Source organism: Rhizobium mulingense (assembly GCF_029194105.1).
In the GTDB taxonomy this organism is placed as follows: Bacteria; Pseudomonadota; Alphaproteobacteria; order Rhizobiales; family Rhizobiaceae; genus Rhizobium; species Rhizobium mulingense.
Map to the genome: position 1 here is coordinate 110323 of NZ_JARFVE010000002.1, position 57013 is coordinate 167335.

General features: G+C 62.3%; 50 protein-coding genes and 1 pseudogene (2 of these 51 running past the window's edge). 17 read left to right on the plus strand and 34 right to left on the minus strand.

Annotation, left to right across the window (positions count from 1 at the left end; all coding sequences use genetic code 11):
- Positions 1-1487 carry the 5' portion of an acyl-CoA dehydrogenase family protein gene (locus PYR71_RS00720; protein ID WP_275617865.1) on the minus strand. Its footprint begins 289 nt before the window's first position, so 1487 of the gene's 1776 nt are visible here — the first part of the coding sequence; its start codon is at positions 1485-1487; its stop codon lies off the left edge, out of view.
- A 210-nt stretch (positions 1488-1697) separates the two neighbouring features.
- On the opposite strand from PYR71_RS00720, the gene PYR71_RS00725 reads away from it, so the two are divergent.
- Both PYR71_RS00725 and PYR71_RS00730 read left to right on the plus strand, forming a co-directional pair.
- The gene (locus tag PYR71_RS00725; protein ID WP_183918717.1) at positions 1698-2693 is read left to right on the plus strand and encodes a transporter; all 996 of its coding nucleotides are present in this window, start codon (positions 1698-1700) and stop codon (positions 2691-2693) included.
- A 282-nt stretch (positions 2694-2975) separates the two neighbouring features.
- The gene (locus PYR71_RS00730; RefSeq protein WP_275617866.1) at positions 2976-3239 is read left to right on the plus strand and encodes a DUF982 domain-containing protein; all 264 of its coding nucleotides are present in this window, start codon (positions 2976-2978) and stop codon (positions 3237-3239) included.
- A 111-nt stretch (positions 3240-3350) separates the two neighbouring features.
- Here PYR71_RS00730 and PYR71_RS00735 read toward each other — a convergent pair whose 3' ends face one another.
- Entirely contained in the window at positions 3351-3806 is a 456-nt protein-coding gene (locus PYR71_RS00735) for a BA14K family protein (protein ID WP_275617867.1), read from the minus strand.
- Positions 3807-3947: 141 nt separating this feature from the next.
- On the minus strand, positions 3948-5192 hold the full coding sequence (locus PYR71_RS00740; protein WP_183918714.1) for an aromatic ring-hydroxylating oxygenase subunit alpha: 1245 nt from the start codon (positions 5190-5192) through the stop codon (positions 3948-3950).
- A 400-nt stretch (positions 5193-5592) separates the two neighbouring features.
- Here PYR71_RS00740 and PYR71_RS00745 point away from each other — a divergent pair, with 400 nt between their 5' ends.
- From PYR71_RS00745 to PYR71_RS00755, 3 genes are all read left to right on the plus strand, one after another.
- Positions 5593-6201, plus strand: a complete 609-nt coding sequence (locus tag PYR71_RS00745) for a DUF6656 family protein (RefSeq protein WP_275617868.1) — start codon at positions 5593-5595, stop codon at positions 6199-6201.
- A gap of 61 nt (positions 6202-6262) precedes the next feature.
- Positions 6263-7237, plus strand: coding sequence for an L-threonylcarbamoyladenylate synthase (locus PYR71_RS00750; protein ID WP_275617869.1), 975 nt, complete (start codon positions 6263-6265; stop codon positions 7235-7237).
- A gap of 31 nt (positions 7238-7268) precedes the next feature.
- The gene (locus PYR71_RS00755; protein ID WP_275617870.1) at positions 7269-8702 is read left to right on the plus strand and encodes an FAD-binding oxidoreductase; all 1434 of its coding nucleotides are present in this window, start codon (positions 7269-7271) and stop codon (positions 8700-8702) included.
- Between the two features lie 190 nt (positions 8703-8892).
- Here PYR71_RS00755 and PYR71_RS00760 read toward each other — a convergent pair whose 3' ends face one another.
- On the minus strand, positions 8893-12216 hold the full coding sequence (locus PYR71_RS00760; protein WP_275617871.1) for a DUF1217 domain-containing protein: 3324 nt from the start codon (positions 12214-12216) through the stop codon (positions 8893-8895).
- Between the two features lie 300 nt (positions 12217-12516).
- Here PYR71_RS00760 and PYR71_RS00765 point away from each other — a divergent pair, with 300 nt between their 5' ends.
- Positions 12517-13083 carry a DUF6101 family protein gene (locus PYR71_RS00765; protein WP_038687219.1) on the plus strand — a complete coding sequence of 189 codons (567 nt, stop codon included), beginning with the start codon at positions 12517-12519 and terminating at the stop codon, positions 13081-13083.
- 75 nt (positions 13084-13158) lie between these two features.
- Here the strand turns inward: PYR71_RS00765 and ubiA are convergent, their stop codons facing one another.
- The 5 genes from ubiA to PYR71_RS00790 all read right to left on the minus strand — a co-directional run bounded on the left by ubiA (position 13159) and on the right by PYR71_RS00790 (position 19667).
- Positions 13159-14118: a 4-hydroxybenzoate octaprenyltransferase gene (gene ubiA / locus PYR71_RS00770; protein WP_275617872.1), complete on the minus strand. Its 960-nt coding sequence runs from the start codon at positions 14116-14118 to the stop codon at positions 13159-13161.
- Between the two features lie 111 nt (positions 14119-14229).
- Positions 14230-15042 carry a MipA/OmpV family protein gene (locus PYR71_RS00775; RefSeq protein WP_275617873.1) on the minus strand — a complete coding sequence of 271 codons (813 nt, stop codon included), beginning with the start codon at positions 15040-15042 and terminating at the stop codon, positions 14230-14232.
- Between the two features lie 305 nt (positions 15043-15347).
- Entirely contained in the window at positions 15348-15929 is a 582-nt protein-coding gene (locus PYR71_RS00780) for a histidine phosphatase family protein (RefSeq protein WP_275617874.1), read from the minus strand.
- A gap of 35 nt (positions 15930-15964) precedes the next feature.
- Positions 15965-17224, minus strand: a complete 1260-nt coding sequence (locus PYR71_RS00785; protein ID WP_275617875.1) for a cyclopropane fatty acid synthase — start codon at positions 17222-17224, stop codon at positions 15965-15967.
- Positions 17225-17357: 133 nt separating this feature from the next.
- Complete coding sequence (locus tag PYR71_RS00790; protein WP_275617876.1) at positions 17358-19667, minus strand: Tex family protein; 2310 nt, start codon at positions 19665-19667, stop codon at positions 17358-17360.
- Between the two features lie 238 nt (positions 19668-19905).
- Between PYR71_RS00790 and glyS the strand changes: the two genes are divergently transcribed.
- The 3 genes and pseudogenes from glyS to PYR71_RS00805 all read left to right on the plus strand — a co-directional run bounded on the left by glyS (position 19906) and on the right by PYR71_RS00805 (position 23467).
- Complete coding sequence (gene glyS, locus PYR71_RS00795; protein ID WP_275617877.1) at positions 19906-22020, plus strand: glycine--tRNA ligase subunit beta; 2115 nt, start codon at positions 19906-19908, stop codon at positions 22018-22020.
- Between the two features lie 332 nt (positions 22021-22352).
- A pseudogene (locus PYR71_RS00800) lies at positions 22353-22634 on the plus strand (GIY-YIG nuclease family protein).
- 314 nt (positions 22635-22948) lie between these two features.
- Positions 22949-23467, plus strand: coding sequence for a 2-thiouracil desulfurase family protein (locus PYR71_RS00805; RefSeq protein ID WP_275617878.1), 519 nt, complete (start codon positions 22949-22951; stop codon positions 23465-23467).
- A 142-nt stretch (positions 23468-23609) separates the two neighbouring features.
- Here PYR71_RS00805 and PYR71_RS00810 read toward each other — a convergent pair whose 3' ends face one another.
- The 10 genes from PYR71_RS00810 to PYR71_RS00855 form a co-directional block, all read right to left on the minus strand.
- On the minus strand, positions 23610-24071 hold the full coding sequence (locus PYR71_RS00810) for a plant virulence effector HPE1-like domain-containing protein (protein ID WP_275617879.1): 462 nt from the start codon (positions 24069-24071) through the stop codon (positions 23610-23612).
- A 105-nt stretch (positions 24072-24176) separates the two neighbouring features.
- Complete coding sequence (gene purD, locus PYR71_RS00815) at positions 24177-25448, minus strand: phosphoribosylamine--glycine ligase (RefSeq protein WP_275617880.1); 1272 nt, start codon at positions 25446-25448, stop codon at positions 24177-24179.
- 65 nt (positions 25449-25513) lie between these two features.
- The gene (locus tag PYR71_RS00820) at positions 25514-27448 is read right to left on the minus strand and encodes a DUF2207 domain-containing protein (RefSeq protein ID WP_275617881.1); all 1935 of its coding nucleotides are present in this window, start codon (positions 27446-27448) and stop codon (positions 25514-25516) included.
- 38 nt (positions 27449-27486) lie between these two features.
- Positions 27487-28749: a 3-phosphoshikimate 1-carboxyvinyltransferase gene (gene aroA, locus PYR71_RS00825; RefSeq protein WP_275617882.1), complete on the minus strand. Its 1263-nt coding sequence runs from the start codon at positions 28747-28749 to the stop codon at positions 27487-27489.
- A gap of 88 nt (positions 28750-28837) precedes the next feature.
- Positions 28838-29389, minus strand: coding sequence for a LemA family protein (locus PYR71_RS00830; RefSeq protein ID WP_275617883.1), 552 nt, complete (start codon positions 29387-29389; stop codon positions 28838-28840).
- A 114-nt stretch (positions 29390-29503) separates the two neighbouring features.
- Positions 29504-31243, minus strand: coding sequence for a DUF2207 family protein (locus tag PYR71_RS00835; RefSeq protein WP_275618444.1), 1740 nt, complete (start codon positions 31241-31243; stop codon positions 29504-29506).
- A gap of 296 nt (positions 31244-31539) precedes the next feature.
- Positions 31540-32091 (minus strand): AAA family ATPase, encoded by a 552-nt coding sequence (locus PYR71_RS00840; RefSeq protein WP_275617884.1) that lies wholly within the window; start codon positions 32089-32091, stop codon positions 31540-31542.
- Positions 32088-33044, minus strand: coding sequence for a glycine--tRNA ligase subunit alpha (locus PYR71_RS00845; RefSeq protein WP_275617885.1), 957 nt, complete (start codon positions 33042-33044; stop codon positions 32088-32090). The genes PYR71_RS00840 and PYR71_RS00845 overlap by 4 nt, the downstream gene beginning before the upstream one ends.
- Positions 33045-33302: 258 nt before the next feature.
- A complete protein-coding gene (locus tag PYR71_RS00850) occupies positions 33303-33494 on the minus strand; it encodes a hypothetical protein (RefSeq protein WP_003584596.1) in 192 nt (63 codons plus the stop codon).
- An 18-nt stretch (positions 33495-33512) separates the two neighbouring features.
- The gene (locus tag PYR71_RS00855) at positions 33513-34373 is read right to left on the minus strand and encodes a S49 family peptidase (protein ID WP_275617886.1); all 861 of its coding nucleotides are present in this window, start codon (positions 34371-34373) and stop codon (positions 33513-33515) included.
- Positions 34374-34554: 181 nt separating this feature from the next.
- On the opposite strand from PYR71_RS00855, the gene PYR71_RS00860 reads away from it, so the two are divergent.
- A complete protein-coding gene (locus PYR71_RS00860) occupies positions 34555-35895 on the plus strand; it encodes an Nramp family divalent metal transporter (protein ID WP_183918695.1) in 1341 nt (446 codons plus the stop codon).
- On the opposite strand, the gene PYR71_RS00865 is transcribed toward PYR71_RS00860, so the two are convergent.
- The gene (locus tag PYR71_RS00865; protein WP_275617887.1) at positions 35885-36682 is read right to left on the minus strand and encodes a tRNA1(Val) (adenine(37)-N6)-methyltransferase; all 798 of its coding nucleotides are present in this window, start codon (positions 36680-36682) and stop codon (positions 35885-35887) included. The two genes, PYR71_RS00860 and PYR71_RS00865, sit on opposite strands and share 11 nt — an antisense overlap.
- A 7-nt stretch (positions 36683-36689) precedes the next feature.
- Positions 36690-36917 carry a putative signal transducing protein gene (locus PYR71_RS00870; RefSeq protein ID WP_097663693.1) on the minus strand — a complete coding sequence of 76 codons (228 nt, stop codon included), beginning with the start codon at positions 36915-36917 and terminating at the stop codon, positions 36690-36692.
- Positions 36918-37025: 108 nt separating this feature from the next.
- Here PYR71_RS00870 and PYR71_RS00875 point away from each other — a divergent pair, with 108 nt between their 5' ends.
- The 4 genes from PYR71_RS00875 to moaB all read left to right on the plus strand — a co-directional run bounded on the left by PYR71_RS00875 (position 37026) and on the right by moaB (position 41469).
- Positions 37026-38042, plus strand: a complete 1017-nt coding sequence (locus PYR71_RS00875) for a polyprenyl synthetase family protein (RefSeq protein ID WP_275617888.1) — start codon at positions 37026-37028, stop codon at positions 38040-38042.
- Between the two features lie 131 nt (positions 38043-38173).
- Positions 38174-40009, plus strand: coding sequence for a tetratricopeptide repeat protein (locus tag PYR71_RS00880; protein ID WP_275617889.1), 1836 nt, complete (start codon positions 38174-38176; stop codon positions 40007-40009).
- A 12-nt stretch (positions 40010-40021) separates the two neighbouring features.
- A complete protein-coding gene (locus PYR71_RS00885; protein WP_275617890.1) occupies positions 40022-40918 on the plus strand; it encodes a 4-(cytidine 5'-diphospho)-2-C-methyl-D-erythritol kinase in 897 nt (298 codons plus the stop codon).
- Positions 40918-41469 carry a molybdenum cofactor biosynthesis protein B gene (gene moaB, locus PYR71_RS00890; RefSeq protein WP_275617891.1) on the plus strand — a complete coding sequence of 184 codons (552 nt, stop codon included), beginning with the start codon at positions 40918-40920 and terminating at the stop codon, positions 41467-41469. The genes PYR71_RS00885 and moaB overlap by 1 nt, the downstream gene beginning before the upstream one ends.
- Before the next feature lie 28 nt (positions 41470-41497).
- Here the strand turns inward: moaB and PYR71_RS00895 are convergent, their stop codons facing one another.
- Entirely contained in the window at positions 41498-41833 is a 336-nt protein-coding gene (locus PYR71_RS00895; RefSeq protein WP_183918689.1) for a hypothetical protein, read from the minus strand.
- Between the two features lie 394 nt (positions 41834-42227).
- Complete coding sequence (locus PYR71_RS00900) at positions 42228-42746, minus strand: glycosyltransferase family 2 protein (RefSeq protein WP_275617892.1); 519 nt, start codon at positions 42744-42746, stop codon at positions 42228-42230.
- 139 nt (positions 42747-42885) lie between these two features.
- On the opposite strand from PYR71_RS00900, the gene PYR71_RS00905 reads away from it, so the two are divergent.
- On the plus strand, positions 42886-44043 hold the full coding sequence (locus PYR71_RS00905; RefSeq protein WP_275617893.1) for a PA0069 family radical SAM protein: 1158 nt from the start codon (positions 42886-42888) through the stop codon (positions 44041-44043).
- A gap of 164 nt (positions 44044-44207) precedes the next feature.
- Positions 44208-44897, plus strand: a complete 690-nt coding sequence (gene rnhB, locus PYR71_RS00910; RefSeq protein WP_183918686.1) for a ribonuclease HII — start codon at positions 44208-44210, stop codon at positions 44895-44897.
- Positions 44898-45347: 450 nt separating this feature from the next.
- Here the strand turns inward: rnhB and PYR71_RS00915 are convergent, their stop codons facing one another.
- The 11 genes from PYR71_RS00915 to PYR71_RS00965 form a co-directional block, all read right to left on the minus strand.
- Complete coding sequence (locus PYR71_RS00915) at positions 45348-45839, minus strand: F0F1 ATP synthase subunit B (protein WP_097605506.1); 492 nt, start codon at positions 45837-45839, stop codon at positions 45348-45350.
- A 3-nt stretch (positions 45840-45842) separates the two neighbouring features.
- Positions 45843-46466 carry a F0F1 ATP synthase subunit B gene (locus PYR71_RS00920; RefSeq protein WP_275617894.1) on the minus strand — a complete coding sequence of 208 codons (624 nt, stop codon included), beginning with the start codon at positions 46464-46466 and terminating at the stop codon, positions 45843-45845.
- 77 nt (positions 46467-46543) lie between these two features.
- The gene (locus PYR71_RS00925; RefSeq protein ID WP_010026583.1) at positions 46544-46771 is read right to left on the minus strand and encodes a F0F1 ATP synthase subunit C; all 228 of its coding nucleotides are present in this window, start codon (positions 46769-46771) and stop codon (positions 46544-46546) included.
- 67 nt (positions 46772-46838) lie between these two features.
- Complete coding sequence (locus PYR71_RS00930) at positions 46839-47591, minus strand: F0F1 ATP synthase subunit A (protein ID WP_275617895.1); 753 nt, start codon at positions 47589-47591, stop codon at positions 46839-46841.
- 62 nt (positions 47592-47653) lie between these two features.
- Positions 47654-47992, minus strand: coding sequence for an AtpZ/AtpI family protein (locus PYR71_RS00935; RefSeq protein ID WP_183918683.1), 339 nt, complete (start codon positions 47990-47992; stop codon positions 47654-47656).
- A 272-nt stretch (positions 47993-48264) separates the two neighbouring features.
- On the minus strand, positions 48265-49494 hold the full coding sequence (locus PYR71_RS00940) for a cell wall hydrolase (RefSeq protein ID WP_275617896.1): 1230 nt from the start codon (positions 49492-49494) through the stop codon (positions 48265-48267).
- A 264-nt stretch (positions 49495-49758) separates the two neighbouring features.
- Positions 49759-51657, minus strand: a complete 1899-nt coding sequence (locus PYR71_RS00945; RefSeq protein ID WP_183918681.1) for a potassium transporter Kup — start codon at positions 51655-51657, stop codon at positions 49759-49761.
- An 18-nt stretch (positions 51658-51675) separates the two neighbouring features.
- Positions 51676-52653, minus strand: a complete 978-nt coding sequence (locus PYR71_RS00950) for a magnesium transporter CorA family protein (RefSeq protein WP_275617897.1) — start codon at positions 52651-52653, stop codon at positions 51676-51678.
- Positions 52654-53106: 453 nt separating this feature from the next.
- Positions 53107-54291, minus strand: a complete 1185-nt coding sequence (locus tag PYR71_RS00955; protein WP_275617898.1) for an Mrp/NBP35 family ATP-binding protein — start codon at positions 54289-54291, stop codon at positions 53107-53109.
- Positions 54292-54821: 530 nt separating this feature from the next.
- Complete coding sequence (locus PYR71_RS00960) at positions 54822-55550, minus strand: LuxR family transcriptional regulator (protein ID WP_275617899.1); 729 nt, start codon at positions 55548-55550, stop codon at positions 54822-54824.
- 211 nt (positions 55551-55761) lie between these two features.
- Positions 55762-56559, minus strand: coding sequence for an IclR family transcriptional regulator (locus PYR71_RS00965; RefSeq protein ID WP_275617900.1), 798 nt, complete (start codon positions 56557-56559; stop codon positions 55762-55764).
- 101 nt (positions 56560-56660) lie between these two features.
- On the opposite strand from PYR71_RS00965, the gene PYR71_RS00970 reads away from it, so the two are divergent.
- Positions 56661-57013, plus strand: the 5' portion of a protein-coding gene (locus PYR71_RS00970) for an SDR family NAD(P)-dependent oxidoreductase (protein ID WP_275617901.1). 418 nt of this gene lie beyond the right edge of the window; only the first 353 of its 771 coding nucleotides appear in the window; the start codon lies at positions 56661-56663; the stop codon falls past the right edge of the window.

Below are 57013 nucleotides of genomic sequence, written 5' to 3' on the forward strand. Positions count from 1 at the left end.
ATCGCGGCGTCAAGTCTGGCGGCAGTCTCACCGAGGCCGTCGAGATTGGAGCGGCTGACGGCCTCGGCGATCGCCTGCAAGTCGGCGATGAAGCCCATAACCTGATCGCCGCCGGAAAGCGGCAGCTTGCGGGTGACGAGGTCGATCGCCTGGATGCCGTTGGTGCCCTCATAGATTGGGGCGATGCGGGCATCACGCAGATAACGCGCCGCGCCCGTCTCCTCGATGAAGCCCATGCCGCCATGCACCTGAATGCCGAGCGAGGCGACCTCAACGCCGGCATCGGTTGAAAACGACTTGGCGATCGGCGTCAGAAGCGCGGCGCGCTCCTGCCAGTGGCGGCTATCGCCTGCCCGGCGCGACATGTCGATCGCATGGGCGCAGGCATAGGAGATGGCGCGCGAACCTTGGGTCAGCGCCTTCATGGTGAGAAGCATACGGGCAACGTCGGGATGTTCGACGATCGGGCTCATGCCGGCGCCGGTCGAACCCGGCGCCCTGCCCTGCGTGCGCTCCCTCGCATAGGCGAGTGCCTTCTGGGTGGCGGCCTCCGAGATCGCCACGCCCTGCATGCCGACGGCGAGACGCGCATTGTTCATCATCGTGAACATGCAGGCGAGCCCCTTGTTCTCTTCTCCCACCAGCCAGCCGATCGCGCCTTTTTCGCCGCCGAACCGGCCGTCGCCATAGATCATCGTGCAGGTCGGCGAACCGTGGATGCCGAGCTTGTGCTCCAGCGAATGGCAGAAGAGATCGTTGCGGGCACCGAGAGAACCGTCGTCGTTCACCAGGAATTTCGGCACGAGAAAGAGCGAGATGCCGCGTGTGCCGGCCGGCGCATCCGGCAGGCGGGCCAGCACCAGATGGATGATATTGTTTGCCGCGTCGTGCTCGCCCCAGGTGATGAAGATCTTCTGACCGAAGATGCGATAGCTGCCGTCGGGCAGGCGTTCGGCGCGGGCCTTCAGCACGCCGAGATCGGAGCCGGCATGCGGCTCCGTCAGGTTCATCGTGGCGGTCCATTCGCCGGACACCATCTTTGCCAGATATTTGTCTTTCAGCGCGGCACTGCCATGCGCGCTGACCGCCTCGATGGCGCCCATCGTCAGCGTCGGGGCGAGCGCAAAGGCCATGGATCCGGAATTCCACATTTCCAGCGCCGCGACATTCAGCATGTTGGGCAGGGCCTGGCCACCGAAGGCCGCCGGCGCCGTCAGGCCATTCCAGCCGCTGGCGATCCAGCTGCGGTAGAGATCGCGCCAGCCATCCGGCAACCTGACTTCGCCGTCGACCATGCGGGCGCCCTGGCGGTCGCCGATGTCGGCGAGCGGCGCCACCTCCTCTGTGGCAAAACGTCCCGCTTCGGAGAGGATCGCGTCGACGAGATCTTCGCCGAGATCGCCGAAAAGACCGTTCGACAGCGCCTCGCCCATATCCGCTACATGCTTCAACGTGAACGCGATTTCCTCGACGGGCGCCTTATACATGCTTTCTCCTCCATGGGACCGGCCCGCACCTCGCGCAAAGCCCCTCCGAGGCAAAGGGCTAATTGATTTTTACGTAAACGTCAATTTCGATTTCCCTGCCTGCCGTGCGATAGTTTACCCGCCCTGGCGGTTTGCTCTTGCACTGTCGCATAAATGGACGTCATGGAGAATTTCTAGAATGATATCGCCTTCGCAAAGGACCGGCGAACAATGGATACATTGCCCGTCAACATCCCCGGTTTCGTCTGGGCCTATCGTTTCTCGCCGGATGAAAAGACGGCGGTGCGGCTGAACAATAGCGCGACGGTGGCGGATCTGACCGCTGACAACGGTTTCTACTGGCTGCATCTCAACCTTGTCGACGCCCGCGTACCGGCCTTGCTCGAGACGTTGGACGGGCTGACCGAGGATGCGAAATCGGCGCTGACGACACATGACACGCATGCGGCGATCACAGTCGACGAGCAGATGCTCTACGGCACGCTGGTCGACTGCCAGCGCGATTTCGCCCAGGACACCAACAATCTCGGCTGGCTGCATTTTGCCATGTCCGACCGCTTCATCATCACCACGCGGCTGCAGCCGCTGCGCAGCGTCGAGCGGGCGCGCGGGCTGATCGAGAAGAACCCGGGCAAATTTGGGCGGCCGGTCGATCTCTTCGAACTGCTGGTGATCGAGTTTCAGCGCACGCTGATCGCCATCGTCATCGAACTCACCGAAGAGCTGAACCAGATCGAGGATATCGTCTACGACAACGCCCCGCGCGACGAGCGCCGCCGGCTGGCGCCGGTGCGGCGAACCGTGGTGCGGCTGCATCGCCATCTGCGCACGGTATTGGCGCTGATGCGCCGGGCGGCGGCGACCGATGAAGACGAGATGCCCTTCGGCTTCGACGACGTGGCGCGGCGGCTGACGAGCCGGCTGGAGACGGTCGACCACGATATCTATGCGCTGCAGGACAGGGCGCGCCTGCTGCACGAAGAAATCGATTCGAAACAATCCTCCGAAACCAACCGCCACCTCTATCTGCTGTCGATCATGACCGCCTTCCTGCTGCCGCCGACGCTGGTGACCGGCTTCTTCGGCATGAACACGGCAAACCTGCCCTTCGCCGTCGGCGACTACGGCACGGAATACGCCGTCGCCCTGATCATCGCTTCGATCGTCTTCGCCTGGTGGCTGCTGAGGCGGGTGAATATCCTTTGAATGTGAGATGTGCGCGGTGGGCGCCGCCGCCCTTTTCTCTACCATACATTGCAGCATCTATCACAGGGCTCAGCCCACTCTCCGTCATCCTCGGGCTTGACCCGAGGATCCATACCCGCTGCGGTGGAGGCCAGTGGATCCTCGGCTCAAGGCCGAGGATGACGGAGGATGGCGTAACGCTTCGGCCAAACTCACCGTAGGTGATGCTGCGCGTACCGCCACCTCGTCCGGAACGGTTCTTGCACGGTTACTAATATATTTACCGTGGGGAGACCTAATGTCATGAAGTGGTGCACATCCGGAGAGTTTGCCCCTCTGATGCTCGTTGTGAGTGGGCCGGAAAAATACAAGCTTGTCGCAACTCTCGTGCAGGCCGCCGAGATCCTGACCGTTGGCTGGCCAATCGACGATGGAGAAGAATACCTCACGGCAATTATGGCTTGCCGAGATGCAATACACGGGGAGATTCCGGCGCAGGCCGCGCGAGCAGCGCTTATCCGTGCCGCCGACGAAGCTGGCATTTCGGTAATCACTGTCGTTCACTAAGCTTCGCGGGCGACGTATTAGACGCAGAGCTCCCCCACCCTCCGTCATCCGAGGGTGGGTGATGTTCCGGCCAACTCTTCGATGCAACTCGCGTCGCGCCCTTGCCTCACCTCAATAGGGCGAATAGCACTGCTGGCGCGGGCCGTTATAGGGCTGGAACGTGTTGTCGTAGGCCCGATACGAGCGGTAACGGTTGGCACACCAGGCGACGTGCGCCGAGCCATAGCGCGGCGCGGGCGCAACGTAGCGCGGCGCAGCAATGACCGCGCCGGCGCCGAAGGCGGCGAGCGGGTACCAGTAACCGTTGTAGCGGCGATAGCCTGGACGGTAATAGCTGTAGCCGCGATAGCCGCCGTACCAGCCGGGGCGGTAATAGGCGCCGGGGCGATAGCCGGGCCGGTAATAGTCGCGACGATAATAGCGGCGGTATTGGACCTCCTCGACGGCGGAGGATTTCTCCATCTGCGGGGCGGTGGGCATCTGGATTGCCTGCGACGGGGCAAAGCCCGTCAGCACGACGGCGGCAGTGAGAATTGCTGTCGCGATTTTGCTTTTCAGCCCGATCATTCTTCTCTCCCATTCAACGGCGATCACCGCCTGCCACGCAACGCGCTCGTGGCTGAATGGTTCCGAAAGCAGCCGGGGACCGGCTGCTTTCCTGTTTTAGATCGGCCGACCTGAACCGGCCTTAATTGTTGGCGACATGCATCAGGCGACGGCGGAGATTTTCGCCTGGTCGCCCTGCAGGCGGTTCACCATGAAGTTCGAATACCATTCGAGGAACTGCATGACACCGCCCTCGTGCAGGGAAGAATAGGGGCCGGGCTCGTAGGCGGGCGAGTGGATGCCGAAGGCATTCTCTTCGACGATGCGGCGATCCTGATCGTTGGTCTCGGTCCAGACATGCGTCAGTTCCTCGAGATTGTAATCCACGCCCTCGACCGCGTCCTTATGGACGAGCCACTTGGTCGTCACCGCCGTCTCATTGGCGCTGAGCGGCAGCACGCGGAAGGAGATCGCATGGTCGCCAAGCAGGTGGTTCCAGGTCGTCGGATAGTGGAAGAGCAGCATGGTGCCTATATGGCTGATCGAGATGTCATCGGCAATCCGGCGCTTGACGGCCGGCTTGCCGGACATGGTGTAGCTCTCGGCATCCTCGATCAGCGGCATGCGGGCGGTGCGGAACTGACCGTCCGGGGAAATCTGGAACTTGCTCGGCAGACCGGCGGCCTCGCAGCGCGCCCAATGGCCGGCGATTTCGGGATCGTCGGCGCCGCCATCGGTGCCGGTGACGCTCGGCGCTTCAGGATAGGTGCGGCAGAGTTCCGGGTGATTGGCGGCGCAGTGATAGCACTCGCGGTTGTTTTCCCAGACGAGTTTCCAGTTGCCCTTCTCGATGATCGTGCTCTGGAAGGCGACCTTGGTCTCTCCGATCCGATGCGGCGCCATGTAGGGCTCGATCTTGTCGCGCACCGTCTGGAAATCCGGGGCGGTGTCGGCAAGGCAGATGAAGATATAGCCGGCCACGCTTTCGCAATGGACGGGCTTCAGGTTGAAGCCGGTCTTGTCGAAATCATCGCCCATATGGCGGGCGAAGGCGAGCTTGCCGTCGAGATCATAGGTCCACTGATGATAGGGGCAGACGAGACGCACGGAAGAGCCGTGCTCCTTGGTGCAGACGCGCGAGCCGCGATGGCGACAGCTATTGTGGAAGGCGCGGATGACATTGTCGCGGCCGCGGACGATGACGACGGGATAGCGGCCGATCTGGACGGTGAAATAGGCGCCCGGCTTCGGCAGCTCGCAATCATGGCCCATGAACAGCCAGTCGCGATAATAGATCATCTCCATGTCGAGCTGGAAATAATCCTCGTCGATATAGAACGGCTGCTCGAGGCTGAAGCCCTCACGGCGGTTCTTGAGCTGACGTAAAACGTTGCTGCGAATATCCATCTTCTGTCCTCGTGCACCCGGCTGCCGCCTTCAAGCGAAAGGCTATGGAAGCGCGCCTGCTTCCTTCTCCTGCGGGAGAATTGTTCATGGCGCCATTTAATCACCTGGCATTCCTGCCCCTTGGTTGTAATGCGACATCGGCTTCGAAATTGACGACAGGATGCGCCGAGGCTCAAGCGGCCTTCGCGGTCGACCCAATCGTTCGGCTCCGCAGGCAATTATCGTCATTTGCGACATCACGTAAAGACCGGATCGGCAAAGAGGCCACCCTCCGATATTGACGATTGTCGCGTTTGCGACATCGCTGGCTTCCGTCCGAAGCAGCATCCGCTTCTTAACGTCCCCTTAAGCATAAACTCCTACCCTGCTGACGACCCGAGACCGACGAAGCATGTACACCATGGCCAGACTCCGCTATTTCGACGCGAAAGAAATTAGCCGTCCGCAGGATCGGCAACCGGTCGCCGCGCACTCCGAATTCCTCCGCACCGGCCGCATTCCGCGCCAACGGCAGCACTGGCTGGCCGAGGAAAAGCGCTACCTCACCCACGACGAGGTCGCGGCAAAGACCGGCCGCAAGCTGCAGGTGGCCGGAGAGAAAACGCATCAGCACATCAACGGCTTCCACCATTCGATCCAATTTCCGAAGATGATCTTCCACCGGACGCTGCAGGACAGCCCGCATCTCGGCTATTGCCACGTCACCGCCTCAAGGACCAAATTCGCCCGTTACGAAGAGGTGAGCTGGGCCTTCTACATCGCCAATTTCTATTCCGACATCGGCGAGAACGACAACTTCTTCGAACGGATCGACGTTGGTTATTCCCGCATGTATTTCGCCGTCGCGATCAAAGCGGGCGAAGACTCCTCGGAGAAGATGAGCATCGACCGGTCGGTGCGCGGCAACGGCTTGCTCTTCCGCACCCATGACCCGCAGGCGGCGATCCGCAACGTCCTGCTGCTCGGCGCCCGCAACGAACAGCTGCGCGAAATCATCCGGCAGCTATAACAGCGATTGATCCGCGGCGGTGGAAAGCCTAATGACTGGCGGGATTAACTCCGGACAGCAGATGGCACGCATCATCGACATCAGGGAAGACAGGCAGGCGGCGCTCGAAGCGGCCTCAGCCGCTCTTTCCGACGGCTTTGCCATCGCCATGCCGACGGAGACCGTCTACGGCCTTGCGGCCGACGCCACCAATCCGGCAGCCATCACCCGCATCTACGAGACAAAGGGCCGGCCACGCTTCAATCCGCTGATCTGCCACATGGCCGACCTTGCCATGGCCGAACTCCATGCCGAGTTCGATCCCGTCTCGCGGGCGCTCGCCGAAGCCTTCTGGCCCGGCCCGCTGACGCTCGTGCTGCCGCTGAAGGCTGAAAGCCCGATCCATTCGCTGGCGACCGCCGGTCTCGACAGCGTCGGCGTGCGTGTGCCGAAGGGTTTCGCCGGTGCCCTGATCGGCGCCTTCGGGCGGCCGCTCGCAGCGCCTAGCGCAAATACGTCAGGCGCGATCAGCGCGACGAGTGCGGCCCATGTCGAGGCCGATCTCGGCGCGAAGATCCCGTTGATCCTCGATGCGGGCCCGAGCACCGTCGGCGTCGAATCGACGATCGTCAAGGTGGAGGGCGACCGGGTGAGGCTGCTTAGGCCCGGAGGCCTGGCGGCGCGCGAAATAGAACGCATCGCCGGCCGGCCGCTACTGCGCGCCAAAAAGGCATCGGCGGCCATCGAGGCGCCGGGAATGCTCGCCTCGCACTATGCGCCGGGCGCCAGCGTGCGTCTCAATGCGAGCGCGGTGGAACCCGGCGAGGCGCTGATCGCGTTCGGCGGTGCGGTGGTCGAAGGCGCGCGCCACGCACGCATCGTTCTCGACCTCAGCCCGCGCGGCGATCTTGCAGAAGCGGCGGCCAATCTTTTCGACTACATGAAGCGGGCCGATGCCAGCGGCGTTTCGAGCATAGCCTTTTCACCGATTCCGGAGGACGGACTCGGCGAAGCGATCAACGACCGGCTGCAAAGGGCGGCCGCCCCGCGCGACTGACAGACCGAGAGAAGCAAAGAGGATCGACCCGATGAGCAGCGCCATTTCTACCGATCTTCTCGACCGCTTCGCCGCCATCGTCGGCGACAAATACGCACTGCGCAGCGAGGCCGATCTGGCGCCGCATCTGATCGAAAACCGCGGGCTCTATCATGGCTCTTCCCCTCTCCTGCTGAAGCCCGGCTCGGTCGAGGAAGTCTCCGACATCATGAAGCTCGCGACCGAGACAGGAACGGCGATCGTGCCGCAGACCGGAAACACCGGCCTCGTTGGCGGCCAGACGCCGCGCACCGGCCAGGCCGATATCATCCTGTCGCTCGAACGCATGACGAGGATCCGCGATGTCGACCCGGTGGCGAACGTGCTTGTCGCCGATGGCGGCGCGATCCTGGCCGATGTGCAGAAGGCGGCCGAGGCGCATGGGCGGCTCTTTCCTCTGTCGCTCGGCTCGGAGGGCTCCTGCCGCATCGGCGGCAATCTCTCCACCAATGCCGGCGGGACGGCGGTGCTGGCCTACGGCAATATGCGCCAGCTCTGCCTCGGCCTCGAAGTGGTGCTGCCGACCGGCGAGATCTGGGATGGCCTGCGCCGGCTGAAGAAGGACAATACCGGCTATGACCTGCGCGATCTCTTCATCGGCGCGGAAGGCACGCTCGGCATCATCACGGGTGCGGTGCTGAAGCTGTATCCCCAGCCGCTCGGCCGTCAGGTGGCGTTCGCCGGCCTTCACTCGGTGCAGGATGCGCTTGCGCTTTTCAATCTTGCCGCCAGCTTCTGCGGCACCTCGCTCACCGGGTTCGAGCTGATGCCGCGCTTCGGCGTCGAGATCACCACCCGCCACATCGACGGCGTGCGCGATCCGCTGGAAGCGGATTACCCCTGGTACGTGCTAGTCGACATTTCGACATCGGATTCGGCCGAGACGGCGGAGCGGATGATGAATGGCGTGCTGGAACAGGGCTTCGAGGCCGGGCTGGTGCAGGACGCCGCGATCGCCGCCTCTGTCGCCCAGCAGAAGGCGATCTGGCATATGCGCGAGAGCATGTCGGATGCGCAGAAGCCGGAAGGCGGTTCGATCAAGCACGATGTATCCGTGCCGGTGTCGAAGATCCCGCATTTCATGGCCGAAGCGGAAAAAGCCGTGATGGCGGCGATGCCGGGCGCTCGCATCTGCGCCTTCGGCCACATGGGCGACGGCAATATCCACTACAATATTTCCCAGCCGGTCGGCGCCGACAAGGCCGCCTTCATCGCCCGCTGGCGCGAAATGAACCATATCGTGCACGGGCTGGTGCTCGCCCATGGCGGTTCGATCTCGGCCGAACACGGCATTGGACAGTTGAAACGCGACGAACTGGCGGCGATCCGGCCGGCGATCGAAATCGAGCTGATGCGCCGCATCAAGCGCGCCTTCGACCCCGCCAATATCATGAATCCGGGAAAGGTCGTCAGTCTCGACGTTTGAAGGTGACGGTCGCGGCAGCCCCTCGTCCGCCTGCCGGCACCCTCTCCCCGTAAAGGGGGCGAAGGGGATATTCCGCGACCTCTCCGTCCCGCCGCTGGCCTCTCGCGAGGCACGTCCCCTCGCCCCGTTTACGGGGAGAAGGTTAGGGTGAGGGGCAAATCATTGAAACCGAAAAGAATTAGGATTGCTATCAGCCGCCGCCGGTCAGGATCTGCAGCGCCGGCGATTGCTGGGTGCTGTTCTGGACGTCATACATCGCAGTGAAGCGCCGCAGCAGCTTGTCGACCTTCTTTGGATCCTGGAGATCCTCGAGCTTGACGAAACGATTGATGAGATCGGCCTGTTTGGCGACGTCCATGCCCGAGATCTGTGACGGCAGGCTGTAGGCTGTCGTGATCACCTGATAAAGCGCCTTGTCGCCGAGGAGCGAATAGATCGAGGTGATGCTGGAGGCCTTGCGGCTGAAGTAAAGCGCCAGACGAACGCCGTCATTGCTTTCACCTTGCTGGGTCTCCAGCGTCTGCTTGACGTAGAGCTCCTGGGTATTCTCCTCCGCCCCCTTGTTCTGGATCGTGCCGATCTTGGCGCGGGTCAGATTGCCGTCCTTGTCGAAGTTGAAGGCGGCGACGATGTCCTTGAAGCGCGCGTCGGCCTTGGTGTTCAGGTAGCTCTTCTTGTCGTCAGGATCTGAGGTGAAGATCTTCCTCAGCGTCGCCTTGTCGTAATCCTTCGGGTCGAGGTTGTTCGCCTTCAGCACCAGATCGGTCAGGCGGCTGTCGTCGAGGAAATCGTCGAGCGACTTCACCTTCGCCATGCCCTTGGCAAAATAATCGACTTCGGCGGTCGCGTCCTTCGACGCCTTGTCCTTTACCGGGCCAGCCTTCAGCAGCATGGTCATATGCGCTTTGTAGTCGGTGGCGTATTTGGCCATGGTCGCGTCGGGAAGCGCCTGGAAGGGTGATGCCGCCTTGCCGTCCGGGCCGAAGTTGAAGGCGCGGGCGAGATTGGTGATGCGTTCGTCCTTCAGCGAGGCGATATAGCCGTCCGGGTCATAGGCATCGCTAGTCAGGATCTTGCGCATCATCGAGCGCGGCACATCCTGGTCCGTCAGGCCGAAGGCCTGCAGCGCCACATGATAGGGATCCGGCAGATTGTCGTTGCTCCTGGTGAAATCGGCCGTACGATTGGTGCGCAGGAAATCATTGACGGTCTTGATGTCGGAGAAATTCAGGAGACTGCTGCTGTCGGCCATCATTCTCGAGTAGTTGTCGCCGACCTCGTCGATCGCCTCGTCGCGCTCGTCGTCATAGCGCGCCATATAGTTGTCATTGGTGGTCTGCGCCTGATCGGCCGTCTGCACCGAGCTGACGGGCGGAAGCGATCCATCGGCAGCGAAATTGAAATCGGCATTGAGATCTGCATGGCCGGCGGCTGCGGCAGCCGTCGCATCGGTCAGGATGCTCTTCAGCTCGGCGTCCGAGATGTCGAACGGTAGATTGTAGGTGCTCTTCAGGAAATTGGTGATGGCGGGATCGGCGATGAGCTCATCGACATTGGCGATCGTCGCCATCCGGGAAGAATAGTCGTCAGTGCGCGCTCCGGCGGCGATTTTCGTGTTGGTGATCTGGCTGGACGTCTGCGCAGCCAAGCCATCCTCGAGCGATCCGTCGGCCTTGAAGTTGAAGGCGGCGGAGACATCCGCATAGGTGCCGGTGCCGCTCTGATCGGTCAGGATGTTGCGAAGATCGACGTCGGTGACGGTGGACGGGATGCCGTAGGCATTGCGCACGAAGTTGTTGAGCTTCTGGTCCGCCAGCAACTGATCGACGTTCGAGATTCCGGCGATGGTCGACTGGTAATAGACGGCCGCATTGTCGGCCTTGCTTGTCGTGTTGGCGCTTTGGGTGGCGGTCTGCGTGGCATAAAGAGTGGCGACGGACCCGTCCGTCTTGAAATTGAAGAGATCGTGAACGTCGCTATAGCCCTGGGCGCTGGCCGCCGCTGGATCAACGAGGAAAGTCCTCAAGGTCGCATCGGAAACGCTGTCGGCAATCTGCATGCTGGTTCTGAGATAGCTGACCGCAACGGGATCGGACATGAGGTCGTCGACATTGGTGACATTGTCGATCATGGCGTTGAAGTGGGCGGCATTCGCCGCCGACTTGTCGGTCGTCGATGTCCGCTGCGTCTCGGTCTGGATCACCGAACCGTTGATCGAGCCATCCGCCTGGAAGTTGAAATCGGCATTGATATCGGCATGGCCCTGCGCGGCGGCATAGGCCGGGTCGGTCAGGATGTTCTTCAGATCGGCATTGCTGAAATCGGTGCCGAGCCCATAGGCATCCTTGATGTAGCGCGCCATGTTTGCGTCGGCGAGCAGGTCGTCGACATTGGTGATGCCGGTCGATTGCGAGGTCACCTTATAGTAGTTGGCGGTCTGCGACGCCGCCGACGACAGCTTGTTCGCCTGCTCGATCGTCCGCACACGCGCCGTGTTCGAGGTCGAACCATCCGCCTTGAAATTGAAGGCGTTGTAGACATTGGTAAAACCCATCAGCTGCGCATAGCTGGTATCGGTCAGGACCTTGCGCAGTGCCGACGCAGTGAAGTCGGCGCCCATGCTGTAGGCGGTCTTGATGTAGGAGGTCAGGCGGCTGTCGGCGACCAGGTCGTCGACATTGGTGATCGTGCCGATCTTGGCGGTATAATAGGCCTTGTTGTATTCGGCCGCCGTCTTGCTGACATAGACAACGTCGGAACCGACCGAATTGTCGATGATGACGGACTGGGAATTCAGCGTGTAGGTCTCGATGACCGAGGCCTTCTGTGCCGCCGTCTGCGCCGTGCCGTTGACGGTGCCGTCGGCATTGAAGCTGAACTGGGCGGCAAGCGCCTTGTACTTGTCGCCGCCTTGGGTGTTGACGACGCTGGCGGGGTCGCTGAGATCGCTCGTCAGCACCTGGCGCAGAAAATCCTTCGACGCATAGGTCGGATCGATCTTGAACGTCTTCAGCACATAGGTGCGCAGCCTTGTGTTGTTGACCAGATCGTCGACGGTTTGCACGCTGTCGATATTGTTGCTGTAATAGGTGCTCTCGGCGGCCGACGCCTTGTCGGCATCGACGAAGGACTGCTTGTAGAGGCCGATGAGCTCGTCCTCCTGGGCATCCGTCTGCACATCCTTCTCGGGTGCGTTGAAATTGAAGGCGGCGGCGAATTCGCGGTAGCGCGTATCGGAGAGCTTGTTGGCGTAGCTGTTGGGATCGGTGAGATCACTCTCCAGCACCTTCTTCATGAAGGCCTTGGCGTAGGTCATATCCTCGAGACCATAGGCCTTCATAGCATAGCTGTAGAGCTTGTAATCGCCGAGGAAGTCGTCGACCGAGGTGACCTTGTTGATATGGTCGGCGTAGTACTGCGCATCCTTCTTGACCGTCGCCTGCGACGCAACCTTGTTGAGGCTCGACGTCATATCCTTCGACAGGATCGAATAAGCGAGGGAAGCCGTAATCATCAAAAGCGCCCTTTTGGCAAAATCTCTAAAAGAACGACGAACTGCCGGTAAGCCCATTTTGCCACGCAAAACTTACCCGAGACTTACCTCTGGGTTGCGTCATTTCGGGACCGCACACCGTTCACCTTCCGGAAACCCTGCCGGATTCGGTTTTGATAACCATCAGGGGAGGCAAAGTTTTCTTAACCGCAATTTTTAAGCTGTACGGAAGGGCGCCCGCCTATTGTCGGCCATAGAGGACGAAAAGTCCCGAGGAGAAGACCGCAAACCGGCTCTCAGGTAAGACAAGGGTAGAATGAAATGAACAATCCCGTTTTGAAGCCCGCTTGGGCTGGCACGACGCTGCGTCTCGATCCGTCCCGCTTCCCGCAGCAGGTCAGCTACGCCATCCATGATTGTTCGGATGACGTCAGCATCACTATAGACGAACGCGGCGCGGTCCTGCGCAAAGTCCTTCCCTCCAGCGGCCTGCCGCTCTCGATTGCCCTACCGAAGCGTGTCTTCAAGGGTGTCGCCGCCCGCGCCATCGACCATGGCGACGGCGAGGTGACCGTCACGCTCGAACTCCACCATGCCGACCCGGAGCTCTGCATTCCGCTGCTGGTCGCCCATGATCTCAGCGATATCGCCGCCGACTGGCGCAGCTGGTCAGAGGCCTTCCGCATTCCGATGCTCATGGTCGAGGCAGACGGCGTCGCGCGGCCGCTCGAAGATCATATCGGCGCCCTGCGCACCGGCGATCTGAAGCCGCGCCGCCGCCACTCCTACTTCGCCAATCGCCGTCCGCGCTTCCTGGTGCGCCGCACCACCGGCCAGCTCGGCGTCGCCATGCGGATCGAAGGCAAGGAAATCATCGCCCGCAACTGAGCGATATCGCGATTGCGTTTTCGCAAGCATTTGAAACCCGGCACCGGCGCCGGGTTTTGTCGTTTCGCGCTCCATTCAGGGAATGGCGAAGAGCAGCGAGACGAAGAGACCGAAGAAGATGATCAGGCCGACGCGGTTGTTCGACTTGAAGAGCGCCAGGCATTGGGCGGCATCCTCGATATCGAGCCGGACGATCTGCCAGGCGAACATGCCGGCCGCGCCGAGCAGCGCCAGAAACGCGATGAGATTGGCGCCGGCAAGCGCGAAGGCCGCAAACATCAGCACCAGGGTCAGCCCGTAAAGGCCGATCAGCCACGCCCTTGTCCTGTCGCCGAAGAGGCGGGCGGTGGAGCGGACGCCGATCAACTCGTCATCCTCCTTGTCCTGATGGGCATAGATCGTGTCGTAACCGATCGTCCAGGCGACGGAGGCGGCATAAAGCAGGACGGAGGCGACCGAAATTCCGCCGAGAATGCCGGCCCAGCCCATCAGCGCACCCCAGGAGAAGGCAAGGCCGAGATAGAATTGCGGCCAGTCGGTGAAGCGTTTGGCGTAGGGGTAAAGTGCGACGATGCCAAGCGAGAGCAGGCCCAGGAAGAAAGTGAACCAGTTGAACTGCAAGAGCACGAAAAGCCCGACCAGCGCCTGCAGACCGATGAAGATTTTCGCGTGGGCGCGTGTGACACGGCCGGAGGGCAGCGGGCGCGAACGGGTGCGCGCCACCTGCATGTCGATCTCGTGATCGACGAGATCGTTGTAGGTGCAGCCGGCGCCGCGCATGGCGACGGCGCCGATGAAATAGAGGAAAAGGTGGGAAACCAGCAGGCTGCCGGAATAGACCCCTTCGTCGATCGCCGCATTGGCGGCAAGGGTCGCCGACCAGAAACACGGCCACATCAGCAGCTGCCAGCCGATGGGGCGATCCCAGCGGGCGAGCTGCGCATAGGGCCAGAGCCATGGCGGCAGGATCCGGTAGACCCAGTTGTCGGAAGGCGCGTCGGAGACGCGATCGTTAAAATGGTCGGAGTCTTGCATGCCGCTCATCTAGCGGCGGCCCGGCGATCCGGTCAAGGAGCGATCGCCGCGGCACTTTGGTTCTTTGTTGATGCAGATCGTTCCGGAACCGCTGCGGGCGATTACGCTGGCTCACTGCAGCGAGAAATTGAACTTGTAGGTCGCCGAGACGCCGATCAGGACCTGGTTCTTCGAGCCGCGGTCGCGCACCAGGCTGCTGTCGGCGGCGGGACCGGCCAGCCGCTTATATTCGAGGAATGAGCTTGCCGAGAGGTTTTCCGTCGCCTTCCAGGTCAGGGCCGCGCCGGCGCCGTAGGACTGGATGCCCGATGAGGGTTTGTAGGGATCGAGGCCGCTTGCCGCCGCGTGCTTGGCATTGACGCCGTAATAGGCGTCGTAATAGCCGCTCGTCGCAAATGTCGCGCGCGGGCCGCCGGAAAGCTGCAGGTCGGGCGCGATATCGGTGAAGGCATCGACGGCGAGATCGGCGACGACGCCGTCATGGGACCGAATGCCCTGGCGGACCTCGGCGCGAGCGCGTATGAAATCAGTCGGATAGACCTCGACGAAGCCGCCGGCCTCGGCACCCCACTTGACCTTTTTCATGCCCTTCAGCTCGTGATCGTCATCGGCATCGCGCGAGGGCACGAACCTGCCGACGATGCCGGCGCGGAAGGCGCCCTTGTCGATCAGGGCGAAGGAGGGATTGTCGTTGCGCGAGGAAAAGCGCGGGCCGGCGCCCTGCCGGCCGACCGAAATCAACGGGCTGAACTTGAACTCGTTATGCGATGCACCCTCGAATTTCGGGGCGGAAAAGCCGGCGACGCCGACGCTCAGATACCAGTCGCCCGACCAGAAATGCTGGCCGCTGTCCTGTGCGGCCGCGGGAGCGATGGATGAAAAGGCAATAAGGAAAGAGATCGATACGACTGATCGATGAAACACGTCCGCACTCCAGAAAACGCAAAAACAAAGCCGCGGAGGGCGGCGGTGACTACGTTTATCGTGAGGTCGTTACGCCAATGTTAACCACGGCGACCAAGGGCGCTAATGAAAGTGGTGCCGTGTGGCCCCCTCATCCGACCCTTCGGGCCACCTTCTCCCCGCTGGGGAGAAGAGGGAGATTGCCGCTGCGTCAGCGACCCCATTGGATGCAGTGCCTCTTGGGCAAAAGGGTTCATTTGGCCAGTGTTGGCGCGCCTTGCTCCCTCTTCTCCCCTCGGGGAGGGGGCCACACGGCTGACGGCATCTTATCTCTGATTCCACCGGCGAACGACCGGCTCCGTCAGATCGTGTTCGTAACCGAGCACGCTGATAGAAGCCGTATCCAGTACGAAATGCGCGCCGCCTTCCGGCGGCAGTCCGAGCCAGCGGGCGGCGAGCACGCGCAGGAAATGCGAGCTGGAGAAGATCAGGATGCTGCCCGCCACCTGGCGAAGCGCCTGGATGACGGCGTCGGCGCGGGCGCCGACATCGGCGGCCGTTTCGCCGTTCGGGCAGCCATCGCGAAAGAGCTGCCAGCCGGGGCGCTTCGCCAGAATCTCCTTCGTCGTGATGCCTTCATAGGCGCCGTAATCCCATTCGGCGAGATCGTCGCGGATCACTGCGCCCGATCCGAAGCCGGCGAGTGCGCAGGTCTTGCGGGCGCGTGCGGACGGACTCGACCAGATGGCGGAAAAGGAGGGGCCTGAGAGCCGCTCGGCAAGCTTGCGGGCGGCGGCCTCGCCCACTGCCGTCAGCGGAATGTCGCTGTGTCCGGTATGGCGCCCGGACCGGCTCCATTCGGTTTCACCGTGCCGGACGAGATAGATCTCGGGAAAAGCACTGCTCATCGGCATGTCCTTTCATCAGGTCCGGCCGGCGCCGCTCAGAAGGTCACCTTTTCGAGCGGCGGGCGCCCCGCCTCGAATTCCTTCAGCCTGGCTTCGTTCTCGGCGATGTAATTGCGGTTGTCCGGAACGACGAACTGGTGCTTGGCGATCTGAATCTGCAGGATGAAGAGCTCATCCCAGCGGAATCCCATTTCCGAGCCGGCGAGATAAAACTCCCACATGCGGAAGAACTGCTCGTCGTACAGCGCTACCGCTTCGGCCTTGCGCGCCACAAAACGCTCGCGCCAATGGCGCAGCGTATAGGCATAATGCATGGGCAGGATTTCGATATCCCTGACCAGCAGCCCGGCCTTTTCGAGCGGCGGCACCACTTCGCCGACCGACGGGATATAGCCGCCGGGGAAAATATACTTCTCGATGAAGGCATTGGTGCCGAAGCTCGGCTTCGGACGGCCGATCGAATGCAGCACCATGACGCCGTTGTCGTCGAGCAGATCCGAGACCTTGCGGAAGAAATTGCCGTAATTGCCGATGCCGACATGCTCGAACATCCCGACCGAGACGATGCGGTCGAACTTGCGGCCATTCATGGTGCGGTAGTCCTGCAGCTCGAACCGCACGCGTTCGGCAAGACCGCGCTTTTCGGCGCGGGCGCGGGAGACCTTGAGCTGCTCTTCGCTGAGCGTAATGCCGGTGAACTCGGCGCCTTCGGTTGCCTCCGTCAGATACATGCCCATACCGCCCCAGCCGGAGCCGATCTCCAGGATGCGCTGGTTGGGCTTTAGCAGGAGCTTGGCGGCGATGTGGCGTTTCTTGGCGAGCTGGGCCTCGTCCAGGCTGATACCCGGCGGCTCGAAATAGGCGCAGGAATACTGCCAGTCCTCATCGAGAAACAGATCGAAGAGCTTTGCCGAGAGGTCGTAGTGGTGGGCGACATTGTGCTTGTTGCGATTGACCGGCAGGCGGCTCTTCAGCTGCTGCAAGGCAATACGGCCGAGGAGCAGTGCCGCCATCTTGAAATCGAAGATTTCGTTGGTGGTGTTCTGTTTCACCAGCGACAGGAAATCATAGATGTTGCCCTGTTCGATAATGAACCGGCCCTGCATGTACATTTCCCCGAGCTTCATCGTCGGGTCGTGGCGGATGGCGTCCTCGGCCTCCTGATCGGCAAGCCGGGCAACGACCAGGTCGCCGGTGCCGTCGCCGATCACGTGTGTCTCGCCATTGGCAAGGGTAAGCTTCAACGAACCCTTGCGGATGATTTGCTGGACGATCGATAAGAAAGCCGACGCCATGGACGCCTCGCAAATGTGACAGGATGGTCACATCAACTTAGGCGATCTCTTTCGCCTTACAAGCGCCGGATTTAGCACTCTGTAAAGAACGCTGCCAAACTGTTGCATTTTTGCCGAAATGGCGGCTAACCTCTTATTTTCGCTTCATGGCTTCGGCGAGTGCTGCGCCGAATGCACCCTGGCTCTCCTGCTTGGGCGCCGCAGGCCGCCTTTCATTCTGCGGCCGGCCTCCCTGATTTCCGCGAGAATCACCGCGCGGCTGAGATGGCTGAGAACCATCGTCGCGGCGCATCGAGAGGCCGATGCGCTTGCGCTTGGCGTCAACTTCGACCACCCGAACCTTGACGACGTCGCCCGCTTTGACCACCTCGTGGGGATCCTTGACGAAACGGTCGGCAAGCTGGGACACATGCACCAGCCCGTCCTGATGCACGCCGATATCGACGAAAGCGCCGAAGGCGGCGACATTGGTCACCGTGCCCTCCAGCACCATGCCGGGCTTCAGGTCGGAAATTTCGTTGACGCCCTCGGCGAAGGTCGCGGTCTTGAAGCTCGGGCGCGGGTCGCGGCCGGGCTTTTCCAGTTCCGCGATGATGTCGCGAACCGTCGGCAGGCCGAATTTCTCGTCGATAAACTTGCGTGGATCGATCGATTTCAAGACGGCACTGTCGCCCATCAGCGCGCGCAGATCGCGGCCGCAGGCGGCAACGATCTTCTTGGCTACACCATAGGCCTCCGGATGGACGGAGGAGGCGTCGAGCGGCTCCTTGCCGTTCGGGATGCGAAGGAAGCCGGCGCATTGCTCGAAGGTGCGGCCGCCGAGCCGCGCGACCTTCAGCAGATCACGACGCGTTTCGAAACGGCCCTCGCTGTCGCGGTGACGGACAATGGCGTCGGCGATCGAGGGCCCCAGGCCGGAAACGCGGGCGAGCAGCGGCGCCGACGCCGTGTTGAGATCGACCCCGACGGCGTTCACCGCATCTTCGACCACGGCATCGAGCGAACGCGACAGCTTCTGCTGGTCGACATCGTGCTGATACTGGCCGACGCCGATCGACTTCGGCTCGATCTTGACGAGTTCGGCGAGCGGATCCTGCAGACGCCGGGCAATCGAGACGGCGCCGCGCAGCGACACGTCGAGATCGGGAAACTCGGCTGCGCCCGTCGCCGAGGCGGAATAGACAGAGGCGCCGGCTTCCGAGACGATGACCTTGGTCGGCTTCGGCGCCGGCAGTTCGGCCAGCATGTCGGCCACCAGCTTTTCGGTCTCGCGGCTGCCGGTGCCGTTGCCGATCGAGATCAGCTCGACATTGTGCTTGCGGATCAGCGACGCGAGTTCGATCTGGGCACCGCGCACATCGTTCCTCGGCTGGAACGGATAGACGGTCGAGGTCGCCACCACCTTGCCGGTGCCGTCGACGACGGCGACCTTGACGCCGGTGCGGATGCCGGGATCGAGACCCATCGTCGCGCGCGAGCCGGCGGGGGCGGCAAGCAGCAGATCCTTGAGATTGCGGGCGAAGACATGGATCGCCTCCTCTTCGGCCCTTTCGCGCAGCTCGCGCATCAGATCGAGCGACAGCGACATGGACAGCTTGACGCGCCAGGTCCAGCTCGCGACCTCCATCAGCCAGCGGTCGCCGGGGCGGCTGGCACCGATCTCGTAGGCGGCGGCGATCATGCGTTCGACCGGCTTCATCGGTGAGGCGGTCTCGGCGTCAGCCTCGATCGTCAGCGTCAGCACCTCCTCGTTCCAGCCGCGCAGCATGGCGAGCGCGCGGTGGCCGGGAGCGGTCGCCCAGCGTTCGGAATGGTCGAAATAATCGGAGAACTTTTCGCCCGCCGCCTGCTTGCCGTCGACGACCTTGGCCTTCAGCAGCGCGGCCTGGCGCATATGGGCGCGCAGTCTGCCGAGCAGATCGGCATTTTCGGCAATGCCTTCGGCGATGATGTCGCGCGCGCCTTCGAGCGCCGTCTTCGCATCGGCCACGTCAGCGGTGACGAAGGCTTCGGCGAGCGCCGCCGGTTCCCGGCTGCGGTCGGCGAGGATCGCCTCGGCAAGCGGGCCAAGACCACGTTCGCGGGCGATTTCGGCGCGGGTGCGGCGCTTCGGCTTGTAGGGCAGATAGAGATCCTCGAGCTCGGCCTTGGTTTCGGCGCTGGCGACTTTCCCCATCAGCTCGTCGGTCATCTTGCCCTGACCGGTGATCGATTCGACGATCGCAGCGCGCCGGGCTTCGAGTTCGCGCAGATAGACCAGCCGCTCGGCGAGATTGCGCAGCTGCGTGTCATCGAGCCCGCCGGTCACTTCCTTGCGGTAGCGCGCGATGAAGGGCACGGTGGCGCCCTCGTCGAGCAACTCGACGGCGGCCTTGGCCTGATCCGGCCGAGCGTTGATTTCGGCCGCAATGCGGGCTGCGAGAAAGCGGAGGTCAGCGGCCATGGGATTTCCTGTGTCGACGAAAGTTGCGGGACCATAGCGGCGAAAAGCGACAAGGCAATGCCCGACTGTGGTTTCCACAGCGGAAGTTAATGGATGGGGATCATCGGCATTGTGCCGTGGCCCCCTCATCCGACCCTTCGCTCTCTTCCGTTTTTGCGGTTGTGCAGATGCGGCATTCTTTGATAGCAGAAGCAACGTTTTGGATCGCCCTGCCCGCGGGCGCAAGGAAAAGTGTGACATGCCAAACCTTCTTCTCGAACTCCGCTCCGAAGAGATTCCGGCCCGCATGCAGCGCAAGGCTGCCGGCGATCTGAAGAAGCTCGTCACCGATGCGCTTGTCGAAGCAGGGCTATCCTATGAAGGTGCGCGTGAATATTGGACGCCGCGGCGGCTTGCGCTCGACATTCACGGTCTGACGGCGCGCTCGGCCGATGTGCGCGAGGAGCGCAAGGGGCCGCGCACCGACGCCAATGAGAAGGCAATCGAAGGTTTCTTGCGTGGCGCCGGCCTTTCGTCGGTTTCCGAGGCGCAGGTGGTCAGCGATCCGAAGAAGGGCGATTTTTACGTCGCGGTCATCTCCAAGCCCGGCCGCGCGGCGGAAGAAATCGTCGCCGAGGTGATGCCCGGCATCATCCGCGATTTCCCCTGGCCGAAGTCGATGCGCTGGGGCAACGCCTCCTCCAAGTCCGGCGCGCTGCGCTGGGTGCGGCCGCTGCAGTCGATCGTCTGCACCTTCGGCCCCGAGCATGAGGAGACAGTCGTCATCCCATTCAAGATCGACGGCATCACCGCCTCCAACATCACATACGGCCATCGTTTCCACGCGCCCGAGGCGATCACTGTCCGGCGCTTCGACGATTATGCGGCGAGCCTGGAAAAGGCGAAAGTCATCCTCGACGCCGAGCGGCGCAAGGACATCATCCTGCACGACGCGCGCGATATCGCCTTTGCCAACGGGCTCGAACTGGTGGAAGACGAGGGCCTGCTGGAGGAAGTCTCCGGCCTCGTCGAATGGCCGCAGGTGCTGATGGGCTCCTTCGAAGAGGATTACCTCTCCATCCCCTCGGAAATCATCCGGCTGACGATCAAGACCAACCAGAAGTGCTTCGTCACGCGCAAGCAGGGCGAAGACACGCTGTCGAACCGGTTCATCCTTGTCTCCAACATCCAGGCGCATGATGGCGGCAAGGAAATCGTCCACGGCAATGGCAAGGTTGTGCGGGCCCGGCTTTCGGACGCGCTGCATTTCTGGAAGCGCGACCAGGGCAACCTGCCGGATCTCGAGACGCTCGCCGCTTCGGCGGCAAAGTTCTGCCTCGACCTGAAGAAGCCGCTCGATCAGCGCATGGCCAAGCTCGACGCGCTCGACGTGACCTTCCATGCCAAGCTCGGCACGCAAGGCGCGCGTGTCGCCCGCATCCGGGCGCTGGCCAAGGAATTGGCTGCTGTCACCGGCGCCGATACCGCGCTCACCGATCGCGCCGCCGTGCTCGCCAAGGCCGACCTGCGCACCGAAGCCGTTGGCGAGTTCCCGGAACTGCAGGGCCTGATGGGCCGCAAATATGCGGTGCTGCAGGGCGAAAACGCCTCAGTCGCCGCAGCGATCGAAGACCACTACAAGCCGCAAGGCCCGTCCGACCGGGTGCCGGAGGACAAGGTAGCAATCACTCTGGCGCTTGCCGACAAGCTCGACACGCTGACCGGCTTCTGGGCGATCGACGAAAAGCCGACCGGCTCCAAGGACCCGTTTGCGCTGCGGCGCGCAGCCCTCGGCGTCGTCCGGATCCTGCTCGAACGAAGGGTTCGCCTGCCGCTTCTGGCGACCACGAGGGATGGCGATCTGCTCTCCTTCTTCCACGACCGTCTCAAGGTCTATCTGCGCGACCAAGGCGCCCGCCACGATCTTATCGATGCTGTACTGACACCGGATGCCGACGACCTCTTGATGGTGGCGCGTCGCGTCGAAGCGCTGACCGCCTTCATCACCTCGGAGGACGGCAAGAACCTGCTCGCCGGCACCAAGCGCGCGACACAGCTGCTCGCCGCCGAGGAAAAGAAGGGAACTGTCATCGCCGACGGCGTTTCGCCGGCGCTCCTGAAACTCGACGCCGAGACGGAACTGTTCGCCGCCATATCAAGCGCCTCGAAGGATGCGGCAGGCGCCGTGGCTGGAGAAGATTTCCGCTCGGCGATGGAAGCGCTTTCCAAGCTGCGCGGCCCGGTCGACCGCTTCTTCGATGAAGTGCTGGTCAATGACGAGGACGCCGCCATCCGCGCCAACCGCCTCGCTTTGCTCCGGCTGATCCGCGAAGCGACGGGAACGGTTGCGGATTTCTCGAAGATCTCGGGGTGAGAGCCGGCTTTCGGCTGGCCCTTAATGGAAACGCAATAGATGCGGCCATGGGTCCTCGGGTCATGCCCGAGGACGACGGAGGGCGGGGGAGCGTTGGCAGCAAGGACCGCAAGTGGGCGGTGATTTATCGGTAATGCCGCCCTTTGTGCCACGCGATCGCGCCAAATCTGCTCGCCATTTTGCTGGATCTCCTCGATACCTCCCGCTCTTGTCGTGCCTCTGCACGCGCTCGGTCAATTCCGCCAGACGTCTCCCCTCTTGCCCGGCGCCCTCCCTACCCTCCGTCATACTTGGGCCTGACCCTGGGATCCACGACCAAGCACTCTGCCGGCATGGCGGGATATGTCTACATCGTCACCAACCAGAAAAACGGTACGCTCTATATCGGCGTGACATCCGATCTGGAGCGCCGCATCTATGAACATCGTGAGGGCTGACGCCGGGCTTTGCCTGGTTATGGCTGCACCCGTCTCGTCTGGTACGAGGAGTATTGGGATATCGGCAGTGCGATACAGCGCGAGAAGTCGTTGAAACGCTGGAACCGGCGATGGAAGATCGATCTGGTCGAGTCGATCAATCCCGAATGGGATGATCTCCATCCTACGCTGTTGTGATGCGAACGCAGTGCTTGCGGCATGGGTCCTCGGGTCAAGCCCGAGGACGACGGAGGAGAGGTGTGCCGTCCTATCGAGAGTAAGGGCAATCGAGGCACACGTGCTCCGGAAAGCGAAAGAAGTGCGACGCACCATGCCGGTGCGTTTGGCGGAACTGACTCCCGCCCTCCGTCGTCCTCGGCCTTGAGCCGAGGACCCATGCCTCTGGCGCTCGTTGGTGCGGTCAGGATCTTCGGGCCACCGCCGCGGAATGATCACGCAATACGAGTCGTCCAAAGCTAGCATTGTCGCCGCAGTGGCGTTATCCAAAAGGCATGCAAAACAGGATTCTCGTCAGCGCCTGTCTTATGGGGCACGCCGTCCGCTATGATGGCCGCGCGAAACCGATAGTGCATCCGGCGATCGAGCGTTGGCTGGCCGAGGGGCGGCTGGTGACGATCTGTCCGGAAATGTCGGCGGGCATGCCGGTGCCGCGGCCGCCGGCGGAGATCGCCGGCGCGGCAACGGGCGAAAAGGTGCTGGCCGGCACGGCGCGGGTTGTCGAGATCACCGACGGCGACGTGACGGAAGAATTCCTGCAGGCGGCGGGGAACGCCGTGGCGCTCGCAAGGCAGACAGGCTGCCGCTATGCGCTGCTCATCGACGGCAGCCCGTCCTGCGGCTCGGCATTCATCTATGACGGCAGCTTTTCAGGTCGCAGGCTCGCCGGCCACGGTGTGACGGCGGCGGCGCTGAAAGCGGCCGGTGTCGAAGTGTTTTCCAATCGCGAGATCGAGCGGCTGATCGAACGCGTGGCGCAGGAACCTGAAAGCGGCGCGGCCGCCGAAGCCTAGGCCAAAACAGAATGCACCCCCGCTTCTCTTCGAGGGTGCATCCGGTCCACCTGACGTGGAACCCCAACGATCGAAACCTTGATCGGGCAGGGGCAGGGAACTTTTTCTTCACGCAAATAGGACCGAAAAAGCGGGAAGGTTTTTAGAACCGCAGCTTGAATTCGGACACGTTCAGCGGCGCCGGCTGCTCGGCCATGCCGGCGGCGATCGGCCGGGCATCGCTGCCGATGACGGCGGCGGTGGCATTCATATCAATTCCGTCTGCGGCCGGGGCCGGCGAGGCGACGGCAATCATCGCCTCTGGGGTTGCCTTGCTGACGAAGAGGACGGGCGAACCGCCCATCCAGGCTTCGGTGCGATAGATCTTCTTTTCGCCGCCGACATCGCGGACCTCGGTCGCCTGGACGGCGCCGGGCTTCAGTTCCGGCACCATATAATCCTTCTTGGTAATCTCGGCCTGCAGCGGCGGGCAATCGGCGCAGCTTTCGGTGACGATGCTGCCCTCGGCAGCGCGCGGCGCAGCCTTGCCAATGACCTCGATCGAGGAGGCCATTGCCGAACCCGCCATCAGCAGGATTGCCGCACCGAGGAAAATCTGACGCATGAAGGCTGCTCCGTCTCACTATGAGAGTGTTTTAACGCAGCTTTGTTTCCATCCCGTCAGGGGAAAGAGTAAAAATTTAACGAAAGCGCCGGTTTACACGTGATATCACGCCTTTTCGCGCTCGATCGCCCGCCAGCCGATGTCGCGGCGGCAGAAGCCGTTATCCCAGCGGACCTTGTCGAGCAGGGCGTAGGCGCGGTCGCGCGCCTCGGCGACCGTGCCGCCGGTCGCGGTGACGTTCAGAACGCGGCCGCCGGTCGCAACCAGCGCGCCCTCCTTCAGGCCCGTGCCGGCATGAAACACTTTCTCGCCGTCGCCAGCTTCCGGCAGGGAGAGGATCGGCGTGTTCTTCTCGTAGGCGCCGGGGTAGCCCTTCGAGGCCATGACCACAGTCAGGGCCGGATCGTTGCTCCATTCGGCGCTGACCTGATCGAGGGTGCCGTTGGCGGTGGCGAGCAGCAGCGGCAGCAGGTCGCTCTTCAGTCGTATCATCAGCACCTGGCATTCGGGATCGCCGAAGCGGACATTGTATTCGATGAGCTCCGGCCCCTTCTTGGTGATCATCAGTCCGGCGAAAAACACGCCGGAAAAGGGATGGCCGCTCTCGGCCATGCCGCGGATCGTCGGCTCAATGATTTCCTTCATCGTCCGCTCGACCATCTCGGCCGTCATGACGGGCGCCGGCGAATAGGCGCCCATGCCGCCGGTATTGACGCCGGTATCGCCCTCGCCCACCCGCTTGTGGTCCTGGGCGGTCGCCAGCGGCAGCGCATGTTTTCCATCGCAGAGACAAAAGAAGCTCGCCTCCTCACCGTCGAGATAGGCTTCGACGACGACTTCGGCGCCGGCAGCGCCAAAGGCGCCCTCGAAGCAATCGTCGACGGCATCAAGCGCTTCGTCGAGCGTCATCGCCACCGTCACGCCCTTGCCGGCGGCAAGGCCGTCGGCCTTGACGACGATCGGCGCACCCTGAGAGCGAATATAGGCTTTCGCCTTCGGCGCGTTGTTGAAGCGCTGGTAGGCGCCTGTGGGGATGCCGTAGCGGGCGCAGATATCCTTGGTGAAACCCTTGGAGCCCTCGAGCTGGGCGGCAGCGGCGGAGGGACCGAAGACCGCCAGGCCATCGGCGCGCAGCCGGTCGGCAAGGCCGGCAACGAGCGGCGCTTCCGGGCCGACGACGACGAAATCGATCGCCTTCTCCCGGCAGAAAGCGGCGACCGCATCATGATCGTCGATATTCACGGGCACGAGGATGGCGTGTTCGGCAATGCCGGGATTGCCGGGTGCGGCATAGAATTCGCTCAGCAACGGCGATTGCGCCAGCTTCCAGGCGAGTGCGTGCTCGCGTCCGCCCGATCCGATCAACAGAACCTTCATGCGCCACCCTTTCCTTTTGTCCCTGGCGGTTAAGGGCCAACCGCCGAAAGGTCAAGCGGGAAAGCTTACCAGCCCCCGCCTCCGCCACCTCCGCCCCCTCCGCCGGACGAGCCGCCGCCGGAAAAACCGGAGGATGAGCTGGATGGCGGCGGCGAGGGTATCGTCGAGGCGATGGTAGACGCCATCGAGGAGGAGAAACCGCCGACGCGGTCGGAAAAGCTGCCGCCGTCGAAATCGCCGGAATACCAGGAGGGCGCATAGGCTGCGGCCGCGCCGGCGGCAGCGGCCGCAAGCCAGGTCTCGAAGGTGCGCGACCAGGGCTTTTCGACCCCGAGCGCCACCGCATAGGGCAGCAGCGTCTCGAAATGCTGCGGCGACATTTGTGGGGCGCCGGCCATGTTCATGCGATCCTTCTCAGCCAGAGTCAGATATTGCCGCAGGCCGTCAATGCCGTCCATCATCCGGGCGCCGAGCGGGGTCGGCGCGCCCATGATGAAAAAATAGAGGACATTGAGCAGCACGATGCCGCCCACGGCGAACAGCATCGGCGTCTCGTGCAGTTCCACCAGAGACGAGGCAAACATCAGCACCATGATCGCCAAGATGCTGACGCCGACGAAAACACCGACCGCCGCGGCGATGACGGCCATGACCTTGGAAAACAGCGATCTGCCGTGGTGCAGCGACTTGACCAAACCGGCGATGAAGACGGCAATGAAAACCGAGATGGCGATCGGGATCAGCATGAGCGCGATCGTATCGGGCTCCAGCGAGCCGAAGACGAACAGCGCCACCAAGGCGGCCGCACTCAGCGCGACGCCGCCTGTGGTATAGCCGATGTTGGAATTATAATATTTGCCGCGATGCTCCCTCTCGATCGCCGAACGGAAGGACTGGCCGACCGTTTTCACCCGCTCGCCATTGGCCTCGTCGATCGTCAGAGTCCTGCCTTCGCCGCCTGCGACTTTCAGCAGTTCGGCTTCGCCGGCCTGGAATTTCTCTTTACCGAGCGGCTTGCCGGTGCCGCGGATGATGATGGAGTCCTTGAGGTCTTCGAGCTTGACATAGCCGCGCACCGCAAGATTGAGCGCGGTTGCGGCAAGCGCCGTCCAGCCGCCGCCGGAGAAGCCCTTATTATCGATATAGTTGACCAGCGCCGGCGAGATGCCGTCCGGCGCATCCCAGCGCGGCACGACGACGCCGCGAGCGGGATCGCGGCCTACCTTCAGCCAGGATCTGAGATAATAGGCGAGAACCAGGAGCAGGCCGCCGAAGCCGATGAAATAATTGCGGTTGTCCTTCAGCCACCAGGTGCTTTCCATGTCCGCGCCCGGCGGAGCGATCGAGCCCTTTGGCATGCGGATCGCAAAGGTCAGGCCTTCCTTGGGCCCCAGAGGCGCGGTGGTGGAAAAGACAAGCCGGGAGCCTCTTTCGCTGACACGAGCATCCTTTCCTCTGGCGCCCTGCGGGCCGGTAAAGAAGGTCGTCTCAGTCGCGCTGACATCGGGCGGCAGCTTCACGGTTGCGGTGACTGACCGGATCGGAAATATCCAGCCATTGCCGGTGACATTCCAGTAGAGCTCGTCATGGTCGGCGAAATAGCGGATCTGGCGATTGGTCCTGTAGGTGAAGACGTAGCGGTGACGGCCCGGCGCCACCGTCACATCGGCGGAGCCGGCATAGATGCGGATGCCGCCTGATATTGATTCCGTGTGCCAGGGTTCGTCCGCACCGTCGCGCGTCACAGACAGCACATCAAAATCGACGCTGCGACGATGGCCGCCTGCATCGGTGAAATAGAGCGGGAAATCCCGGAAGATGCCGTGGTTGATCCGGTTGCCCTCGGCGTTGACGGTGATCGTTTCCGTCACCGTCATCGCGCCGCTCTTTTCGAGCGCAATGTCGGAGGCGAAACTGTCGATCACCTCGGCCGCAAAGGCCGCCGGGGCGGCGATCATCAGGAGCAGCGCCAGGCAAAAACCGAAAAACCGACGCTCCATCCCTGTCTCCCCGCCGGCTGCCGCGGCTGCGCCTTGCTTCAATCCTTATCCCGATAGGTCACGCCAAGCGCGGCCAGCGTCCGCCAATAGGCGGGGAAAGTCTTGCCGACGCAATCTGGGTCGAGAATGGTGATGCCGTCGATCTTCAGCCCGGCGAGTGCAAAGCTCATGGCGATGCGGTGATCGGCAAAGGTGTCGATCGCCGCCGGCAGCGCCTGACCGGCGAGAGCAGGATCGGAATGGACGATCAGATCGTCACCCTCCTCGACGGCCAGGCCTTCGCGGATATTGTTGAGTCCCGTGGACAGGGCGCGGATGCGGTCGCATTCCTTGACGCGCAGATTGGCGATGCCGACGAAGCGGACCGGCGTCTCGTTGAAGGCGGCCAGCACGGCGATCGTCGGAACGGCATCCTGCATCTGCGAACCATCGATTTCAGCCGGCAGGTGCGGGAACTTGGCGATCGTCTCGTAGGCCTTGGCATCCGGCTGGGTGAAGGCATCGTTCGGCACGCCGAGATCGATCTTGCCATTACTCAGCACTTCGGCCGCCCAGAGATAGGTCGCGGCGGATGCGTCCGGCTCGATGACGAAATCGGCGGCGCGGTAGCCGGTCGGCTCGACGCGCCACGTGACGGGGCTGGTCTTTTCGACCTTGGCACCGAAGGCCCTCATCGCCGCCGTGGTGAGATCGATATAACCGAGCGCGCCGATATCCTCGCCGACGAGTTCGATGTCAACAGGACGGTCGCCGCCGGCCGCCATCATCAGCAGCGCCGAGACATATTGGCTGGACAGCCCGCCGTCGATCAGGATGCGGTCGGCTTCGAAGCGGCCGGTGCCACGGACGGTGACCGGCGGGCAGCCGGTCTCGGCGCTCACATCGATGCCGAGCGCGCGCATAGCCTCGACCAGCGGGCCGATCGGGCGCTTGCGCATGTGCTCGTCGCCGTCGACGATGACGGTGCCGTCGACGAGAGCGGCCGCCGCCGTCAGGAAGCGTGTGGCCGTGCCGGCATTGCCAAGGAAGAGCGGCGCCTTCGGCGGCGCGAGCCGGCCGCTGCCGGTGACAACGAAGGTGGTGTCGTCGGGCTCGTCGATCGCAACGCCCATGGCGCGCAGCGCCTCGGCCATATAACGCGTGTCGTCGCTCTTCAGCGCACCCGTCAGCCGGCTCGTGCCCTTGGCAAGACCGGCGAGCAGCAGCGCGCGATTGGTGATCGACTTGGACCCCGGCGGCATGGCGCGGCCCGAAAGAGGTTTGTCAGGCGGGATGATCGCGAGTTCGGCTGTACGTGTCATGCTGTTCTTCCGTCCATGGGCGAGCCTTATCGGCCGCAGTCTGCCCTTGCTCTTAATCGTTTTCTCACAAAGGCAAAATGCCGGATCTTCAGAATTTGACGCTGGGGACGGCGCGATCGGCCTCATTGATGATTTCGAAATATTCCCGTTTGGCAAAACCGAACTGGCCCGCGACGAGATTGGAGGGGAAGCTTTCCACCTTGACGTTTAGATCGCGGGCCGCACCGTTGTAATAACGCCGCGACATCTGCAGCTCGCCTTCCATGGTTTCCAGCGCATCCTGCAGCTCGGCAAAATTCTGGTTGGCCTTGAGATCGGGATAGGCTTCGGCGAGCGCGATCACCCGGCCGAGCGCCTGGCCGAGCAGCCCTTCGGCCTGTGCCCTGCCCGCGACATCGCCTGCCGGCACGGCCTGCGCCTTGTTGCGGAGCGCAACCACCTCTTCCAGCGTCGACTTCTCATGGGCGGCATAACCCTTGACCGTCTCGATCAGGTTCGGGATCAGATCGGCGCGGCGCTTGAGCTGCACGTCGATGCCCGACCAGGCTTCCTCCGCCATCTGCCGGGAGCGCACCAGGCCGTTGTAGATGAAGACGACATAGAGTGCGATGACGACGACAATAGCGAGTATCACAAACATGCAGATGGGCTCCCCGATTTGATGAACGCACGTTAGTGATTCGGCACCGCAAAGTCATCTTGGCGAAACAATTCTACAGCCGGTTTGACGAGACTTTGATGAATATCCGTATGTTTAAGGGGTTATCAGCCAATCGGGAGCATAGGCATCCATCTTCTGGCCTTCTTGCCAGAGATTGAAGCGTTCAGTCCAACGATGTTCGATGTCGAGCGCAACGGCGAAAGGCAGATAGTGCTCGTAGCATTCGACCGACATTGCAGGGCCATCTATCTCGCCGCGCAAATAGCGGTTCAAAACGAGCATGTTATTGCGGATCTGCCGCTGCTTCGCCGTCGGTATGGGCAGCATCGCTAAGACGGCGATCACCCCGACAATGTGCAGCAAGATCGCCATTAGATATGGCCACTGCTCGCTGATCACCTCAGTCGTGCCGATATAGACAAGTGCAACAATCGCCATCATCGGAAGACCCACTATCAAACTCATCGCCTGTTTGAACTGCTCGAAGGTACCGGTGGCCACGGGAAACCGCTCTGGATGGCGGAACATAGCAACTACGAGAAAAACAGTGAGCAATAACCCTGAGATGGCCGCGGAAAAAAGAAAAAGGCCCGAGAAAGAGGCGACTGCAATGCCGAGAGCTAAAATGGAGGCTGCAGCCGCCAAGCTCCACCGATCTATGCCTCTGATCTTCTGATATTCCTCAGTGACTGTTCTGTGCAATTCATCCCTCACATCAGGCCGGGCATTTTTAACTCTGCTCCGATCGCCGACAGACGGTCCCTTTGCATTGCCGCGGAAAACCAAGCGCGTTGCAGCCGGAAGATCACACCATTTGGCGCGACCCGCCTTGCTCTTCCTTCGGTCTTGCTTTGCCAATAAGTCCGAAGCCTCGGCATCCTCACCCAGGCTGGAAATGCGAAGCGTTCGCTTGACTGCGAGATGGCAGACAGACGCCATGAAGGCCGCCTTTGCCGCGTCTGCTTTCCAGTCTCGGAACAAATAGGCTGCCAGAGCGGGGGATATGCTTTCCGTCACTTTGGTGTCGACAGTTATCAATGATGCAGGCACAAGCCATGACGGTCGAAATTTGAGGATAGCGACCAGACCGACGATGAGCGGCCCTAAAATGCTGAGGAATGGGAGAAAGTGATCGGAAAGCCATAACTGTACCCGCTTGCCGCTCGTGACTGTCACAAAGGTGCCTGCGGGATATTCAATCTCGATATCAGGCAGGACTCTGTCCCCTTTGCCTGCTGGAATTGACACCAAGATCTCATTCGGTGCGCTGCGCCTGAGGTCATAGGCGGCCGCCCGATTCTGTTGCGCTGGCCGTAACGTTCCGCCCGGCGGCAGCTTCAAAGTAAGCGTTTTTTTCGCTGCCTGGCCGTGCACGCGGCCCATATAGGCCGGCAGGAAGAGAATCTCGTGGTCGCCTTCCTGACGAACGAGGCGTCCGAGCCAATAAGTGATCTGGATCTTTGTAAGGCCGGTGGGCAGATCTGCAGAGCAACTTTTGCAGTGCTCCGCCCCTATATAAATCGAGCGGCCCGGCACATTATGTTCCCGGGAATAGTATTCGTCTTCTCCGTCACGCCGAGCTGCGGCAAGTTTGAAATCTCGCCAGTGAGCACGACCTGACGCATCCGTGAAACGTTGAGGGATGTCAACGTAAACGCCGCCGTAATTTGCCGCCCTCTTGACCAGGATGTCGAAACTTTCGGACACAAAGGCGGTGCCGTCGGTGGAGACTTCGATCGTGGTGTTTGCCGACTGGACGGCGAACTCATTGTCAAAATCGCTGCACGAGGTCAGCAGAACAAGAACTGTCAGCCATGATAACAGCCGCGGCACACGGGCTGCGCAGTTTTCAAACGCGATTTTAAAATAAAGAATACCGCTCTTCAAAAGACAGACCAAATCTATACCTGATCGAAACAGCGATAAGATAATGGTCGAGCGGTTCGCGCAAAAGAAGCGCAGGCGCGGAAGCGGTGATTTTTTCGAGGTGCTTTTACGCCGACTCTTTCGAGAAATTGACGCGGCCTGCGTCGGTCAGCAGGAAGGCTTCGCGCGGGTCTTGGCTCATCGCCAACCCCTGCAACGAGGTCAATGTTTATGCAAAGACCACGCAGGATTCCCGGCTATCGTCAAAAACCGAGATGCGCGAGAATTCGGGCCGCCGTCTCTTCCGGCGAAAGCTCCGTCGTATCAATTTCGACTGTTTGCTCAGCCAGTCCGCGCAACAGTTTACAGTTTGCCCGGAGTTGCTGCAGCTTCGCCGTATCCGTCAGCTTGAGCGCCTCCGATCGGCCGGGCGCGACGAGGCGCCTGGCATTCTCCTCCGGCGCGCAATCGAGGAGAACCGCGACCAGATCCGCGCCTCTCGCTGCCGCCAGATCTAGATAGCAGGAGAACGTCGCACGATCATCCGCGTCATCCGCAAGAGCATCGGTAAAGACGAAGCTTTCGGCCGGATCGGCCCGCACGGCATGGTCGAAAACCGCTCGCCGAACCTGCTCGCGCAGCGATGCATGCAGAGGGTTGCTGCGGGCGAAAAGAGCCTCGGCCGGATTAAGCAGCATGTGATTGTCGATGAGCCGCGCGCCGAGCCGTTTTGCCAGCAAGCGCCCGACAGTCAGCTTCCCGGTGCCTGGCCAGCCGTTGATATGGACGATACGGCTGGCCGGTTTTTGCGTCACGCCGCCTCTTTCGACAGATTGGCGCCGCCGGCATCGGTCAGCAGGAAGGCTTCGCCGCAGGCTTTGGCAAGGGTGCGCACCCGCAGGATATAGCTCTGGCGTTCGGTGACCGAGATGACGCCGCGGGCATCGAGCAGGTTGAAGACGTGGCTGGCCTTGATGCACTGGTCATAGGCCGGGAAGACGCATTTGTGCAGGCGCTGGTTGGCGCTGTCGTCAGGTGCGCCGGCATCGAGCAACGCCCGGCATTCCTTCTCGGCATCGACGAAGTGGCGATGCAGCATCTCGGTATTGGCGAATTCGAAATTGTGACGCGAATATTCCTGTTCGGCCTGCAGGAAGACGTCGCCATAGCTGATCTTCTCATCGCCCTCGCGGCCGTTGAAGTTCAGGTCGTAGACATTGTCGACGCCCTGGACATACATGGCGAGGCGCTCGAGACCGTAGGTCAGCTCACCGGCGACCGGCGCGCATTCGATGCCGCAGACCTGCTGGAAATAGGTGAATTGCGAGACTTCCATGCCATCGCACCAGCACTCCCAGCCAAGGCCCCAGGCGCCGAGCGTCGGGCTTTCCCAATCGTCCTCGACGAAGCGGATGTCGTGCAGCAGCGGATCGAGGCCGATCGCCGCGAGCGAGCCGAGATAGAGCTCCTGCAAATTCGGCGGGTTCGGCTTCAGGATGACCTGGTACTGGTAATAATGCTGCAGCCGGTTCGGGTTTTCGCCGTAGCGGCCATCGGAAGGACGCCGCGACGGCTGAACATAGGCTGCCCTCCACGGCTTCGGCCCGAGGGCGCGCAGCGTTGTGGCCGGGTGGAAGGTGCCGGCGCCGACTTCCATGTCGTAGGGCTGCAGCACCGCGCAACCCTTGTCCGCCCAGTAGCTATGCAGGGTCAGGATCAGCGCCTGGAAGGAGCGCTTCGGGTTCATGTGGTCTGGGATGGCTGACATCGACGGCACCGATTGCTTAGGGATTATCGGCGCGACAGGTGCCATGGTGGGCCGCAGGGGTCAAGGGTTTTGCGGGAGGGCATGTCGAGAGACACTGCCCAAAGGCTGCCCTCACCCTAACCCTCTCCGCGCGCGCGGGGAGAGGGATGTGCCCTGCTGCGCAAGCGAGGGACGGAGAGGTCGCGGCATTATGTCCCCTTCCCCCTTCGGAACGGGGAGCAGGTGCCGGCAGGCGGATGAAGGGCGGACGGCCGCGACCTATTCCTCATCCCGTTTCAGCCGGTATTCCCCGGTCACGGGATCCTTGACCAACGTGCCGATCGCGCCGGTCTGGCGCTCCTTCTCGGCGCGGCGCGATTTTTCGGCGAGCTTGCGGGCATCGGAGACGAAGCGGCGGTAGAGCCACCAGGCCGAAAAGACCAGGACCAGGATGGTGATAAGCTGTGCCATGCCCCTCTCTTGCTCCTCTCAAAGTCCGAAGCGGCTCCACAATGCTCTCTCTTCGGCCGCTTCGACAAGTCCCATCGCAAGACCGGATCCCGCCCCCTCGAGCGAGACCGGCGACACGCCGGGAATGCGGCGGCCGAGCAGGCCGCGGCTGGCGGTGACGAGCTCCAGCTTCGTCTTCTGGCCGTAGCGCCGCTTCAGCTCCTGGCGCATGTCGCCGAGGCCGTCGATGAGGCCGAGTTCGAGGCCGCGGGTGCCGCTCCAGAACAGGCCGGAAAAGACCGTCGCATCATCCTTCAGCTTACCGGCGCGGCGCTCGCGCACCATCGCTATGAAGACCTGATGAATTTCGAGCTGCAGGCTCTTCAGGTACTCGATGTCCTTTTCCTTTTCCGGCTGGAACGGATCGAGGATCACCTTGTTCTCGCCGGCGGTATAGACTCGGCGCTCGACGCCGATCTTCTTCAGAAGTTCGGGAAAGCCGAAACCGCCGGAGACGACGCCGATCGAGCCGACAATCGAGGTGGCGTCGGCGATAATCTCGTCTCCGGCAAGCGCGATCATATAACCGCCGGAGGCGGCGACGTCCTCGACGAAGATCAGAACCTTCTTCTGCTTCTCGCGGGCAAGCTCGCGGATGCGGGTGAAGATCAGCCGGGACTGGACGGGCGAGCCCCCCGGCGAATTGATCGAAATGGCAACCGCCGGCGCGTCCTTCCTGGCGAAGGCCTTTTCCAGAATCGGGGCGACATTGGCGAGATTGAGGGTCGGCCGGAACTGGCCGCCGCCACTGATGATCGCACCCTGCAATCTGACGACCGGGATGGTGACGCCATCCTTGCGGAACCGTTTCGGCAGCAATTTTCTCAAGAATCCGGCCATTTTCCATCCTTCGTTTCGGTTCGCCCGATCGTCATCTGCAATCGGCATCCATGTATGCGCTGGAACGACAAACGCAATGGCCGCGTTTGCAAAACATCGAGGATGATTTTCTTGTTGCGAATGACTTGCATTATCATTCTAATTAGTCATAGTGCGGTGACGATAAACAGGTGGAAATGGCATGGACGCCCTCAATCCCAATCCAACAAGCGGCTGGCGGCACGAACGCGGAGAGGCGTCGCTATCGGATGTCTATCGCTCAGTCGGAACCGGGCGTCACAGTTCGAGGTGGCGCAGAGCGGCGGCCTTTGCCGGGCCGGGCTATATGGTCGCCGTCGGCTACATGGATCCCGGCAACTGGGCGACTTCGCTCGCCGGCGGCTCGAAATTCGGTTATGCGCTGCTCACCGTCGCACTGCTTTCCAACCTGATGGCGATCGTCCTGCAATCGCTCTGCGCGCGTCTTGCGATCGCCTCGGGCCGCGACCTTGCGCAGGCCTGCCGTGACGCCTATCCGAAATGGGTTTCGGTGCCGCTCTGGGCCTTTGCCGAAATCGCCATCATTGCCACCGACATCGCCGAGGTGATCGGCACGGCGATCGGCCTCAACCTGCTGATGGGCATTCCGCTCGAACTCGGCGTTCTCATCACCGCGCTCGACGTCTTCGTGATCCTCTTCCTGCAGAAGCTTGGTTTCCGCTGGGTCGAGGCCTTCATCATCGCGCTGCTCGGCGTCATCGCTATCTGCTTCGGCGTGCAGATACTCCTTGCCGACCCGCAATGGGGCTCCGTCATCACGGGCTTCTTCCCGACCACCGAGATCGTCACCAATCCTGAGATGCTTTATCTCGCGCTCGGCATTCTCGGCGCGACGGTCATGCCGCACAATCTCTACCTCCACTCCGGCATCGTGCAGACGCGGGCGTACGGCCATACGGTTCCCGAAAAGAAGGAGGCGCTGACCTATGCGACGATCGACTCGACGGTCGCTCTCTGTTTCGCGCTGCTGGTCAACGCCTCGATCCTGATCCTGGCCGCTGCCGCCTTCAATGCGCATGGACGGACCGATATCGTCGAACTTGGCGAGGCGCATTCGCTGCTGTCGCCGCTGCTGGGTCTCGCCATCGCGCCGACTCTGTTCGGCATCGCGCTGCTCTGCTGCGGCCTCAACTCCACCGTGACGGCGACGCTTGCCGGCCAGATCGTCATGGAAGGCTTCCTCAAAATCCGGCTGAAGCCGTGGATACGCCGGCTGATCACCCGCGCCATCGCCATCGTGCCGGCGGCGATCGTCACCATCTGGTATGGCGACCAGGGCACGGCGCAGCTTTTGATCCTCACGCAGGTCGTGCTCAGCCTGCAGCTTTCCTTCGCGGTCTTCCCGCTCGTGATGTTCACCGCCAGCAAGGCAAAGATGGGCGAGCTCGTAGCACCGCGCTGGCTGAGCGGCATCGCCTATGTGATCGCAGTCGTCATCGCCGGGCTGAACGTCAAGCTGCTCTTCGACTTCGTCACCGGCTAACTGGTGAGAGTCGAAGCCTGGCATAGGCCGCCCGGCCGTTGTTGAAATCGTCGACGAGAGGGGAGAATTTGTGACTCCCCTCTTCGTGCATGATGAGCGGCGCGCGCAGCGACAGTCGCGCCCGCGATCCCTTGATCGCGGTTACCAGGATACGCACGGCGTTTTCACCCTCGCGCGGATGGATGGCGGTGATTTCGATGCCGCCGAAGCGCCGGCCGCAGGCAATAACGATCTCGGCGATCGATTGGGGCCTGGCGATCAGCGACAATTGCCCGCCGGGGATCATGATCGCGCCGGCCGTGCGGATCCAGCTTTCGAACAGGCCGTCGGTCATCGCATGGGCTTCGGCCTTCAGCGCATCCGGCGTGCGCCGATCGCCGCCATCGTTGAAGGGCGGGTTCATGATGACGTGGTGGAAACTCTCATCGGTGAGGCCGGCATCGTTGCGCGCCTTGGCGGTCAGCGTCACATCCGCATCGACGACGCTGACGCGGCCGGCGAGATGGGCATTTTCGGGCAGGAGGATGCTGCGACGGGCATAATCGGCCATCTCGGCCGACCGCTCGAACAGCACCACGTCCGCATTCGTGAGGCGCGAGGCAACGGCAAGGCCGGCCGCACCGGCGCCGGCGCCGAGATCGGCCACCCTGACCGGACGATCGTCGGCGACGAGGGCGGCAAGCAACATCGCATCCATGCCGGCGCGATGGCCCCTGCCCTTCGGCTGCACCAGATGAAAGGCGCCGCGATGAAAGGCATCGATGGTTTGGGCAGGCTTCCCGGTCATCCCACCCTCACCTCCTGTCGCGCAATTCGCCGCCGAGACCGGCGTCGATGAGGATGCGGCGGGCCTGGTCGGCCATCTCCTCGTCGACCAGCAGCCGGCGCGGCAGCATGCCGAGCGAGCCTTCCAACACGCTCATGCCCTGATCGGCGATGAAGCAATGAATGCCCGCATCCTTCATCAGGCTCTCGGCATAGGAGAGCAGAACGGGGTCGTTGGCGCGGATAAGTTCATGCATTTGCCGTCATTTTCCTTCCAATTTCGCCGTGCGCGACAATTCACCTCTTGCCGCGTCCATCGCCCCTTTCTATTGTCAGCTGCAGTGAATGAACAGGAGTCCGGGTCGTTGGGCGTGGTCATACCGCTTGAAGAAAGCAAAAACAAACTGGCATCCATAAAGCCGTTGGTCGATCTCACCAGGGCGGATATGGAGCGGGTGAACCAGCTCATTCTGTCCAAGGCCGGCTCAGACGTGCAGATGATCCCCGAAGTGGCGAACCATTTGATCTCGTCCGGCGGCAAGCGGCTGCGGCCGATGCTGACGCTGGCGGCCGCCTCGCTGTTCGACTACCGCGGCGAAAATCACGTCAAGCTCGCCACATCAGTCGAATTCATGCACACGGCGACGCTGCTGCATGACGACGTCGTCGACGAAAGCGACCTGCGCCGCGGCAAATCGACGGCGCGGATGATCTGGGGCAACCAGGCCAGCGTGCTGGTCGGCGACTTCCTGCTCGGCCAGGCCTTCCGCATGATGGTCGATGTCGGTTCGCTCGATGCGCTCGATGTGCTGTCTTCCGCCGCCTGCGTGATCGCCGAGGGCGAGGTGCTGCAGCTTTCCGTCGCCAAGAACATGGAGACGACCGAGGACGACTACCTCTCCGTCATCCGCGCCAAGACGGCGGCTCTCTTTGCCGCCGCCGCCGAAGTCGGGCCGATCGTCGCCGAAGCCGGCCGGTCCGGCCGCAACGCGCTGAAATCCTACGGCATGAATCTGGGGCTCGCCTTCCAGCTCGTCGACGACGCGCTGGATTACGGCGGCAAGGCCGCCGATCTCGGCAAGAATGTCGGTGACGATTTCCGCGAAGGCAAGATCACGCTTCCCGTCATCCTCGCCTATCGCCGCGGCACGCAGGACGAACGCGCCTTCTGGCGCGATGCGATCGAGGCCGGCAACAACAGTGACGCCAATCTGGAAAAAGCCCTCGGGCTGATCACGAAATACGGCACGCTCAGCGATACGATCGGCCGTGCGGTCCATTACGGCACGATCGCCCGCGACGCGCTGGCGCCGCTTCCCGAAACGGCATGGAAATCCGCCCTGATGGAAGTAATCGATTTCTGCATCGAGCGCGTCAACTGATCAAACGTTCTCGATCGCGGGCTGATTTTCTTGCGGCGCCGCTTCAAAAAAGCCATCCTGTTATGAATCAGTGATCGCAACTGATTTGCGGCCGGCATCATGGCCGGACGCTCTCGAAGAAAGGTTTCCTCATGCGGCAGAGACTTGCCATCCGTCTTCTTACGAGCGCAGCATTGACGGCTGTTCTTTCGCTCGGCGTCGTCGCCGGCGTGAACGCCGAAGATGCGGCCAAGACGGCGGGCGATGCCGGCAAGACCGACAGCTTCGATGCCGACAGCGTCACCACCTTCTCCGGCGCCTTCCTCGCCGCGCGCACGGCCGATGTCGATCATGATTACGAAACGGCCATCGCGCTCTACAAGAAGGCGCTGCAGATCGAGCCCGGCAATCCGGAGATTCGCCAGCGGCTGATGATCTCGCTGCTGCTCAACGGCGACATCAAGGAGGGCGTCAAATATGCCAACGACCTGAAGGGCGATCCATCGGTCGAGCGCATCACCACGATCGTGCGCGGCATGGATGCCGTGCGCCGCGACGATTACAAGACCGCCGAATCCATCCTGAAATACAAGGGTCCGAACGATCTCGACCGGATGATGAACGACCTGCTGCTCGCCTGGGCCCGGGTCGGCGCCGGCCGCGGCAAGGAAGCGCTTGCCATGGTCGAGAAGATGAAGGGCCCGGACTGGGTCCGCATCTTCCAGAATTACAATGCCGGCGCGATCGCCGTCGTCACCGGCGACGTGAAATCCGCCCGCCAGCACCTGAACGACGCCGTGCTCGACAAGGAAGGCGGTGCGACGGCGCCCGACACCTTCATGCGCGCGGTGATGGCGCTTGCCCGGCTCGAAGCGACACAGGGCAACAAGCAGAAGGCGCTCGACGCCGTGTCGGTCGGCGACAACCTGCTGCCGAACTACGCGCCGCTGAACGCGCTGCGCGACAGCATCGAAAAGGGCGAGAAGCAGGAGCAGCAGGTCAAGACCGCTGAGGAAGGGGCTGCCGGCGTGCTGTTCTCGGTCGGCGGCGCGCTGAACCGCGACGGCGCCGAGGACATCGTCTCGCTCTACCTGCAGACGGCCAAAGCACTCGACCCGAACAGCGCCGATACGCTGGTGCTGCTCGGCGGCATCGCCGAAAAGCAGAACCAGATGGACCGCGCCATCGCGCTCTACAAGAAGGTGCCGGAAAATTCGCCGATGCGCCGCATCTCCGAGCTGCAGCTCGGCCTTGCCCTTGCCCAGGGCGGCAAGGTGGACGAGGCGCGCAAGCACCTGCAGGCGCTGATCGCCTCCGACCCCAAGGACATCCGCAGCTACCTCGCCTATGGCAGCGTGCTCTCCGACGCCAAGGACTATGAGGCGATGGCGGCCAATTACGACAAGGCGGTCGAGGCGATCGGCCCCATCCCCGGCCGCGCCAACTGGAGCGTCTTCTTCCAGCGCGGCATTGCCTATGAGCGGTTGAAAAAGTGGGACCAGGCCGAACCGAATTTTCGCAAGGCCCTGGAGCTTAATCCCGACCAGCCGCAGGTGCTGAACTATCTCGGCTATTCCTGGATCGACATGAACCGGAACCTCGATGAAGGCCTTGGCATGATCAAGAAGGCCGTCGAGCTTCGCCCTGACGACGGCTACATCATCGATTCGCTTGGCTGGGCCTATTTCCGCCTCAACCGCTTCGACGATGCCGTCGACGAACTGGAGCGGGCTGCACAGATCAAGGCCGGTGACGCAACGATCAACGACCATCTCGGCGACGCCTACTGGCGCGTCGGCCGCAAGCTTGAGGCCGTCTATCAGTGGAACCGGGCGCTCGCCTCCGAGCCGGAAGCCGCCGAAATTCCGAAGATCAAGGACAAGGTCGCCAACGGCCTGCCTCCTGCCAGCGACGATGCCAAGGCGGCCGACAAAAAACAGCCGGATCCGGCACCCGTCACCCCGCCGCCGGTCGACAAGAAATCCTGACGGGCGGCAAACATGCCTGAAGCGGGCCTGGCCGAGGCTTTCGGCGTCACCGAAGAGGCGCGCGCGAAGATCAATCTCGCCTTGCATGTCACCGGCCAGCGGGCAGATGGTTACCATCTGCTCGATATGCTGGTGACCTTCGCCGATTGCGGCGACCGGCTGGGCTTTCTGCCTGCACAGGCCGACGCTTTCACGCTGTCAGGCCCTTTCGGCGAGACACTTGCCGGCGACGGCGGCAGCAACCTGGTGCTGCTGGCCCGCGACCTCCTGCGCGAGACGGTTGGCGCCCTCGCCTTCCCGGTACACATCCACCTGCAAAAGAACCTGCCGATCGCCTCCGGCATTGGCGGCGGCTCGGCCGATGCGGCCGCGACGTTGCGCGGACTGATGCGGCTCTGGGGCATGAGCTTGCCGGTGGAATCGCTTGCCGGCCTCGCGCTGAAGCTCGGCGCCGATGTGCCGATGTGCCTTGAAAGCCGGCCGCTGATTGCCCGCGGTATCGGCGAACGGATCGAAGCCGTGCCTGATCTGCCGGCCTTTGCCATGGTGCTCGCCAACCCGCTGAAGGGCGTTTCCACGCCCGAGGTCTTCCGCCGGCTGGCGGCAAAGAACAATCCGGTCCTGCACCTTGCCCCCGGTCTGTCCGGAACTTCCGGCTGGCTCACGGCAATCGGCTTGGCCCGCAACGATCTGGAGGCGCCGGCGCGCGAGCTGGTGCCTGAGATTACAATGATCTCGCAGATGCTGCAGGCCAGCGGCGCGCTCATCACCCGCATGTCCGGCTCCGGCGCCACCTGCTTCGGCATTTTTGCCAGCATGGCGGCGGCGAAAGAGGCGGCGTCAGCTCTTCACGGCGAGCGGCCCGACTGGTATGTCCAGGCGACGGAAACGGTTTCGGGAGGCATGTAATGGCAGGTCTGGACGAAAAGCGGCCGTTTATCGCGGTCGGCATCGCTGTCCTCACCGTCTCGGATACGCGCACGCCGGAAACCGACAAATCCGGCGATACGCTGGCGGCGCGAATCACCGAAGCGGGTCACCGGCTGGTCGACCGGGCGATCGTGCCTGACGACCGGGACAAAATCACCGCCCAGGTCAAGACCTGGACCGAACGGGACGACGTCGATGTCGTCATCACGTCAGGCGGCACCGGTTTTACCGGTCGCGATGTGACACCCGAGGCGCTGGAGCCCTTGTTCGAAAAGCGCATGGACGGCTTTTCCGCCGTCTTTCACCGCATCTCCTATGAAAAGATCGGTACGGCGACGATCCAGTCGCGCGCCACGGCAGGTGTCGCCAATGCCACCTTCATCTTCGCCCTGCCGGGCTCGCCCGGCGCCTGCCGGGATGCCTGGGACGGCATCCTGAAGGGGCAGCTCGACTACCGCAGCACGCCGTGCAACTTCGTCGAGATCATGCCGCGTCTCGACGAGCACCTGAAACGCGGCGCAACGAAGTAGACTGCCGGCAAAAAGCGGACGGCTTTTCTTATGTGGCAAGGCCTGGCAAGGCGGGCATCGTATCCCAGCCGTCCCCTGACAGCAGGATGCAGCTTATGCCGTGGACATCGGTGACGACGAGCGTCCAGGTACCGCTTTTGGCGGCATAAACCTCAAGAACGGAGTTCTGGTTTATCAATCCGACTGCGGTGAGCTTTTCAGTGAAGTTTCTATCAAGGAATTTGACGACGTCGGATCGGCCTGCGCAACTGAGCATCGTCTGCGACGCTGCCGAATGCGGATGCGCGATCATCAATGTCGGCAATATGACGGCCGCCAGGCCGTAAACCATACCGCGTACGCCGTAGAACCTACCGCGTGTCATGACGCACCTCCTCTCGCCGGGAACCCGGCAGAAGAGGAGATTTTCGCTGACCTGTTCCGCCGTCCACCGGCATTCCATGGCCATCCGTTGCGAAGCGAGGCGCTTCGGCGGCGCCATGGGCGAATTATAGCGCGAAATCTGTTTGGGCGCCATTTTTTGCGCGATGTGGGATGCTTCTCCGAAGGCGACCCGCCTCTTAGAGAAAACCCTTCCCCAACCCCTCTCCACAAGGGGGAGGGACTAAGCGGTGATGCCCGGCGGCGACCGAAGAGAGAGGTCTTGCTGACTGCTATCGTTTGACAGATGGTTACGACAGCGGCTCACGTGAAGCGGTGCGACACGTTAGCCCCTCCCCTTGTGGGAGTGGTTTTGGGCGGGTGAAGCGTAGAATTGCCTACCGCGCCGCGCTCGCCACCCAGGATGGAATCAATTCACACGCGAGCTTGCGCGGCTTCTGACCCTTAACGAACTCGGCAAGGCGCATGCCGCTCCTGGCGGCGGCCAGCGCCTGGCTTTTCGGCATCAGCAGTCCAAGCTCCAGCGGCGGCGCGGCGCGGCCGACGCGCTCGAAAAACGGGCGCCGGTAACCGCGCGATGCGGTGAAGCGGGCCGGCAGCTTATTAAGCGCGATATATTCGGCAATCGCGTCGATCCAGCCGGCCTGCGGACGCGCACCCGGCTCGACGAAAAGCAGCCAGTCGCCGCGGGCGGAACCGACGATGTCCTTGATATCCCACTGCGAGTGAAACCGGCAGCCGGCCGCGTCGGCGACCCGCGAAGTGCCGTCGCGCGAGCCGTGATCGAGCACCACGACATCGCTGACAAGACCCTCCACCGCACCCGCCACCAAAACCGATAAGGTCTGGGCCAGCTCGGATTCCTGATCCTGACATTCGAGAACAACTGTCAACATTGTCTAGTCATAATGCGCCGCACAAATTTTTGCCAGCGGCGTTTTCCGCATTTTGTTCTTGCATTGTTCTCATTTTGCCGATAGGAATTTAATCAGCAAAACGGGCGGAGGCGATCGCTTCCCGCTGCGGGAGATTCCGATGAGAGAGCAGTCCCTGGCAGGGCAGGCCGCATTCGCGCCTGCCAATACGGCAGATATTGCCGATGCGATGATCGTATCCTCGGGGCTGAGGGTCGAGGTCGACCGGCGCCGCGGGCGCGGCGCAGGGCTGAACCCGACCGGCCGCTTCGAGGCGTTGCAGCGGGAGACCTTTGACGACGGCTGGCAGACGCTGGAAGAGCTTCCGCCATTCAAGACCGAGGTGCAGATCGAAAAGCCGCGCACGGCCATCACCCGCAACGAATCGCCCGACGTCGCTTTCGACCGCTCGATCAATCCCTATCGCGGCTGCGAGCATGGCTGCATCTATTGTTTCGCCCGGCCGACACACGCCTATATGGGGCTATCAGCGGGGCTCGATTTCGAGACGAAGCTGTTCGCCAAGCCGGATGCGGCAAAGCTGCTGGAGCGGGAGCTCGCCAAGCCAGGCTACAAGGTGCGGGCGATCGCGATTGGCACCAATACCGACCCCTATCAGCCGGTCGAGAAGGAATGGCGCATCATGCGCGGCATTCTCGAGGTTTTGAACAAGGCGAACCATCCGGTTTCGATCGTCACCAAGTCAGCGATGATCCTCAGGGATCTCGACATTCTGCAGGAGATGGCGGCGAAGAACCTGGTGCGCGTCGGCATCTCCGTGACGACGCTCGACCGCAAGCTTGCCCGGACGATGGAGCCGCGCGCCGCCACGCCGCCGCGTCGGCTGGAGACCATTCACACGCTGTCGGAAGCAGGGATCCAAACGGCCGTGATGGCCGCGCCGCTGATCCCGGCGCTGAACGATCACGAGCTGGAGCGCATCCTCGAATCGGCCAAGGTGGCCGGCGCCGTCGAGGCGAGCTATGTCATCCTGCGGCTGCCGCTCGAGGTCAGCCCGCTCTTCCGCGACTGGCTGTTGCAGCATTATCCCGATCGCTACCGGCATGTGATGTCGCTGGTGCGCTCGATGCGCGGCGGCAAGGATTACGACGCTGAATTCGGCAAGCGCATGAAGGGCGCCGGCCCCTATGCAAGGCAGATCGCCCGGCGCTTCGAAATGGCGGCGAGGCGTTTCGGCCTGACGCGGCGTGGTCTGCCGCTGCGCGACGATCTGTTCGTGCCGCCTGATGGCAGCGGCGTCCAGCTGTCGCTGCTCTGATTTATAGATTTGCGCATCGGCCCATCGAGAAACCGCCCTGTTTTCGAGCCCGAGCGCAATTCCCGCGGATGGCCCTGACCGCTACCATCCGCCGGACCGTCCCCGGCCGCCGCCCTGATCCGGGGACTTGCGGGAAATCGGGTTGGCGTGCGAGGTTCAGCCGCATGAAACCTCGCACGCCACCCGATTCTCCCCTGCTTTTCGACACGGCTCCGCTCGTGCCGGATTTCCGCCTGGAGCTCAAAGCCCGCAAGGCCGGCCACTGGCCGGTTGCCGGCGCCGACGAGGCCGGCCGCGGGCCGCTTGCCGGGCCGGTCGTCGCCGCCGCCGTCATCCTCGACCCGAAACGCATCCCCGAGGGCCTCAACGATTCCAAACAGCTTTCGGCGCAGCGGCGCGAGGAATTGTTCGTGCAAATTCTCGCGACCGCGACCGTCTCGATCGCTTCTTCCAGCTCGACGCGCATCGACGAGACGGATATCCGCAAGGCAAGCCTCGACGCGATGCGCCGCGCCATCTGCAGCCTCGCCGTTCCGGCAAGCTACGTCCTGACCGATGGGCTCGACGTGCCGCCCGGCCTCGATTGCCCCGGGCAGGCCGTGGTCAAGGGCGATGCCCGCTCGGTCTCGATCGCCGCCGCCTCGATCGTCGCCAAGGTGACGCGCGACCGGATGATGGCCCGCGCCCACAATGTCTTTCCGGATTACGGCTTTGCCGCGCATGTCGGCTACGGCACGGCGCAGCACCGCGCCGGTATCGAGAAGCATGGCCCCTGCTCCCTGCACCGAATGAGCTTCCGGCCGCTGCGCAAGGGCGAGGACGGGCCCGAGATGGATGAGTTGATCCCGGAATAGGTCGCCCACAAGAAATCCGGGCAATGAGAAGCCGGACGAGCACTGTAGGAGGCGCGCGAGGAAAAGAGAGGCCGCGCCATATCCTCTTCTCCCCGGTGAAGGTGCCGGCAAGCGGATGAGGGGGCCGCACGGCACACCCCTCACGGAAAACCTATCCGCCACGCCAGCGGTAACGCCGCGCCCCACCGCCCTGAACACGGTTTGATACCAGGCCGGAACGGTCGAAGCCCGCATCGGTCTCATTTGGAAAGACCGGTTTCCTCGGCCCCCTCCTCCGCCCTACGGGCACCGACCTGGGTCGAGCCATGTATCTCGACCCGTCCTTCGGACCCCCGAGGGGAGAAGAGGGAATCGAGAGGGAGCGGCATGCCCTCGACCGGGACTGAGTCTTCATCAACAAACAAAAAGGCCGGGACATGCCCGGCCTTTCTTCATTCCATTCGATACCGCTCAGTTGAGCCGTGTCTTGACCTGGCCGACGGCATTGCCGAAGAGCTCGGACTGGACTTTGCCATCCGCCTTCTTGGCGAGCACCGTTTCGGCGGCCGCGATCGCCAGATCGACGGCGGCGGAGCGGACCGCCTTCATCGCCTCGGCCTCGGCCTGCAGGATCTTCTGCTCGGAGAGCGCCGTGCGATTGGCGACGAATTCTTCCGTCTTCTTCTTCGCTTCGGCAGTCAGCATCTCGGCTTCGCGCTCGGCGGCGGCAACGATGTGCGCCGCTTCGGCTTCCGCTTCCTTGCGCTTGCGCTGGTATTCGGCGAGCAGATGCTGGGCCTCTTCGCGCAGGCGCTTGGCTTCGGCCAGCTCGTTGCGGATCTGGTCGGCGCGGTCGTCGAGGGAGCGCGCCATCATGCCGGGGACCTTCAGGTAGACAACCAGCGCCAGGAAGAGAACGAGGCCGACAAAGGCGAAGAAAGTCGCGTCAAAAGCAAATTCCATCGATCAAGCCTCCTTCTTGGCGGCCGCGACGGCGGCGGCGACATCAGCCTGGGCAGCGTTGCCGCCAATCAGCTGTTCGACGACGGCAGCCGCCGTTTCCTCGGCAATGGTGCCGACATCGGCGAAAGCCTTCGCCTTGATGTCTGCGATGCGGACTTCGGCAGCCTTGATCTTTTCCGAAAGGCTCGTCTCGACGGCGCGGCGTTCCTCTTCGGCCTTGGCCTTGGCGGCGTCGCGGGCGGCGGAGCCGATCGCATTCGACTTGGCGCGGGCAGCCGCCAGTTCGCCTTCGTAGGTCTGGACGGCAGCGTCAGCTTCCGCCTTCAGGCGGCCTGCTTCTTCCAGGTCCTGGGAGATGCGCGTGTGGCGCTGATCGAGAATGGCCCCGATGCGCGGCGCGATGACCTTTTGCATAAGGAGGTAGAAGACGCCGAACGTAATCACCAGCCAGAGCAGCTGGGACGCGAAGGTCGTCGAATCGAAGGGCGGGAACGGGCCACGGGCGTGTTCGCCTTCGGCTACGCCGGTCTCGGTATGGACCTCGCCTGCGGCCGGAGCGCCATGCGCATCCGTGCCGGTCGCTGCCGCCGGTGCTTCCTCAGCGTAAGCCGGGGTCACAAAAAACATGCTCACCTCCAGGTGGACTGCAAATGCAAAGGATCACGGCTTGCGGTCGCAGGCCGTGATCCATCTATCCGCCGATATCAGACGGCGAAGAGGAGGAGGAGAGCGACGAGCAGCGAGAAGATGCCCAGAGCTTCCGTAACGGCGAAGCCGAATACCAGACGGCCGAACTGGCTGTCAGCGGCAGACGGATTGCGCAGAGCGCCGGAGAGGTAGTTGCCGAAGATGTTGCCGAGGCCGAGAGCCGTACCGGCCATACCAAAGCAAGCCAGACCTGCACCGATGAACTTTGCTGCTTCCGCTTCCATGTTGAACTCCTTTGAAATGGTTGTTGCGGCGAATGACTGACGCCCTTTGACGTCGATGTCGTTATCCTTAGTGCCCGCCCGGATGGATCGCGTCGTTGAGGTACATGCAAGTCAGCACCGCAAAGACGTAAGCCTGGAGGAAGGCGACGAGGAACTCGAGACCGGTCAGGGCGACGGTCATGATGAGGGGAAGAACGGCTCCGCCGATACCGACTGCACCGAGGGCTCCAAGCGAGGCAACGAAGCCTGCGAACACCTTCAGCGTGATGTGACCGGCGAGCATGTTTGCGAAAAGACGAACGGAGAGCGAAATCGGACGGGACAGGAAGGAAATGATTTCGATCAGGACGACCAGCGGCAGCAGAAGGCCCGGCACGCCCGAGGGCACGAAGACGTTCAGGAAGTGAACGCCGTGCTTATAGAAGCCGTAGACTAGGACCGTGCCGATGACGAGGATCGCCAGCGCAAAGGTCACGATGATCTGGCTCGTCACCGTGAAGAAATAGGGGAACATGCCGAGCAGGTTCGCCGTCAGGACGAACATGAAGAGCGAGAAGACCAGCGGGAAGAACTTCATTCCCTGCTTGCCCGCGCCTTCCTTCAGCATATTGGCGATGAATTCATAGGACATTTCCGCGACCGACTGCGAACGACCCGGCACGATGGCGCGGTTCGAGGTCGCGAAATAGAGGAAGCCTACGGCAACGGCAGCCGAAGCGGCCATGAAGAGCGAGGCGTTGGTGAACGAAAAATCAATTCCGCCGATTTCGATCGGGACAATCTTCTGGATCAGGAACTGATGAGTCGGATCGTTAGACACCGCTTGTTCTCTCTCTTTGGCCCGCAGGACGCGGGGTCATTGCACTGGACCGGGACCGGTCCTTATTTCTTGTCGTCCTTGTCGTCCAGGGGATGGGCCACCACCCCCGCAGACCGCAACACGTTCAGAACGCCGGCACAGAATCCGAGAAGCAGAAGAACAATCAACCCCCAAGGCGCCGTGCCAACAAAACGGTCGAGGAGATAGCCAAGGACGGCACCGACGATGATGGCGGCAATGAACTCGCTGGAAAGCTTCATCGCCTGGGCATAACCTTTGCGGCTTACCTCGGCGCGGGCTTCGTTTGCCTCGTCCACTTTCGCCTCGACGCGCTTGGTCGCGAGTTCCGCTTCCAGTTGCGCACGGCGCTTCTCAAGACTTTCCTCGCGGTCATCCGCCATGGATCTATCCTCACCTGCCCGTCGCCCGCACTCCCGCTACCCCGGTCATTCGGACGCCGGACGCGAAGGTTGAGACCCTTCCGGCCCGTTCTGAAGTCGCGCGCAACATAGTTTTAGGGATTAGTATAGTCAAGGTGTAGACAGCTTCTGTCCAGCGAGAAAATAATCCTATAGAATCAAATGGATAAAGCGATCACTAGTCGATCGCGCAAATTCGACGGAAAGAATCCGCTTTTCGGGGCGGGAAATCGGCCGGACCCGGACGATTTATCTCAGCTCCAGCCGCCGCCATAGGTGCGGTAGAAGACGTGGAGACCGATGCGGCCGACTTTTTCCATGGTCTTTGCCCATTTCGGCCGGACGTAGACGGCGTGGTAATGAGTCGCCGAGCCCACCTGCGGCAGCCAGATCTTGCCTGATGTCACCGCCATCGCCACGTCGCGGGCCATCCGCCAGCGATATTCCGAATTCACCCTGTCCTTGATGGTGTCGCAAGCGAAGGAAAACTGGCAGCGGTTGCGCCAATCCTCGTTCTGATAGACGACGCCGCAGATGCTCTTCGGATAGGCAGGATTGCGGACGCGGTTGAGGATGACCTGGGCAACGGCCGCCTGCCCTTTCACCGATTCTCCCCGCGCCTCGAAATAGATGCCGGAGGCAAGACATTGCTGCTCGCGGGCGGAAAAGACGCTTGCCGGCAGCACGCTTGCGGCCCAGGCGTGATCACGCGGGCCGATCTCCGGTACGAAGCGGCCGCTATCCGGTTCGGTCAGGATCGAATCGAACGGCGACTGGCGGGCATAGTCGGGTGCTGCCGGCGCGTAAGCCGTGGCCAGCACATCGGCCTTGTTGCTGGTGACGAGGCTTGCCAGCATCGCCGGCACGCCGCTCTCCTCGATCACCGGCTGCTTCTTATAGAAAGACGTGGCGATCTCGATTTCCTTGCCCTGGATCTTCGGCTTGACGAAGGCCGATCGGTCCTTGAGATCGAAGCTCGGCGTGAACAGCATCTTGGTGCGCTCGAGAATGGAGCCGGCGGAAAAATCCTTCGGCGGCTGCATCTTTTCCACCGCGACGATGCGGCCCTTCTTCATGCTGCGGTTGACGCGATCCTCGTCCGGCGTGTCTTCGTGGCCCTTCTCCTTGGCGGTGCCCTTGTCCTGGGCAGAGAAAGCGACCTTGCGGCCGTCGGGCAGCACCATGCCGGCGCCCGACGAGATCGAGCCCGTCACATCAGGATCGGCAAAGGCGAGTTCGGCCTGATGAATGGAGCCGGCCGGAGAATTGGTCAGAACCATGCGCCAGCTCTCGCCCTCACGATCGAGACCGGCGAGCATGGTGGCGAGATCGGCGTGAGAGGCAACGCTCGGGAAGATCAGCCAGCCGGCGAGCCCGAAGATGACAGGTGACACCCAGTTCTCGGGAAGAAGACGCAGCTTGCTACGGGAAGAGCTCTTTCGACGCAACACCAACTCCGGGCATGGAACGCGGGAACATTCCATCGAAAATCTCTCATTAACCTTGACGTCCGGTTAACGAGCCGTGCCGGAATGTGACCATCGCGGTTTTGGATATTCGAATTTGGCTGGTTTGACGGGACGCATCTCCCAATCTCCGTCATCCTCGGCCTTGAGCCGAGGATCCATGCCGCGGCTGATGATGGGTGCCGTGTGGATGCTCGGCTCAAGGCCGAGCGTGACGGAGGACGAGGTGACGGAAGTGCAAAACAGCGGGAAGACCCGCGTCAGGGCTGTCGCCCGCACCCATCAAATAATGACGTGCGATCCCAGTTCCACCACGCGGTTTGCCGGCAGGCGGAAGTAGTCAGAAGGGTTGGCGGCGGCGTTGGCAAGGGCGATGTAGAGCCGGTCCTGCCAGTAGGGCATGCCTGACTTGGCGTCCGGCACCAGCTTGCGGCGGCCGAGATAGAAGGAGGTCGACATGATGTCGAACTTCAGCCCCGTCTTGCGCAGCGTCGCTAAGGCCTGCGAAACATTCTGCGATTCCATGAAGCCGAACAGCAGTTCGACGCGCGAGAAGCGCTCGGAGATCTGCTCGACCTTGTAGCGGTCGTGGCTCGGCACGCGCGGCTTGTTGACCGTGCGGATCGTCAGGATGACGTTGCGGTCATGCAGCACGTGGTTGTGCTTGAGATTGTGCAGCAGCGCGGCGGGAGCCGATTCCGGATCGCTGGTCAGGAAGATCGCCGTGCCGGGAACCTGGGCCGGCGAATGCTCGCTCTTGCGCTCGATGGAACTGACGAAGGAAGCGAGCGGAATATCTGTATGCCGGGTCTTTTCCAGCAGGATCGCGGTGCCGCGGCGCCAGGTCCACATGACGACGGTAAAGGCGGTGGCGATCAGGATCGGGATATAGCCGCCATCGTGGATCTTCAAAAGATTGGCGCCAAGGAAGATCAATTCGAGCATGACCAGCGGCGCAAGCGCCACCACCGCGAGGGGAAGCGACCAGTTCCAGCGGGCGCGGACGAATTCGAAGGCCATGATCGAGGTGACGACCATGGCGCCGGTGACGGAAATGCCGTAGGCGGTCGCCAGCGCGTCGGAGGTCTTGAAGCCCAATACCAGGAAGATGACACCGAAGAACAGCACGGCATTGACCGACGGTACGAAGATCTGCCCGGTATTGGTTTCCGAGGTGAAGAGGATTTCCATGCGCGGCAGGAAGCCGAGATTGATGCCCTGACGCACCATCGAGAACGCGCCGGTGATGACTGCCTGACTGGCGATGATCGTCGCGGCGGTCGCCAGGATGACGACCGGCAGCAGCGCCCATTTCGGATACATCAGGTAGAAGGGATCGGACATCGTCATCGGATTGCCGAGAACGAGGGCGCCCTGGCCGAGATAGTTCAGAGTCAGCGCCGGAAACACCAGTGCGAACCAGGCCCATTGAATCGGGCGGCGGCCGAAATGGCCGAGATCGGCATAAAGCGCCTCGGCGCCGGTCACCGTCAGGAAGACGGCGCCGAGCACGACGACGCCGTAAAAGCCCTCATGCAGCAGGAAGCTAACAGCATAATAGGGATTGAAGGCGGCAAGGATGCCGTAGTCATCGGAGATGTGGGAAATGCCGGCGGCGGCCATGACCAGGAACCAGACGGCGGTGATCGGGCCGAAGAACTTGGCGACGGCGCCGGTGCCGCGCGATTGCACGACGAAGAGCAGCGCCAGGATCACCACCGAAATCGGCACGATATATTCCGACAGCCTTGGTGTGACGAGCTTCAGGCCCTCGACCGCCGACAGCACCGACAGAGCCGGCGTGATCATCGCATCGCCGAGGAAGAGGGCAGCGCCCATCAGGCCGAGCAGCATCAGTAGGGCGGTATGGCCGTTGGCGGTCTTCATCAGAAGAGCAAGCAGCGACAGCGTGCCGCCCTCTCCGTCGTTATCGGCGCGCAGCAGGAAAAGCACATATTTGATGGTGACGATGATCGTCAGCGCCCAGATCATCAGCGAGATCAGGCTGATCACCTCGAAACGGGTGACGCCGTCATGGGCAACGGGCTTCAGCGCCTCGCGAAATGCATAGAGCGGGCTCGTGCCGATATCGCCGTAGACGACGCCGACGGAACCGAGCGCGAGATAGAACAGCTTGCGCGGCGTCATATGGCGGTCGTGCTGATGACTCTCTTCGGACATGAAATTTCAACAGGCTCCTCAGAGCCAGCCTTTCCAGCGAAAAAAGAAAAAGGGGATCACGGCTGATATCACCATCAAAGCCAGCGAGAAGGGGTAACCCGCCGTCCAGGCCAGCTCCGGCATGACCTGAAAGTTCATGCCATAGACGGATGCGACCAATGTCGGCGGCAGGAACACGACCGAGGCGATGGAGAAAATCTTGATGATCGAATTCTGTTCGATGTTGATCAGGCCGAGCGACGCGTCGAGCAGGAAGGTGATGTTGGCGGCGACGAAGGAGGCATGCTCCGACAGCGACTGGATATCGCGCGAGATGGTGCGGCAGAGCTCCTTCGCCTCGTGATCCTGCTGGATCGCCGGGATCGTGTGAAAGAAGGTCAGCAGCCGGGACAGCGACCCGAGGCTGTCGCGCAGCTTGCTGATCATGCGGTGATAACCGGCAATATCCCGCAACTTTTCCTCAAGGTAGTTCGATGGCTTGCGCACTTTTTTCGCCCGGTCGCCGAAGACATGGATTGACAGGATGTCGATGCGCGAGACGGAGATTTCGAGGATTTCGGCGGTCCGGTCGACGATCGTCTCCAGGAGCTTGGCGAGGAGAGCCGCGCCGCTGCGCCAGTTTTCCGGCAGCCGGTGAAGGGCAGCGATGAAAAGCGCGAAGGATTTGGGGTGGGCGTAACGGATGGTGACCAGGCGGTCTCCGGCCAGAATGAAGGCGACATCGGTGAGCGTCGGCGCGTCGGTATCGGCTTTCCAGACGAGCGAGGCGGTCATGAAAACGGCGTCGCTTTCGACGTAAAGACGGGCCGAAGGCTCGATATCCTTGAGGTCGTCGCGGGTCGGCACCTCGATGCCGAGAACTTTCTCGATATAAAGTTCCTCTTCGCGGGTCGGCTCAATCATGTCGATCCACACGACATCCTTGGGAAAGGATGCCGGCTGCGACAGATCGCGGATCTCGACCGATTTACAACTGGAACTGTAAGCGGTGATCACCGGCAGCGTCTCCGATGCTCACGACACTTCGTGGTCATCGCCATTGTCATCGAAAGCCTTTCCATGCGGCCGCCGTCGCGGCAATGCGAGGGCGGCTCGTCCCAGGTCCAAACGGAAGCGGATCAAGAAAGTTCATAAAACTCCGGCTGCATCCGGCCTTCAAGGCCAGCATGCGCATTGTGCTCCACCGCATCGCAGTTACCAATCCTTCGATCTTGCAGGCGGGCCGGACCCTTCGAAAACGAAGACGGCCGTCTTGAGCATCTGCAGCAACGCCATCATGGCGCCGCGGCATATGAAGCAAAGCCGTGAAATAATCAAGACATCTTCCGTGAAGCGCGGCTTTTCACCACGTTTCGCCCCCGATTGGGGTGATCGCCGCGGTGATTCGGCGCTTGGCCGTCCGGTATGCCCTTACGCCGGCTCCACCATGCCAGTTCCGGCAGGCCAGCGTTATTCGAAGACGATCGCCGGAGCCGGGCGCTGGGACTGGCCAGCGAGCTGCTCCCAGACCTTGGCGGCGATGCCGCGATAGATGCCGGCGACGACGCCGTTCGGGTCGGAGGCGACGAGCGGGGTGCCGGCGTCAGAGGTTTCACGAATATTCATCGTCAGAGGCACTTCGCCGAGGAAGGGCACCCCGATGCGCTCGGCCTCCTTGCGCGCGCCGCCGTGACCGAAGATGTCGTAACGGGTGCCGGTGTCGGGCGCAATGAAATAGCTCATGTTCTCGACGATGCCGAGCACCGGCACCTCGACCTTGCGGAACATGTTGAGGCCCTTGCGGGCGTCGATCAAAGCGAGATCCTGCGGCGTGGAGACGATGACGGCGCCGGCAAGCGGCACCTGCTGGGCCATGGTCAATTGCGCATCGCCGGTGCCGGGCGGCATGTCGACGACGAGGACGTCGAGCTCGCCCCAGGCGACTTCGCGCAGCATCTGCAACAGCGCCGACTGAACCATCGGCCCGCGCCAGATCATCGCCGTCTCCTCGTCGACGAGGAAGCCCATCGACATGACCTTGAGGCCGTAATTCTCCATCGGATTGATGATGCGGCCGTCGATCTGCGTCGGGCGGCCGGATATCTTCAGGAGCCGCGGCATGGAAGGCCCGTAGATATCGGCATCGAGAATGCCGACGCGAAGGCCGTTGGCGAGCAGGCCGAGCGCCAGGTTGACGGCGGTGGTGGACTTGCCGACCCCGCCTTTGCCGGAGGCGACGGCGATGATGGCGCCAATGCCGGGCACGCCGATCTTGCCGGCCCGCGGCGGCTGTTGCTGGGGCGCATGGGCGTGATGCTGATGATCGTGGCCGCCATGATCATGACCGGCATGGCCGTGCGGCGGATTCGGCGCCGGGCGGGCAGCGGGTGCTGCGGCCGCCGCCTTCCTGTCCGCCGTCAGCGTGACGAGCGCACCCTTGACACCCGGCATCTCCTTGATGACGCGCTCGGCGGCGAGCCGCATCGGCTCCAGCTCCTTGGCGCGCTCGGCCGGGACGGTGATGGAGAAATAGACCTTGCCGTCGGAGATGAACACATCGGAGACCATGCCGAGCGCGACGATGTCGTGCTCGAGATCCGGTCCGCGCACGGTCTTCAGCGTTTCGAGAACCTGTTCCTTGGTGACGTCGGTCATTCCACCCTCACTGCTTCTTCTTGGATCACAGATAGTGGAGGCGCACGTCTTCGCCAAACAAAATCATCGGGAGGAAAATCGATTTGCCGGCTTTCAAAAACGCCGGCCGGGATTGAATCCGTTGCGGCCATCAAGTCCGCCGGGCTTTCGCCCTGATGGCCGCAACGGTCTCTCTCCCCGAAAACCGGCACAATGCGGGGCGAACTAGCGCAAGGGGAAAAAAAGGCCAGAAAAAAAGTGACCGGCAGCAGGAGATCGTGAACAGCTGCGCGAGAAGCGGTGCCGAAAGGCAACAACCGCCGCCGACGCCGAGTGCCGGGAGAGAAGCGGCATCGGCGTCGGCGAGCAGTGTGTCGGCCGCGCCATTTGCTGGCGCTGGTCATCAAAGTCCCCTCCGGACCTCTGGCAGAAGAGATGCAGAAAGCGTGCCAGCTGGAAAAACCGGGAAACACGGTCGGAAGCGCCGGGACGACGCTCCGATTTGCCTACACGCTGGGCGGCCGGCCGGAGCGGATCGCCGTCTTTGCAACTTATTTGATCAGGCCGATCCGCAGCGCCTTGGCGACGGCTTGGGTGCGGTTGACGGTGTCGAGCTTCTTGGTGGCGCGGTTGAGGTAATGATTGATCGTATGCTCGGACAGCGCCAGGATTTCCGCGATCTCGGCGCTGGTCTTGCCCGCCGCCGTCCAGTTCAGGCAATCGATCTCACGGTCGGTCAGCGCATCAGTTATGCGGGTATCGAGGTTGCGGACCTCGGCAAGCCTATCGAAGACATGGATGGCGATGTAGCAAAGCTCGCGCATCTCAGCGGCGCTGAACGGTTCGCGGTCGCCGGAGAAGGAGACGGCGCCTCGCAGGCCGGAGGCCTCATGCGTTGGGAAATAGGCCCCGCGTATCATCCTGAAACGCTCGAACAACCCCGTGACCAGAGCGGACTTCCCGTCGTCACGCGACCAGGCCTCCCGTGACATGTCGTAAAAGAACGGCCGCGTCGATGTTCTCAGCCGCCTCAGAACAGGGCTGTTCACCATCAGCGCTTCCTGATCGTAGAGCGCCAGAAGCTCAGCCGGCCAACTGGTGATGACGGTGCTGCCCTGCAGGTCGAGAGAGGTGATCGGCGGCAGGTTGAGAACCATGAAGGCGCGGCTGCGATAGGCTTCGGTAACACGTTTCAAGAAGCGGAATATATCAAACTGCGTCTTCAGGCCGGCGATTTCGTTGTAATCGACTTCTTCTTCCGTTTGCGACAAGGGTTCCATCACATTTCTTCATCTTCCGCGCCGCGGCCGTTCGCTTGTGGGGGAATGACGATTGGCGTGGATCAATCGGCCGCGGCGTTTAAGCATTCGGCCGTTAAGTGTCATCGATTTCGCGGACTATTTGCAGTTGTCGTGATTCGTCGGCAAATCTCAATTTTTTCCGTGTCTTATCCATGTCGTTAATTCCAGGACCGCGGCTCATACCATCTGGCTAGCGACGGGGGCCGAGGCGGATACGCATGCCTTCCATGATTCTTTCGGCTGCCCGCTGAACCGGAACGACCCATTGGGCGAGAAGTTCCATCGACAGGCGGTAGGCCGGGCCGGTGATCGAGACGCCGCCGAGAAAAGTCCGATCTTCCGACCAGATGGGCGCGGCGACGCAACGGATGCCGGCCTCGTGCTCCTCACGGTCGAACGCATAGCCCTGATCGGCGATCTCACGGATTTCAGCGAGCAGACTTGCTGGGGTGGCGTGGGTGGCGGCGGTAAAGCGGGTGAAATTCACGCCGGCGAGGAGATCGACCAGGCTTTCGGCCGGAAGCAGCGAAAGGGCGGCCTTGCCGACGCCGGTGCAGTAACAGGGCGAGGCATTGCCGATCTGCGAATACATGCGCACCGGCTGGCGGCCCTCGACCTTGTCGAGGTAGATGATCGACTGCCCCCTGAGAACGCCCAGATGCACGGTCTCGCCGGTCGCCTGCTGCAGATCGACAAGATGCGGTTCGGCGATCAGGCGGAACTCGTTGCGCGCCCAGCTGCGGGCGGCGAAATCGAGCAGGCGCAGGCCCGGCGCATAGCGGCCGTCGCCGTCGAGCTCGAGCAGCCCCTCCTCGACCAGGTGGCTGAGCTGGCGATGCAGCGTGCCGCGCGGCTGGCCGGCGAGCGACAGGATATCGGTAAAACGCAGCGGCCCATCCGCATGGGTGACGAGATCGAGCAGGACCATCAGCTTGCCGAGTGTGCCGGTCTCGCGTGCCTGCGCCATGCCGTCGCCGTCTGCATTCATCGTCTCATCCGCCCTTGACAGAAAGGGCAGCATAATTCGATAATTCCATATAGTCAAATTAAGTTCCAAATAATGGAACAACACCTCTTCGGGAGAAGACGATGACCGCGACGTCAGCCCAGTTTCCGGAGTTCAAAGACCGAGCCGTGCTCGTGACGGGCGGCGGATCGGGCATCGGCGCGGCGATCGTCGAAGGTTTTGCGCGCCAGGGCGCCAAGGTGTCCTTCATCGACATTGCCGAGACCGCCGGGCGCGCACTTGCCGAGAGGCTGTCGCCTGAGACGGCGTATCCGGTTTCCTTTTATCATGCCGACTTGCGCGACATCGAGGCGATCCGGCGCACCGTCGATACCGTCGTTGCCGCTTCCGGGCCGATCCGGGTGCTCGTCAATAATGCCGCCTGGGACGACCGCCACGAATTCGACGCGGTCACCGAGGCCTATTGGGACAACAA

What these genes read in the sequence shown, in the direction of transcription:
- PYR71_RS00900 (WP_275617892.1), bottom strand. Translation starts at nt 42,746, where the DNA reads ATGTTGACAGTTGTTCTCGAATGTCAGGATCAGGAATCCGAGCTGGCC.
- rnhB (WP_183918686.1), top strand. Translation starts at nt 44,208, where the DNA reads ATGAAACCTCGCACGCCACCCGATTCTCCCCTGCTTTTCGACACGGCT.
- moaB (WP_275617891.1), top strand. Translation starts at nt 40,918, where the DNA reads ATGGCAGGTCTGGACGAAAAGCGGCCGTTTATCGCGGTCGGCATCGCT.
- PYR71_RS00895 (WP_183918689.1), bottom strand. Translation starts at nt 41,833, where the DNA reads ATGACACGCGGTAGGTTCTACGGCGTACGCGGTATGGTTTACGGCCTG.
- PYR71_RS00870 (WP_097663693.1), bottom strand. Translation starts at nt 36,917, where the DNA reads ATGCATGAACTTATCCGCGCCAACGACCCCGTTCTGCTCTCCTATGCC.
- ubiA (WP_275617872.1), bottom strand. Translation starts at nt 14,118, where the DNA reads ATGCAAGACTCCGACCATTTTAACGATCGCGTCTCCGACGCGCCTTCC.
- PYR71_RS00740 (WP_183918714.1), bottom strand. Translation starts at nt 5,192, where the DNA reads ATGGATATTCGCAGCAACGTTTTACGTCAGCTCAAGAACCGCCGTGAG.
- PYR71_RS00965 (WP_275617900.1), bottom strand. Translation starts at nt 56,559, where the DNA reads ATGAATGCAGACGGCGACGGCATGGCGCAGGCACGCGAGACCGGCACA.
- PYR71_RS00915 (WP_097605506.1), bottom strand. Translation starts at nt 45,839, where the DNA reads ATGGAATTTGCTTTTGACGCGACTTTCTTCGCCTTTGTCGGCCTCGTT.
- PYR71_RS00850 (WP_003584596.1), bottom strand. Translation starts at nt 33,494, where the DNA reads ATGGCACAGCTTATCACCATCCTGGTCCTGGTCTTTTCGGCCTGGTGG.
- PYR71_RS00785 (WP_275617875.1), bottom strand. Translation starts at nt 17,224, where the DNA reads ATGGCGTCGGCTTTCTTATCGATCGTCCAGCAAATCATCCGCAAGGGT.
- PYR71_RS00765 (WP_038687219.1), top strand. Translation starts at nt 12,517, where the DNA reads ATGAACAATCCCGTTTTGAAGCCCGCTTGGGCTGGCACGACGCTGCGT.
- PYR71_RS00885 (WP_275617890.1), top strand. Translation starts at nt 40,022, where the DNA reads ATGCCTGAAGCGGGCCTGGCCGAGGCTTTCGGCGTCACCGAAGAGGCG.
- PYR71_RS00905 (WP_275617893.1), top strand. Translation starts at nt 42,886, where the DNA reads ATGAGAGAGCAGTCCCTGGCAGGGCAGGCCGCATTCGCGCCTGCCAAT.
- PYR71_RS00820 (WP_275617881.1), bottom strand. Translation starts at nt 27,448, where the DNA reads ATGGAGCGTCGGTTTTTCGGTTTTTGCCTGGCGCTGCTCCTGATGATC.
- PYR71_RS00880 (WP_275617889.1), top strand. Translation starts at nt 38,174, where the DNA reads ATGCGGCAGAGACTTGCCATCCGTCTTCTTACGAGCGCAGCATTGACG.
- PYR71_RS00855 (WP_275617886.1), bottom strand. Translation starts at nt 34,373, where the DNA reads ATGGCCGGATTCTTGAGAAAATTGCTGCCGAAACGGTTCCGCAAGGAT.
- PYR71_RS00865 (WP_275617887.1), bottom strand. Translation starts at nt 36,682, where the DNA reads ATGACCGGGAAGCCTGCCCAAACCATCGATGCCTTTCATCGCGGCGCC.
- PYR71_RS00830 (WP_275617883.1), bottom strand. Translation starts at nt 29,389, where the DNA reads ATGTTTGTGATACTCGCTATTGTCGTCGTCATCGCACTCTATGTCGTC.
- PYR71_RS00805 (WP_275617878.1), top strand. Translation starts at nt 22,949, where the DNA reads ATGCAAAACAGGATTCTCGTCAGCGCCTGTCTTATGGGGCACGCCGTC.
- PYR71_RS00860 (WP_183918695.1), top strand. Translation starts at nt 34,555, where the DNA reads ATGGACGCCCTCAATCCCAATCCAACAAGCGGCTGGCGGCACGAACGC.
- PYR71_RS00945 (WP_183918681.1), bottom strand. Translation starts at nt 51,657, where the DNA reads ATGTCCGAAGAGAGTCATCAGCACGACCGCCATATGACGCCGCGCAAG.
- PYR71_RS00925 (WP_010026583.1), bottom strand. Translation starts at nt 46,771, where the DNA reads ATGGAAGCGGAAGCAGCAAAGTTCATCGGTGCAGGTCTGGCTTGCTTT.
- PYR71_RS00725 (WP_183918717.1), top strand. Translation starts at nt 1,698, where the DNA reads ATGGATACATTGCCCGTCAACATCCCCGGTTTCGTCTGGGCCTATCGT.
- PYR71_RS00735 (WP_275617867.1), bottom strand. Translation starts at nt 3,806, where the DNA reads ATGATCGGGCTGAAAAGCAAAATCGCGACAGCAATTCTCACTGCCGCC.
- PYR71_RS00780 (WP_275617874.1), bottom strand. Translation starts at nt 15,929, where the DNA reads ATGAGCAGTGCTTTTCCCGAGATCTATCTCGTCCGGCACGGTGAAACC.
- glyS (WP_275617877.1), top strand. Translation starts at nt 19,906, where the DNA reads ATGCCAAACCTTCTTCTCGAACTCCGCTCCGAAGAGATTCCGGCCCGC.
- PYR71_RS00810 (WP_275617879.1), bottom strand. Translation starts at nt 24,071, where the DNA reads ATGCGTCAGATTTTCCTCGGTGCGGCAATCCTGCTGATGGCGGGTTCG.
- PYR71_RS00920 (WP_275617894.1), bottom strand. Translation starts at nt 46,466, where the DNA reads ATGTTTTTTGTGACCCCGGCTTACGCTGAGGAAGCACCGGCGGCAGCG.
- PYR71_RS00845 (WP_275617885.1), bottom strand. Translation starts at nt 33,044, where the DNA reads ATGTCAGCCATCCCAGACCACATGAACCCGAAGCGCTCCTTCCAGGCG.
- PYR71_RS00940 (WP_275617896.1), bottom strand. Translation starts at nt 49,494, where the DNA reads ATGGAATGTTCCCGCGTTCCATGCCCGGAGTTGGTGTTGCGTCGAAAG.
- PYR71_RS00960 (WP_275617899.1), bottom strand. Translation starts at nt 55,550, where the DNA reads ATGGAACCCTTGTCGCAAACGGAAGAAGAAGTCGATTACAACGAAATC.
- PYR71_RS00790 (WP_275617876.1), bottom strand. Translation starts at nt 19,667, where the DNA reads ATGGCCGCTGACCTCCGCTTTCTCGCAGCCCGCATTGCGGCCGAAATC.
- aroA (WP_275617882.1), bottom strand. Translation starts at nt 28,749, where the DNA reads ATGACACGTACAGCCGAACTCGCGATCATCCCGCCTGACAAACCTCTT.
- PYR71_RS00935 (WP_183918683.1), bottom strand. Translation starts at nt 47,992, where the DNA reads ATGGCGGATGACCGCGAGGAAAGTCTTGAGAAGCGCCGTGCGCAACTG.
- purD (WP_275617880.1), bottom strand. Translation starts at nt 25,448, where the DNA reads ATGAAGGTTCTGTTGATCGGATCGGGCGGACGCGAGCACGCACTCGCC.
- PYR71_RS00955 (WP_275617898.1), bottom strand. Translation starts at nt 54,291, where the DNA reads ATGACCGACGTCACCAAGGAACAGGTTCTCGAAACGCTGAAGACCGTG.
- PYR71_RS00730 (WP_275617866.1), top strand. Translation starts at nt 2,976, where the DNA reads ATGAAGTGGTGCACATCCGGAGAGTTTGCCCCTCTGATGCTCGTTGTG.
- PYR71_RS00750 (WP_275617869.1), top strand. Translation starts at nt 6,263, where the DNA reads ATGGCACGCATCATCGACATCAGGGAAGACAGGCAGGCGGCGCTCGAA.
- PYR71_RS00755 (WP_275617870.1), top strand. Translation starts at nt 7,269, where the DNA reads ATGAGCAGCGCCATTTCTACCGATCTTCTCGACCGCTTCGCCGCCATC.
- PYR71_RS00745 (WP_275617868.1), top strand. Translation starts at nt 5,593, where the DNA reads ATGGCCAGACTCCGCTATTTCGACGCGAAAGAAATTAGCCGTCCGCAG.
- PYR71_RS00760 (WP_275617871.1), bottom strand. Translation starts at nt 12,216, where the DNA reads ATGATTACGGCTTCCCTCGCTTATTCGATCCTGTCGAAGGATATGACG.